We start from the raw sequence: 55776 nt of genomic DNA, 5'->3' as shown, positions 1-55776 counted from the left end.
CCTGGGAGCAGGCCCAGGAGTGGCGTGATGCGGGTATTCAGCAGGTGGTGTATCACCGCAGCCGCGACGCGCAGGCCGCAGGGGTGGCGTGGGGCGAAGCGGATATCAGCGCGATCAAACGTCTGGCGGATATGGGCTTTAAAGTCACCGTTACCGGCGGCCTGGCACTGGAAGATCTGCCGCTGTTCAAGGGCATTCCGATTCACGTCTTTATTGCCGGTCGCAGCATTCGTGATGCGGCGTCTCCGGTGGAAGCGGCGCGTCAGTTCAAACGCTCAATCGCTCAGCTTTGGGGCTAAGGAGCGGGTATGTTGTCCAAACAGGTCCCGCTTGGCATCTATGAAAAGGCACTCCCTGCGGGGGAGTGCTGGCTGGAGCGGTTACAGCTGGCAAAACAGCTGGGCTTCGATTTTGTCGAAATGTCCGTGGATGAGACGGACGAACGCCTCTCTCGTCTCGACTGGGGCCGTGAACAGCGCCTGGCGCTGGTGAGCGCCATCGCCGAAACGGGGGTACGCGTGCCGTCGATGTGCCTGAGCGCCCACCGGCGGTTCCCTCTCGGCAGTGAAGACGATGCTGTGCGCGCTCAGGGGCTGGAGATCATGCGTAAAGCCATTCGCTTTGCGCAGGACGTGGGTATCCGCGTGATCCAGCTGGCGGGTTATGACGTTTATTATCAGGAAGCCAACGATGAAACGCGCCGTCGTTTCCGTGACGGCCTGAAGGAGAGCGTTGAGATGGCCAGCCGTGCGCAGGTCACGCTGGCGATGGAGATCATGGACTACCCGTTGATGAACTCCATCAGCAAGGCGCTGGGCTACGCGCACTATCTGAATAACCCGTGGTTCCAGCTTTATCCTGATATCGGCAACCTGTCGGCATGGGATAACGATGTGCAGATGGAACTGCAGGCAGGTATGGGGCATATCGTGGCGGTGCACGTCAAAGATACCCGTCCTGGCGTGTTTAAAAACGTACCGTTCGGCACAGGGGTGGTGGATTTCGAACGGTGCTTCGAGACGCTCAGGCAGACCGGCTATTGCGGGCCTTATCTGATCGAGATGTGGAGCGAAACGTCGGAAAACCCTGCGGCGGAAGTAGCAAAGGCGCGGGACTGGGTGCGCGAGCGTATGGCGCGCGCGGGGTTACTGGAGGCTGAACATGCTTAAGCTTAAACAGCAGGTCTTTGAAGCCAACATGGATCTGCCGCGCTATGGCCTGGTCACCTTCACCTGGGGTAACGTCAGCGCTATCGATCGCGAACAGGGGCTGATCGTGATTAAGCCGAGCGGTGTGGCGTATGACACCATGAACGCTGACGATATGGTGGTGGTCGATCTTGACGGAAACGTCGTAGAGGGAAAATGGCGTCCCTCTTCAGATACGGCGACCCATCTGGCGCTTTATCGTCGTTATCCCTCACTCGGCGGCGTTGTGCATACCCACTCGACCCATGCCACGGCCTGGGCACAGGCGGGGCTGGCGATCCCGGCGCTGGGAACAACGCATGCGGACTACTTCTTTGGCGACATCCCCTGCACGCGCGCATTAACGCAGGTTGAAGTGGAAGGCGAATACGAGCTCAACACCGGGAAGGTTATCATCGAAACGTTGGGTGAAAGCGAACCGCTGCATACGCCGGGTATTGTGGTCTATCAGCACGGCCCGTTCGCCTGGGGAAAAGATGCCCACGACGCCGTTCACAATGCGGTTGTCATGGAGGAGGTGGCACGCATGGCGTGGATTGCCCGCGGCATCAACCCACAGCTTCAGGGGATTGATTATTATCTGATGAATAAGCATTTCATGCGCAAGCACGGCCCGAATGCCTATTACGGGCAGAAGTGAATAAGTGCTCTGGAATACCGAAAAACAGTTGTAACCGGTGGTATTCCGGAGCCATTCACAAAAAAAAAGCCCCCGGGCAGGGGGCAACGTCAACTATGGCTATGTTCTCGTTGTTGGCTTTCCTGGTGCTAGCGTTAACGCGTTATCGGTAAATATCTGCACTGGCGTGCATATTGCCGTTGCTGCCGGGCTCACGGATTAACATCACGTGGTAATAGGTTGCGCCCTGTGCATCGGTTTCTTGATTAAGGGCCTGATCTGCTTCACTTTCCGTGGCGAAATTATGATTGATGTAAATGACGCCCAAGCTTTGCACATCATCCATGTTTCTGGCCTGTCGGCTGTCTATCTTGATGGCTGCCATCGCGTTTGCACTGAGCAAAAGCGCTGCCATTAGGGCTAATGCGATTTGTTTCATGATATGCGCTCCACGACTGCGTGCTCTGAGAGGGGGACTCCTTCTTCTGTTCAGGTGATCTCTGATTAAAGTGTAATCATTCCTCCGGCGGGGAAGCGTGACCATTTCTGATGCAGTTGTTCAAAAAAACACCGCTTCCGGGTGTGAGTAATTTTAAATCACCCACTTAGACCCGCTTCGCGCTTTGTGCGAATTATTTGTGCAATCAGCTTGAGTTTCCGGGGGCGCGCAAGTATTATGACGCGTCAATTTTTCAGCCGACCTTTAACACGTTCCTTGCCTCCCCGGGCCTCGGCTGACCCAGACAGGAGGCTGAATAATCCGTAAGGAGCAATTCGATGCGTCATTACGAAATCGTTTTTATGGTCCATCCTGACCAGAGCGAACAGGTTCCGGGTATGATCGAGCGCTACACTGGTGCAATCACTGCAGCAGCGGGCACGATCCACCGTCTGGAAGACTGGGGCCGCCGTCAGCTGGCTTATCCGATCAACAAACTGCACAAAGCTCACTACGTTCTGCTGAACGTTGAAGCGCCGCAGGAAGTGATCGATGAGCTGGAAACTAACTTCCGCTTCAACGATGCCGTTATCCGCAGCATGGTTATGCGTACTAAACACGCAGTTACCGAAGCATCTCCGATGGTTAAAGCGAAAGACGAGCGCCGTGAGCGTCGCGATGATTTCGCAAACGAAACCGCAGATGATTCTGATGCTGGGGATTCTGAAGAGTAATTTCTGATGACCAACCGTCTGGCGTTGTCCGGCATCGTATGCAGGGCTCCCCTTCGAAAGGTCAGTCCATCAGGAATTCCGCATTGCCAGTTCGTGCTTGAGCATCGTTCTGTGCAAGAGGAAGCCGGGTTTCACCGGCAGGCGTGGTGCCAAATGCCCGTTATTATTAGCGGACACGAAAACCAGGCCATTACTCACAGTTTAACGGTCGGTAGTGCAGTAATCGTTCAGGGGTTCATCTCTTGCCACAAGGCAAAGAACGGTCTGAGCAAAATGGTTCTGCATGCCGAGCAGATTGATTTGATAGATTCTGGAGACTAGCCATATGGCACGTTATTTCCGTCGTCGCAAGTTCTGCCGTTTCACCGCGGAAGGCGTTCAAGAGATCGACTATAAAGATATCGCAACGCTGAAAAACTACATCACCGAAAGCGGTAAGATTGTCCCAAGCCGTATCACCGGTACTCGTGCAAAATATCAGCGTCAGCTGGCTCGCGCTATCAAACGCGCTCGCTACCTGTCCCTGCTGCCGTACACTGATCGTCATCAGTAATCGGGCACGGTCCATTAATACGACTTTAAGAGGATAAGGTAATGCAAGTTATTCTGCTTGATAAAGTAGCAAACCTGGGCAGCCTGGGTGATCAGGTAAACGTTAAAGCGGGCTACGCTCGTAACTTCCTGGTTCCACAGGGTAAAGCTGTTCCAGCTACCAAGAAAAACGTAGAGTTTTTCGAAGCACGTCGCGCTGAACTGGAAGCCAAACTGGCTGACGTTCTGGCGGCTGCTAATGCTCGCGCTGAAGCAATCAACGCACTGGGCACCGTTACCATCGCGTCCAAAGCTGGCGACGAAGGTAAACTGTTCGGTTCCATCGGTACCCGCGATATCGCTGATGCAGTTTCTGCAGCAGGCGTTAAAGTGGCTAAGAGCGAAGTTCGTCTGCCGAACGGCGTTCTGCGTACCACTGGTGAGCACGAAGTTGACTTCCAGGTTCACAGCGAAGTGTTCGCTAAACTGGTTGTTAACGTTGTAGCTGAGTAATTTTTTACTCTGCTCACGTTGAAACGCCGGCCTTGTGCCGGCGTTTTGCTTTTTACAGATCCCAGTCCTTAACGTGCCCTGATAAAACTGCCGTCTGGCTGGCGGGTAAACAGCACCTGTTGTCCATTTCCGGTATCAATCGTTAACCCTGTCACCACCCCACTGGCATTCTGGCGTATTTGCACCATCTGGCCATTCTGCAGGTTACTGAGCGGCTTACCCGCACCTTCCACTTTCGCCATGGCATACACGTCTGTCGGCGGCAGGTTGTGGTCACGGAACAGCTGCGCCAGCGTTTTACCCGACTCTACGCGATAGGAACGCCACTGTTGCTCAATGCCGGTGGGCTGTTGCGCCTGAGGCTGAGACGGGGCGGCGGCTTGTTCCTGCGGCTGTTCGTCCTGAATGGGCTCTGGCTCAACCGGCGCGACCTGACCCGGGTCGTTAGACGGGGTGACGAGCTGCGTCTGCATCGGCTGTGCGTCAGGCTGCGGTCGGGTTTGCGACTGAATATCCAGCTGAGCATTGCGGGTGACGGGGGCGGTATCAACATCATCGCCACCGGAAGGAAGCAGGAAGCCCACAATCACCATCAGCGCACCAATGATGATCCCTCTGCGATGCAGAGGCGGCAGCGGGTCCATGATGCGAAAATTGTCCGGCGCCTGCCAGATTTTCGCCAGGGTAGGTTTCAGTTCAAATCGCCCGGGCATGGCACTCCTCCTGCTCCGCGTATTTTTTATCCTGTGCCCCGAAGTATAGTTTGCTAACTGCCTGAACGGCGTAGTAAACCCGACATCCGTGACATCAGTTCGGGATTAATCCTGGTTCTCTCTATTGTTTCTGTTTCGTCGCGGTTTGTCACCTTAACTTCAGACAAAGTTTTACCCATAAGGGCATGGCTGATATGCTGCCCGCTACTTTAAATGTGATGGAAGGAAAACCCATGACCACCCCGACTTTTGACACTATCGAAGCGCAGGCAAGTTACGGTATCGGCTTGCAGGTAGGACAGCAGCTGAGCGAATCCGGCCTGGAAGGTCTGTTACCCGAAGCGCTGGTGGCGGGTATCGCTGACGCGCTGGAAGGTAAACAGCCTGCCGTTCCGGTTGACGTTGTGCACCGTGCGCTGCGTGAAATCCACGAACGTGCTGACGCCGTGCGTCGCGCACGTTTTGAAGAGATGGCCGCCGAAGGTGTGAAATATCTGGAAGAGAACCGTGAGCGTGAAGGCGTGAACAGCACCGAGTCTGGTCTGCAGTTCCGCGTGATCAATCAGGGTGATGGCGCGATCCCGGCGCGTACCGACCACGTTCGCGTACACTATACCGGTAAGCTGATCGACGGTACCGTCTTCGACAGCTCCGTGGCGCGCGGCGAACCGGCTGAGTTCCCGGTGAATGGCGTTATCGCAGGTTGGATCGAAGCGCTGACCCTGATGCCAGTGGGTTCTAAATGGGAACTGACTATTCCGCACAACCTGGCCTACGGCGAGCGCGGCGCTGGCGCGTCCATCCCGCCATTCAGCACCCTGGTCTTTGAAGTCGAGCTGCTGGAAATTCTGTAATCGACTTTTCTTATCTCCTCTCCCCGGCTGGGGAGGGGAAAATAGCGTGAAAACCTATAGTTAAGCCGGAATCAATATTTTATCTTGCAAACGAAACTGTTGCGTGTATTTTTGTGAGCTGTTTCGCGCTGTATGAGTGATATGACACTCACTTTCAACATATTATTAACATAATATCTAAATCATAGTATTCATCCCGCCGATTCTTACCTAATATCGATTAGCCCTTACAAGGGAACGTCATTTTTTTGACGTATTTAAAGGCCAGAAGAGCCTTAACAACACAGACAGGCATAAACAGGAAAATATCACATGGTAGATCAGGTCAAAGTCGTCGCCGACGAAGAGGCGTCGTCTGAACAGTCGCTACGGCGCAATCTCACAAACCGTCATATTCAGCTCATTGCCATCGGGGGTGCCATCGGTACCGGGTTGTTTATGGGGTCAGGCAAAACCATCAGTCTCGCCGGACCGTCAATCATATTCGTCTATATGATTATCGGTTTTATGCTGTTCTTCGTGATGCGTGCAATGGGTGAACTGCTGCTCTCGAACCTTGAATACAAATCCTTCAGCGACTTCGCTTCAGACCTGCTCGGACCATGGGCGGGCTATTTTACCGGCTGGACCTACTGGTTCTGCTGGGTCGTGACCGGTATGGCGGATGTCGTGGCGATTACCGCCTACGCGCAGTTCTGGTTCCCGGGGCTGTCGGACTGGGTGGCCTCGCTGGCGGTCATCGTTCTGCTGCTGAGCCTTAACCTCGCCACCGTTAAAATGTTCGGTGAGATGGAGTTCTGGTTCGCAATGATCAAAATTGTGGCCATTGTCGGGCTCATCGTGGTGGGCCTGGTAATGGTGCTCACCCACTTCCAGTCACCAACCGGCGTTCAGGCGTCGTTTACCCATCTGTGGAATGACGGCGGCTGGTTCCCGAAAGGCATCAGCGGCTTCTTTGCCGGCTTCCAGATTGCGGTGTTCGCGTTTGTGGGGATTGAGCTTGTCGGAACAACCGCTGCGGAAACCAAAGATCCTGAGAAGTCCCTGCCGCGCGCCATCAACTCCATTCCGGTGCGTATCATCATGTTCTACGTCTTCGCGCTGATTATCATTATGTCCGTGACGCCGTGGAGCTCGGTGGTGCCAAGCAAGAGCCCGTTCGTTGAGCTGTTCGTGCTGGTAGGCCTGCCTGCGGCAGCGAGCCTGATTAACTTCGTGGTGCTGACCTCTGCGGCTTCTTCCGCAAACAGCGGCGTGTTCTCAACCAGCCGTATGCTGTTTGGTCTGGCGCAGGAAGGCGTGGCGCCGAGCGCGTTCGCCAAGCTCTCTAAGCGTGCCGTACCGGCAAAAGGGCTGACCTTCTCCTGCATGTGTCTGCTGGGTGGTGTGGTGATGCTCTACGTGAACCCAAGCGTGATTGGCGCATTCACCATGATCACCACGGTCTCTGCGATCCTGTTTATGTTCGTCTGGACCATCATCCTCTGCTCCTATCTGGTGTACCGCAAACAGCGCCCACACCTGCATGAAAAATCGATCTACAAGATGCCGCTGGGCAAGCTGATGTGCTGGGTGTGCATGGCGTTCTTCGTCTTCGTGCTGGTTCTGCTGACGCTGGAAGATGATACCCGTCAGGCGCTGATCGTCACGCCGCTGTGGTTTATCGCGCTGGGGCTGGGCTGGATGTTTATCGGTAAGAAACGTATGGCTGGCATGCGTTAAGCATGTTGCCGGGTGGCGCTGACGCTTACCCGGCCTACGTTCGAGGACGTTGCAGGCCCGGTAAGCGCTAGCGCCACCGGGCTTTTTTATTCCCCCGCCAATGCCCGCGGGAACAGAACGTTATTCTCCAGACTGATGTGCTCCATCAGGTCGTCGATCGTTTCGTTAATGCCGTTGTACATCGCTTTCCACGTTGTGCACGCTTCTGGCGGCGGCGTGACGTTTTGGGTGGTATGTTTGATCACCTCCAGCAGTTCGCCTGCGTCATCATGCTCGCTCTCCATCACGCTGATGGGCCCCATCGCCTGGCTTCCCATTCCCTGTTTAATCATCGGGAAGAGGATCTGCTCTTCTTTCATCATATGGCTGGAAAGCTCTTCGTGCAGCAGGGTCAGGTATTTCGCCAGACCGCGCGGTACGGAAGGTTTGTCGGCATGGACGCGCTCGACTTTGGTCGCCTGCAGGATCAGCTCCGGCAGCTGTTCACGGTGACGGTCATGGTAACGCACGATGATATGGTCGATGATTTCCGCGAGCGGAGCGGTTCGCCAGTCTTTGTCGATGGGCTGCGCGGCCAGCTGCGTCAGCTCGGCTTCAATCACCTCAACGTCCAGCTCTTTGCGTAACGCCGCACGCGCCAGAGTTTGCTTACCGCCGCAGCAGTAGTCCATATCGTATTTACGGAACAGCGCAGAAGCGCGAGGAATGGAGAGCGCCAGCTCGCCGAGGGGTTGGTCGCGAAAGGCCATAGCAGTTACCTCATTCTCAATAATATAAGATGCATATTAAATGCATCTTTAAGGTGGCGCTATAACCCTTTAGAGGGACGGGTAAAAATGAGATGCAGATCACAAAAAAATATCCGATTTAACTCTCTGAATGGGCTCAGGAAAGTGGTTTCGAAACTTTTTAAAGGTGGAGAAACAGTAAACAACCCGCTGTGCCTGCCGATATATCCACGTCAGACAAACCTGCATATAACAAAGGCAACGCATGTTTAAACGTATAAAAGTCATTACCCTTCTGATTTCGGTGCTGCTTGTGCTCGGCATCATGCAAGTGATTTCCGCCGGTATCTTTATCAACGCCCTGAACAACGATAAAGACAACTTCACCGTGGCGCAGCTCTCCAGCAAGAACGTGGCGGAGTTTACCGATGCGTGGATCAGTCTGAACCAGGCGCGCGTCACCCTGAACCGCGGGATGCTGCGCCTGCAAAGCAGCATGGCCTCGCAAATTAACGGCGGTCAGCTGAATGAGCTGGTGACCACGGCGAAAAATCTGCTGACTGAAGCGCAGGTTCATTACGATAAATACTATGCCTTGCCGAATACGCCAGGCCTGGATGAGAGCCTGACTAACCAACTCGAAGAGCAGTACCGCATTTACTCTGCGACGCTGACACAAATGAACGTTCTGCTGAGCCAGGGCAATCTGGAAGATATGTTCAAGCAGAATGCCGAACAAAAACAGAACGCGATGCAGACGGTTTATCGTGAATGGCGTGAAGCGCAGGCTGCGCTCACGGATAAAGGCATTCAGGATAACGAAAGTGATTACAAGCGCATCCTGTGGATCCTCTCTGCGGTCATGTTGCTGGTAATTGTGGTGATTATCTCCAGCTGGATTGCGATGCGCCGCGTGCTGCTGCTGCCGCTGGAAGAGGTGATTAACCATATTCGCGCCATTGCGGCAGGCGATCTCACCCAGCCGATTCAGGCCGACGGTAAAAATGAAATGGCTATCCTGGCGCGCAACGTGCAGGAGATGCAAACTTCGCTGGCGAACACCGTGGGCGTAGTGCGTGAAGGCGCAGATACCATTTACACCGGTGCAGGCGAAATCTCTGCAGGCAGTAACGATCTCTCTTCCCGCACCGAGCAGCAGGCTGCGTCTCTGGAAGAGACGGCAGCCAGCATGGAGCAGCTGACGGCAACGGTGAAGCAGAATGCCGATAACGCGCGTCAGGCTTCCCGTCTGGCGCTGGATGCCTCCTCAACGGCGAAGAAGGGCGGTAACGTGGTGGAGGGCGTCGTACGTACGATGGATGAGATCGCCACCAGTTCCAGCAAGATCGCGCAAATCACTAACGTGATCGACGGGATTGCCTTCCAGACGAATATTCTGGCGCTCAACGCGGCGGTGGAAGCGGCCCGTGCAGGCGAGCAGGGCCGTGGCTTTGCGGTGGTGGCAGGGGAAGTGCGTACCCTTGCCCAGCGCAGCGCTCAGGCGGCGAAAGAGATCAAAGCGCTGATCGACGACTCCGGCGAACGCGTGAACGCGGGTTCGCAGCTGGTTAACGAAGCCGGAGCCACGATGGCCGAGATCGTCAATGCGGTCACCCGCGTCACCGACATCATGGGCGAAATAGCCTCGGCCTCTGACGAGCAGAGCCGCGGTATTGACCAGGTGGGCCAGGCGGTAGCCGAAATGGACCGCGTGACCCAGCAGAACGCCTCGCTGGTGGAGGAGTCTGCGGCCGCAGCGGCGGCGCTGGAAGATCAGGCTGCACGTCTGAACGAAGCGGTGGCGGTATTTAAAATCACCCGCAACCAGGCGGTTAAAGCGGCGCCGGTGAAAACCTATGTGCCAAAAGCGCAGCCTGTCGCGGCGGCGTCTGAAGGGAACTGGGAAACGTTTTAAGGTCTTGCCCGGTGGCGGCTACGCCTTACCGGGCCTACGGTTTTGTAGGCCCTGCAAGCGCAGCGCCGCCGGGCAATACTCACATCTCCGACGCCGGAACAACACTCGGTTTTTCCGGCTTCGCTCTCACCGCCATCACCACGCCCACGACCAACAGCACGATCCCGCAGGCCGTGAACAACGGCGGCACGCTCTGGCGCATCAGGAAGGTATACAACAGTCCGGCCAGGGTTTCGAAGACAATCAGCGGCCCTAAGATCACCGTCGGCAGCTTCTGGCTGGCAATATTCCAGCACAGCGCGCCCACCCATGAACACAGCACTGCAATCGCCACCATCAGGCCGATAAACACCCACGGTCTTGGCCCAAAGGGCTGGGCGAAGTCCGGCTGCTGATGGCCCAGCCAGAGGCATGCGCCGAGATACCCCACGACGGATACGGGCAACGTGACCAGCGCCTGCGCCGTCGCCCACATCATTGGGTGTTTGTCCGGATTCTCTCGCAGCCAGCGCGCGTTGCGCAGGGCATACCAGGCCCAGCACGCCACGGAAATGAACGCCAGCAGAATGCCAGAGCCGTATCGCCACAGGTCAACATCCCCCTGCCCATGACGCAGCTCGGCAATATTGACGCATATCAGCCCCAGGGCAGTGCAGACCAGCGCCGGGGCCATTTTTGACCACGCCAGTTTGCCATCGCGGTGGCTGTAGAGCAGGTTAGCAAAGACGGGGATGACGACCGGCAGCGTGCCGATAATCATGGTCGATACCGGCGCACCGGTACGCTGAATGGCGCTCGCGAGGCAAACGTAATAGATAAGATTGCCCATCATGGTCAGCGCCAGTGCGGTGCCCCAGTCCTGACGGCTGAGCTGACGCAAGCGCGCGCGCCCCAGCCACGCCAGGGGCAGGGCAATCAGCCCCAGCGCCAGATAACGTCCGGTCGACTGCAATATCGCCGGGTACTCCGGCACGATCAGCGGGCCGACAAAAATCAGCCCCCACATCATCCCGGCCAGCAGGGCATACAACACTCCACTAATCATTTTTCCATCCACAGGTATTTACTTTGTTCTCAGTGTAGGAGGGGCAAATGCGTGCGTATTGTATGAGGTTGCGCATTAGCGCCGGGTGACCTGCTTCTGGTAGCGCACGGGGGTAATGCCGTAGCGGTGGGTAAACGCGCGGGTCAGATGCGACTGATCGGTCAGCCCGGTTGCGGCGGCAACCTCTGCGGCGGGCATGCCGTGGGTGAGGAACGCTTTGGCGCGCCAGAGGCGAATGGCCATCAGCATCTGATGCGGCGTCACGTGAAAATGGGCTTTGAACTGGCGCTGGAAATGATACGGGCTGAGTGAAACGACGCTGGCCAGTTCGTCCAGCGTCAGGGCGCGCATATAGTTGTCGTGCAGGTACTCGCGTACCCGTTCGAAGCGGTGCGCGCCTTCCTGAACCCGCGGCGCGTGATGGGCAAACGGCTGGAAGGTCTCAATCAGATCCAGCAGTAATCCTTTTTGCGCAAGCGGATCGTCCGTGTGCCATAAGCCGTAAATAAGCCTGCCGATTTGCTGCGAGCGCAACGGGTCATGACGGGTCACGTCGCTGAACCACCAGTGCCGCAGACCGGTCACCTCTTCCAGCAGATCGGGTTCGATATAGACCATCCGGTAGCGCCAGCCGCCCTCGGTGGCGGATTCGCCGGTATGGATCTCGTCCGGGTTCATGGTAACGACGGATTTTTCCGCCGCGAGATGCTGGCTACCGCGATAGCGAAAGCGTTCGGCACCGGTTTCAATCGTGCCGATCCCGAAGGCTTCATGGGTGTGAGGCTCAAAGGCGTAGTCAGAAATGTGCGCGTGGTACAACTCCAGGCCCGGCAGCTGCGCCAGATGGCGAAAGCGCGCGCTGTCTCTTTCATCATTAAATTGTTCCGGTACGCCTTGCACGGTAAGCCTCCTCGTGGGTCATCTTTTCATTATCAAAGATGACCAGAGGGGATGCCACAAAAAATAACCATCCCGTAACAATTACAGAATGGCTTTGATGCTCTGCGCCAGCGGCGTGGTGGCGCGTCCGATCAGTTTGCTCAGCGTATGGCTGTCGTCAAAGAGCCCGCCTTTGGAGGCCCCGACATCGGAGTCCGCCAGCATATCGGCCAGACCGGCAGGCAAGCCGACACTCTTCAGCGCGGCGGCAAAATCCGCTTCACTGAGATTCTGGTAGGTGACCGGCTTCCCGCTCTGTTTGCTGAGTTCAGCCGCCAGTTCGCTCAGCGTCCAGCCGTGGTCGCCCGCCAGTTCATACACCTTGCCCGCGTGGCCCTCTTCAGCAATCACTTTGGCTGCCGCCGCGGCATAGTCTGCGCGGGTGGCTGAGGCAATTTTGCCTTCGCCTGCCGCACCAATAAACACGCCGTGTTCCAGCGCAGGTGGCGCGCTCGCCAGATAGTTTTCGGTATACCAGCCGTTGCGCAGCAGGGCATAAGGAATGCCGGACGCCGCCAGCGCTTTTTCAGTGGCAACGTGTTCAACGTGCAGGCCGAGCGGTGAGGTATCCGCATGCAGCAGGCTGGTGTAGGCGATAAATTTCACCCCTGCCGTTTTGGCGGCGTTAATCACGTTCTGGTGCTGGGTTGCGCGCTGGCCGACTTCGCTGGACGAGATCAGCAGCAGCTTATCCACGCCGCTCAGCGCGGCGGCGAAGGCGGCTTCATCCGTGTAGTCCGCCTGACGCACCACAATTCCCTGCTGGTTTAAGGCTTGCGCTTTCGCCGGGTTACGTACGATAGCTACAATCTGGTTAGCCGGTACGGTTTTCAACAGCTGTTCGATAACGAGATGGCCAAGCTGGCCGGTGGCGCCGGTAATCGCGATCATGATGAATCTCCTTCGTGTTTGTCTGGTGTTGTGGCACACTAGCACCATAGCTAACTTTTAGTAAGTACGTACAAAAAGGTAAGTATGAAAACAACGATACCGACGCTCAGCGAACAAATGCGCGATGGCAATCTTTTCGCGGAACAGTGCCCTTCACGAGAGGTGCTCAAACACGTTACCAGCCGCTGGGGGGTACTGATTCTGCTGGCGCTGCGCCAGGGGACGCATCGCTTTAGCGATCTGCGCCGTAAAATGGGCGGGGTGAGCGAAAAGATGCTGTCCCAGTCGCTTCAGGCGCTGGAGCAGGACGGGTTTGTCGATCGCGTATCGTATCCGGTCGTGCCGCCGCACGTAGAGTATAGCCTGACGCCGATGGGTATTGAGGTCAGCGAAAAAGTCGCCGCGCTGGCGGACTGGATTGAGGTAAATACGCCGAAGGTGATGGCGAATCGGGACGATCGCGCGGCGTAAAAGCCGGGTGGCGCTTTGCTTACCCGGCCTACGGGATGGAAGATTACGGGTAGGCCGGGTAAGGCGAAGCCGCCACCCGGCACAATCGCCGCTACTTGCTCAAATCCACCTGATAAATCGCGAACCCAATATCATCCGTCGCGACCTGCTTCATCGGATATTGCGCCTTCTCCTTGATAAACGCGGCTGCCTTGTCGGACGGTGACGTTTCAAAACGGATATCCAGCGGCGTATCGCTGTGGATCGGCGCCAGACGCCAGTTGTTATCCACCGCCGGATGAATTTCGCCGGCCTTTTTCGACTCCGCGCTGATCCACGCCGCCAGCACCGAGCGGTTCTCGTCCGGCGAGGCAAAGGCGATATGGCTATCTCCCGTACCGGCAAACTTACCGCCGTAGGCACGGTAGTTATTGGTCACCACCAGGAAGGTGGCATTCGGGTCGATCGCCTTGCCGTTGAAGGTCAGGTTTTTAATGCGCTCCGCCTGCGGGTTGATCGCCTGACACTCACCGTCATATTTCGCCGGCTGGGTGACGTCAATCTGGTAGTTCACGCCGTCGATCACGTCGAAGTTGTAGGTGCGGAAGCCGTCCCAGTTAATCAGCGACTGCGGCTTGCTGCTGCGCGGGTCAATCTGGTTAAACTGTCCGGCAGAACACTCCAGCCACTCCTTTACCTCTTTCCCGGTGGCTTTAACCACTACCAGCGTATTCGGATAGAGATAGAGATCGGCGGCATTACGGAAGGTGAGCTGGCCCTTTTCGACCTCAACATAGCTTGCCGGGTCATTCTTACGTCCGCCCACTTTGAATGGCGCAGCGGCGGACAGGACCGGCAGCTTCGCCAGATCCGGATCGCCCTGCACAAAGTGTTCGGCATAGGCTTTCTGCGCCATGTTGACGACCTGGACGGTCGGATCGTCCTGCACCAGCGCCAGGAAGCTGTACATGTTGTCAGCGGATTTACCGATCGGCTTGCTGACGAATTCGCGCGTGGCGTCGTGATCGTGCTTCAGCACGTCGACCAGTTTTTTATCTTCCGCCGCCAGTGATTTCTTCGCTGCCGCGTCGTAGATCGGACGCGCTTCGGCTTTTGACTGCGTCACCTTCCAGCGGTCGCCGTCGTTATTCAGCACCAGATCCACTACGCCAAGATGGTCACCCCACATGCCCGGCATCACCGACGGCACGCCGTTGAGCGTGCCTTTCCCGATATCCGCCCCTTTGATGCTGGCGAAGTCTTTGCCCGGGAAGACCGCGTGGGCGTGGCCGAACAGGATCGCATCGACGCCCGGAACCTCACTCAGGTAGTAAACGGAGTTTTCTGCCATGGCCTGGTACGGGTCGGCGGAGAGACCCGAGTGGGCGACAACGACCACCAGATCGGCGCCTTTCTCACGCATTTCCGGCACGTATTTGCGCGCGGTTTCGGTGATGTCGTTAACGGTCACCTTACCGTCGAGGTTGGCCTTATCCCATGTCATGATCTGCGGCGGGACAAAACCAATATAGCCGATGTTCAGCGTCTGCTTTTTCCCGTCCCGATCGACAACCTCGGTCTCTTTAATCAGGTAAGGGGTAAAGAGCGGTTTTTGGGTCTTAACGTCGATGATATTGGCGTTAACGTACGGGAATTTTGCACCTGCCAGGGCATCGTGCAGGTATGTCAGACCGTAGTTGAATTCATGGTTGCCAAGGTTACCCACGGTATAGTCCAGGGTGTTCATCGCTTTATAAACAGGATGGACCTCGCCTTTTTTCAGCCCCTTAGTCGCCATGTAATCCCCGAGCGGACTGCCCTGAATGAGATCGCCGTTATCGACCAGCACGCTATTTTTCACTTCGCCACGTGCGGCATTGATCAAACTTGCCGTGCGTACCAGTCCGAATTTTTCCGTCGGGGTATCTTTGTAGTAATCGAAGTCCATCATGTTGCTGTGCAGATCTGTCGTTTCCAGAATACGCAGATCTACCGTCGCCGCCTGAACGCTCGCTGCAATCAGCGTCGCCAGAAGCGTTGCACTAAACTTAATCATCAGAGGAGTCCTTTTTTCGATGCAGACCACAAAAGAGTATGTATCTATAGCTTGTTGCTTACAGAAATGTGAATCCTGACAGAAAAATGTAACCTGAAACCGGAATTGCTTCACAGATAGCGGAATTGTTCACATTACGATATAACTAAAACAAAGAGTTAACCTCACTGCGTTAACAAAGAGGTGGAAAATGCTAGATAAAATTTGTCAGCTCGCACGGGATGCGGGAGATGCCATCATGCAGGTGTATGACGGTATTAAACCTATGGAGGTCGTCAGCAAAGCGGACGACTCTCCGGTCACGGCGGCAGATATCGCGGCGCATAAGGTGATCCTGAAAGGGTTACAGGCCTTAACGCCGGACATCCCCGTCCTGTCAGAAGAAGCGCCGCAAAGCTGGGACGAACGCCAGCACTGGCAGCGTTACTGGCTGGTTGACCCCCTGGACGGGACAAAAGAGTTCATCAAGCGCAACGGTGAATTCACCGTCAATATCGCCCTTATTGAGAAGGGTAAAGCGGTGCTGGGCGTGGTCTACGCGCCGGTCATGAAGGTGATGTACAGTGCTGCAGAAGGGAAGTCGTGGAAAGAAGAGTGCGGCGTGCGCAAGCAGATCCAGGTGCGCGATGCGCGTCCGCCGCTGGTGGTGATTAGCCGCTCGCACAGCGACAGCGAGCTGCAGGAGTACCTGCAGCAGTTGGGTGAACACCAGACCACCTCGATTGGCTCATCGCTGAAATTCTGCCTGGTGGCGGAAGGACAGGCTCAGCTCTATCCCCGATTTGGGCCGACGAACGTCTGGGATACCGCCGCCGGGCATGCCGTTGCTGCGGCCGCCGGGGCGCATGTTCATGACTGGCAGGGCAAGCCGCTGGACTACACCCCGCGCGAATCCTTCCTCAACCCCGGCTTCCGCGTCTCTATTTATTGAGCCAGCAGCTTATGCAGCAGGTCGACAACCTGCTGCACCTCTTCCTGGGTCAGCGCCCCGTCTTTCACCCACTGCACGCGACCTTCTTTATCCAGCACGATAATCGCGGAGCTCTCTTCCTCCAGCTGCCAGGCCTTACGGGTGACGCCGTTGCTGTCGACGATAAACTGTGACCACGGATAGAGCTTTTTATTGCTCTCAAGGCTTGAGCGCACAAACATCCCGGAGCCCGGAATGGCGTCATCGGTATTCACGATCGTGGTGGTCTGGTAGCGGTCGTGAGGGAATTTTGCGGCCTTGATTGCTTCCACCAGGCTGGCATTTTTCTCTTTTGCAGATGTACGACCGGCAATATGTTGTACAACTCTCACTTTGCCCGCGAGTTGCGCGCTATTCCAGGCTTTGTAGCTAAACTTATCATTGTCGAGAATCAATTCTCCCCGGTCAGCAATGCCGACTGGCGGTACACGTTGTCCTTTTTCAATGTTGTGAGCACTCGCCCACAGGGGCAGCAGCAGGCAGGCTGCTGCAAGGATATTACGTAGGGTCATGGCGTTTCCTTATTGTTTGCAGGTGATCCGACCACTTGGTCATACGCTTTTAATGATAAGTGCGATCAATGTGGTTTTCCCGCAATCCCGATGCCAGTTTGCGGGTGAACGCACATATCCATGAAAAAACGACGGCTTATACTGCGCTCAGTCACGCTTTGCAAAGATTATTCTGAATAATTGTAATCAAACGGTAAATAAACTTATGCACACTGGGTAACACCGTAGTTCTGGTCTATAGTCATTGGGCATTAAAATTTGCGCTCAGGACAGTCGGGCCGATTGTGGCACCGCAAGAGCGTATGATTCGCAGGAGATACAAGAATGAAAATTTTCCAACGCTACAACCCGCTTCAGGTGGCGAAGTACGTGAAGATCCTGTTCCGTGGACGGTTGTACATCAAGGATGTTGGCGCTTTTGAGTTTGATAAGGGCAAAATCCTTGTCCCAAAAGTGAAGGACAAACAGCACCTGTCTGTGATGTCCGAAGTCAACCGTCAGGTTATGCGTCTGCAAACTGAGATGGCTTAACCAACGTGCTATGCAGTAGTAGTAGATAAAAAGACGGCTCCCGATGGGAGCCGTTGATGTTTGTGGGGGCCAGAACGTTACGCCGACACCTTCTCTTCCGCATCCGGCAGCTTCGGCACCAGTACGGTCGGTTTGTTGTCGATACGCGTCACCAGCAGCTGGTCGATGCGGTAGTTATCAATATCCACCACCTCAAACTTGTAGCCGGAGAACTTCACCGAGTCGGTGCGTTTCGGGATTTTACGCAGCATAAACATCATAAAGCCGCCGATGGTCTCGTAGTTTCCGGACTGCGGGAACTCGTCGATATCCAGCACGCGCATCACGTCTTCAATCGGCGTGCCGCCATCAATCAGCCATGAATTATCGTCACGCTGAACAATCTGCTCTTCCAGCCCCTGGCCTACCAGGTCGCCCATCAGCGTGGTCATGACGTCGTTGAGGGTGATAATACCCACCACCAGCGCATATTCGTTCATGATCACCGCGAAGTCTTCCCCGGCGGTTTTGAAACTTTCCAGCGCTTCTGAGAGCGTCAGGGTGTCCGGCACAATCAGGGTATTGCGGATCTGCACGCCGCTGTTCAGCGCCAGGCTCTGGTTCGCCAGCACGCGGTTCAGCAGGTCTTTGGAGTCGACGTAACCGATGATGTGGTCGATATCTTCATTACAGACCAGGAACTTAGAGTGTGGATGCTGCGCCACTTTGTTCTTCAGGCTCTGCTCATCTTCATGTAAATCGAACCAGATAATGCTTTCACGGCCCGTCATGGAAGAGGGCACGGTACGGGATTCCAGTTCGAATACGTTCTCAATCAGCTCATGTTCCTGCTTGCGCAGCACCCCGGCCAGCGCGCCGGCTTCCACGACCGCATAAATATCGTCAGAGGTGATGTCGTCTTTACGCACCATCGGTAGCTTAAAGATGCGGAAAATGACGTTTGCCAGGCCGTTGAAGAACCACACCAGCGGGCGGAACACGAACAGGCAGAAGCGCATCGGGTTGATGATACGCAAAGCCACAGCTTCTGGCGCAATCATACCGATGCGTTTCGGGGTCAGGTCGGCGAAGAGGATGAACAGCCCGGTCACCAGCGAGAAGGAGAGGATAAAGCTCAGCTGTTCGGCCAGTTCGGCGGACATGTACTGCGCAAAGAGGCTATAAAACGCCGGGGAAAACGCCGCATCGCCCACGATACCGCCGAGAATGGCGACCGCGTTCAGACCAATTTGCACCACGGTAAAGAACGTACCGGGATTTTCCTGCATTTTGAGAATGCGTGAGGCGTTGATGTTGCCTTCGTCGGCAAGCAGCTTCAGTTTGATTTTACGGGACGCGGCCAGCGAGATCTCGGATATCGAGAAAAATGCACTGACGGCAATCAGACAAAGTATTACTAAAATACTGTTTAACATAGTTTATCCGGCTTCTCGCCAGATCCTCAGAAGGGGAGTTGATACCATTTGTGTGGAAACACATTGAACACCAGCTCGTAGCGTTGAGCCGATTATTTCAGCGGGTAGTATAGCGTAAAGAGATGTAAATCTGCCAGAGGTCACATTTTTGGCATAAAACAGACCGGACAGCGGGCGCTGTCCGGTACATCGCGTTATTTCACGGTAGACAGGCGGACATCGCCCACCGCCCGACGGGTGGCATCGCCTCCCCATACCTGATCGTATTCATAGCCCGTGAGTTGCTTAATCACCACGCGGGTGCTGGCGTCGCAGTCGCGGTAATCGCCACCCAGCTTACGGCGCGCAATCTCCTTGAGGAGCAGCTTGTGCGTCTCACGGGTGAGCTTGAACCTGTAGGTGGTGAAGAAGCTTACCGCCAGCAGGGCTGCCGTTGCGAAGATCATCAGGCCGATAATCGCCCCCAGCGCGCTTTCAGGCTGCGCGCCGCTGCCCTTCACAAAGCCGGATTCCTGCAGCACCAGGCCAATAATCATGATGGCAATCGCCACGGTGCTCTTGCGGGTCAGGACCATCACCCCGGCAAAAATTCCTTCGCGGCGCTGCTGGGTCACCATCTCGTCAATATCCGGAATGAAGCTGTAGATATTCCACGGAATATAGTAGAGGCCAGAGCGGGCGGCACCGAGCAGAATAAAGACCGCGGAGAACAGCAGCGTCGGTACCTGCGTTTTGGTGAGGTAGACCGTAAACAGGAAGGCCAGCACCAGGAAGATACAGCCGTAGGAGAGCCGCAGGGCAGCAGACGGCGTGACGTTCAGCCGGTTCAGCAACAGCATAAACCCATAGGTGCCGGGTACCGAGGCGAAGGCCGCAATGCTCAGCCAGCCGGATACCGCAGCCGCATCCTGGCTCAGACAGTACACGACATAATAGGTAAACACCGAACCGAACACGTCCATCGCCGTGAACGAAAAGATATAAATAATAATATGCAGGCGGAACGCGCGGATACGGAAGGAGGAAAAGAGATCCAGCACCAGATATTTCAGGTGATTCAGTAGCCCGCCGCTGCGCTGGTTATCCACTTTAAAACTGGATTCCTGCTGCACATCCTTCGCTTCCCAGGTGGTGTACCAGGTAATAAATACCGCAAGGCAGAACACGCAGGAAAATATCAGCCCGGTGAGGGTATAGGTAAACGGATTATCTTTCCCCGTGAACTGCATAATCACCCCGGGGACGGATACCGCAAGAAAACCGCCCAGCTGGGAGCAGATCATCCGCACGCCGGACAGGCGGCTACGCTCTTCATACCGGTTCGTCATTTCAGCCGCCAGGGTCTCCCAGGGGACCAGCACCATCGCCGACAGCAGCTCAATAGAGAGGTAGGTGCCCAGGTAGTACCAGTAGCCCATGTCCGTCAGCCATAACAGGGCATACAAAAACATGAGCGGTGAACTGAGTAATAAAAAGAAGCGGCGACGGCCAAATTTACGCCCGAGCCAGGTATCCCCGAAGTTATCGGTGATATAACCCATTATCGGGCTTAATAGCGCATCAATCACGCGGGCAATGGCGAATATCGATCCCGCTTCAATGACCGAGAGTCCGCAATAGGTGGTGTAAAAAAATAACAGCCAGGTGCCGATAATGGCGAAAGCGCCTCCGCCAAAAAGATCGGTTACGCCGTAGCCGAGCGCTACGCCATAACCCACTCTACGTTCAGTTGGTTTGACCATAATAATATCCAGTGTAGGGTAATGATTAACCCGTTTTCCGGGTCGTTTTTTTAATGAGTGCTGGAATACAAATTACGTTCTAGTTATTGATATCTATCCATTGTCTTAATTGAGATGAGCGGTAAATAGCCTCCACAAGCGTGAGTGAATGTCCGGCTTCACGGATGTTGGTGTAATCCGTGTGCCCCGGGTGGGTGATGGCGTGATAAAACCTGCGGATCGCCTGTTCGTGCCCCAGCCCCCAGTAGCTTTTGACCGAGCCGTCGGGAGAGTCATCGCTGGCCAGCCTGAGGCGCTCGCCGCGGGTGATGCACCAGAGCACGTTGTTATTCAGCAGCAGCGAGCCCTGTTCGCAGTGGATCTCCATCAGAAGTGGGGAATCGGTGGTATTGCAGTTGCTGGCGTAAAACAGGCCGCGCGCGCCGTTGGCAAAGTGCAGCGTGGCCATTGCGCTGTCTTCCCCTTCGGTCACGTCCGCCAGCTCGCCGCTGTCCACCACGCCTTTCACGCGCGTTACGCCACCGGCAAACCACTGCATCAGGTCGAGGGTATGAATGGCCTGGTTGATCAGCAGGCTGCCACCTTCCGTTGCCAGCCGCCCGCGCCACGGGCTTTCGGTGTAGTACGCGCCCGAGCGTGACCACGTCAGCACGGCCTTAATGCTGAGCATTTTTCCCAGCCCGCCGTCCTCCAGCATCTGGCGAATGCGCAGGCTGGTGGGGTTGAGGCGGTTCTGGTAGCACACGCCGAGCAGACCCGACGCCTGTTCGGCGGCGCGGGTGATATCTACGAGTTCGCTGCTGTTCATGCCCACCGGTTTTTCGCAGAAAACATGTTTCCCGGCGGCGAGCGCCGCCAGGATCATGCTTTTATGCTCGAAATGCGGCGTGCAGATGTGGACCACGTCGATGGCATCATCCAGCAGCATTTCCCGGTAATCCTGATAGAAGCGGCACTGATAGCGCATTGCCAACTCCAGCCCTTTGACGCTGTCGATGTCGACCAGCGCGCGTAGCGCGACGTTGGGGAGCAGGCGCAACGCATTCACATGGCAGCCGTGAATCGCTCCGGCACCGATAACCGCCGTGTTCAGGATCGTCATTGTCGCCTCCCGTTATTCCGTCGCGTTGGCCAGCATCTGGGCCTTCACGCAGAGCTCGGCCGCTTTGAAGGCGTGCGCCTGCGTCATGGCGTTTTCGGTACGATGCAGACAGTCGAGGATCAGTTCGCCAAAGAACGGGAACCCGACCTGTCCGGCGACCGGATAGCGGAATTCCCCCTCTTTATTGACGAGATAAACCACGTCCTGCTCGCCGCGGGTGAGATCGACATATTTGCGGATCTCGATATACCCGTCGGTGCCGAGCAGCGTCAGACGTCCATCGCCCCAGGTTGAGAGTCCGTCGGGGGTGAACCAGTCGCAGCGGAAATAACCGCTGGCGCCGTTTTCGCCCCTGATTGTTGCGTCGCCGAAATCTTCAAATGCCGGATGCTGCGGATGGTTGAAATTGCGTGCCTGACTGGCGACCACGGTGGCGTTACGGTTGCCCGTATAAAACAGAAATTGCTCAATCTGGTGGCTGCCGATGTCGCACAGAATGCCGCCGAAGTAGCGACGATCGTAGAACCAGTCCGGGCGGCCGGTCCCTTCCCGGTGCGGGCCTGTCCCCAGGGTTTGGACGACGCGGCCAATGGCCCCCTGCTGCACCAGCTGTCCGGCAAACACCGCGCTCTCCACGTGGAGACGTTCGCTGTAGTACACGGCGTATTTCCGGCCGGTTTTCTCAACCATCGCTTTGGCATCCGCCAGCTGTTCAAGGGTGGTGAGCGGGGCTTTATCCGTGAAGTAGTCCTTGCCGGCCGCCATCGCTTTCAGCCCCAGCGCGCAGCGCTCTGACGGGATAGCCGCACCGGCCACCAGACGCACTTCGTCGTCGTTGAGAATCACCTCCAGCGACTCCGCCACGTTGACCTGCGGGTATTGCTGGATAAATTTATCCACTTTTGCCGGATCGGGGTCGTACACCCACTTCAGCGTGGCCCCGGCTTCAATCAGGCCGTTACTCATGCCGTAGATATGGCCGTGGTCGAGCGCGGCAGCGGCAAAAACAAACTCCCCCTCGCGGACGACCGGCTGAGGTTTACCCACCGGCGCGTAGTTCATTCCGTCATTTTTGTTCATGGTGTCACTCCTTAATCCAGGTCTTTGCCAAGGGGAATCGCACCCACTTCGCTGAAGTTGGCGACGCTTGCGGATTTTTCATAAAAACGGGGAGCAAGGGCGCTCGTCCCGCCGGTACGGTAAAACGGGTCGTCGCGCTGAATCGGCAGCGAGACCACGGTGCGGGTAATGGCGGATTTATAGATCGCAGCGATCAGCTCCAGCGAGCGTTTGCCCTGTAACCCATCCACTAACGGTGCCGTGCCGTGCTCGATGGCAGAAAGCAGGTCATTAATCTGCCCGGCGTGCAGCGTCCACTCGAGCTTCGGCGTCTGCTTAAACACCGCGTCGAGCTGCGCTTCGCGCTGCTGGTCGTGGGTTTCCTGCGGGAAGCCGTTATCGGCGCTGACGCTGGCAAAGGCCTGCCACGGCGCGGAGATGCGCGCCTTCTCACCCTGAATAATGATTTTCTGATCTTCCCCGTGGTGCACGACCGAGGCGGTAAGCTGGGTGAGCGCACCGCTGGGGTATTTGAAGATCGCGGCGCTAAGGTCTTCGACTTCAGCGTTGTCGTGCGCCACGTTGGTCATCATCGCCACCACCTCGGACGGAAAGCCCAGCATCCACTGAATGGCGTCGATGTGGTGAACCGCGTGGTTAAGGGTGCAGCCGCCGCCCTCTTTTTCCCAGGTGCCGCGCCACCACAGGTCGTAGTAGCAGTGTCCGCGCCACCAGAAGGAGTCCACCTGCGCGTGGCAAACCTTGCCCGCAAGCTCCGAATCCAGCGCTGCTTTTAAGCGCCAGAAGGCATCGGTAAAGCGGTTTTGGGCAATGATGGAGAGCATTTTTCCGCTGGCCTTTTGTGCGGCGATCATCGCGTCGCACTCCTCCAGCGAGGCGGCCATCGGTTTTTCGCACAGCACGTGGCAGCCCGCGTTCAGGGCATCAATGCTGATCTCTGCGTGGACGTAGGGCGGCGTGCAGACGTCGACGATATCGATATCCGGTTCTGACGCCAGCATCTGCTGGTGGCTGTCATACACGCGGGCGTCCGTCAGGCCGTAGCGCGCTTTTTTCTCGTGGGCTTTTTCCGGATAAATATCAACCAGCGCGACGATCCGGCAGCGTTGGCCAAACTGCAAATAGCCCTGAATATGGTTGTGCGAGATATTCCCTGTTCCCACAATAGCGACATTTAACATTGATTCTTCTCCGGAGTTACCAGGTGCCTGAGGCGTCCAGCGTGACGCTGGCTGTCTCTTTAGCCACTGAGGTGCTGATGCGTTGTTGAAGCAGGCGCAGATACTGTTTTTCGTTGAGCGGGAACTCGACCCAGTCGTCCGTCCAGGTGGAGAGGTGCATGGCGTTGGAGAGCGTCAACCCGTGGATCCCTTCCAGACCCGGCGCAATGAGCGGCTCGCCGCGCAGGATGGCGGCACAGAAGTTGGCGGTAATGACGTGGTGTTCGCTGCATTCCGGGGCCACGGGAAGCGTGACCTCCCAGCATTCAGGCTCACCAAAACCGTTCTGCCAGCGGGCATTGAAGGCGGTTTCAGATTCCCGCAGCCGCCAGTAGCGCAGCTTGCCCTCTTCGACGACCACCTTGCCGCGATCGCCGACGATTTCCAGCCGGTTGGTTCCCGGCGTTTCCGCCACGGTGGTGATGAACACGCCCGTCGCACCGTTGGCATACTCGGCATAGGCGGTGACGTCGTCTTCCACTTCGATATCGCGATGCTTGCCGAACTGGCAGAACGCGCGCAGACGGACCGGCATACCGACCAGCCACTGCCAGAGATCGAGCTGGTGCGGGTCCTGGTTGAGCAGCACGCCGCCGCCTTCTCCTTTCCAGGTGGCGCGCCAGCCGCCGGAGTTGTAATAGCTCTGCGAGCGATACCAGTTGGTGATGATCCAGTTGGAGCGGCGGATCTCACCCAGCTCGCCGCTGTCGATCAGATCTTTCACCTTCTGGTAGAGCGGGTTCGGGCGCTGGTTGTACATAATGCCGAACACCACATCGCACGCCTGGGCGCAGGCGTTCATCTCCTGTACCTGGGCGGTATACACGCCCGCCGGTTTTTCACACAGGGTGTGGATGCCGTTGCGCATCGCCAGCATCGACAGGCGCGGATGCTCGTAGTGGGGCGTAGCGACAATCACCGCGTCGATAAGCCCGCTCTGGAGCATCTCCTGCGCGTCGCTGAACACGGGGAGGGTGCCGACCAGCTGGCGAATGGCCGGATGCTTTTCCGGCGCATTATCACAAACTGCGGCAAGGCAGGCGTCGCTGACCGTACCCGCCAGTAAATAACGCGCGTGGACCGTACCGATATTACCTATTCCAATAATGCCAAAACGTACCTTCTCCATGTCACACCTTAATTTCAGTTGAAATGAGTGATGACCGGAAAATAGGAAAGGGGAGCGGTAGCGACAATGTGTTTTTGTGAGAATACTCGCAAGGTGATTAAGTAATCTCCAGGCGTTTTGAAATTTGGTTTTAAAATCAAAGGACTGTTTCTGCAAATATTTGCAAAAACTGAATGAGAGCGAGGTCACACTATGCCGGGCAAGTTAAAAATGGAGGAAATTGCGGCTCTGACGGGCTATTCCGTCAGCACGGTTTCGCGGGTATTAAGCGGCAAGTCTTACACCAGCGATAAAGCCAGGGAGGCGATCGTTCGCACCGCGCGGGAGCTCGGTGTGCTGGAGTCTATGGCGAGCGGAAGACTGCTCATTAACGGTATCGCTGTTTTTGCACCGGAAAGAACCTTTCAGGGACGCGGGGATATTTTTTATCTGGAAGTGACGAAAGGAATTGCTGAAGCCTGCGCGCGGCATAATGTGTGGGTCACGTGCTGTGGTTTAGAAGAGCAGCACGCCGATGTGAAAGTCTTTATGGAAAAGGCCAGCCATAAGAATATTAACGCGATAATTATTATTGGCACTGATGATTCCACCATATTTAAACTGGCAAGCACCCTGAATAAGCCCTGCGTGTTAATTAATTCCGTTGACCGGGATCGGGTACTGGATTCCGTGTCACCCGATCACCGGGCGATCGGCTTCACCACCATGCAGTACCTTTTCGAGCAGGGGCATCGCCGCGTGCTCACGCTCACCTGCCTGCGGCGGGATACGCTGTACGCGCGTCTGGACGGTATCAAAGAGGCGTACCGTCATTTTCATGTCGCCTTCGATCCCCAGCGCGATTTGCTCGTGACGGAGTGGTTTACCGCAGAAGAGGCCGAGCAGGCGCTGGATGCGTGGTTAGTGAATCATGACCGCTCGCAGTGGCCGGAGGTGATTTTCCCGAACAGTACCAGCATGACGGAAGGGGTGGTAAGGGCGTTGACGCGACACGGGCTGCGGATTCCGGAAGACATTTCGCTTATCACGACCGATTTTGCATGGAATTTAGCGCACCGTCTGGAAAAACCGGTCACGGGCGTGACGGTGCCCTGCCGCGAGCTGGGAATTGAGGCCGTTCACCTGCTGCAAACGCGGCTCAACCGACCGCAGGCACCGGTCTTTAACCTGCTGTTGCAGGGCAAAGTGATGGATTACGGCTCGGTCAGCAATGCCACGCGCCACGCGGCTCGCGTGGCGCTGGATCAGTGATCAGGCCAGCTGTGGCGGCAGGCAAACGCCGATGCCTCCGATGCCGCAGTAGCCGTACGGGTTTTTATGCAGATACTGCTGGTGATCGTCCTCGGCGTAGTAGAACGGTTTCGCCGTCGCGATTTCCGTGGTCACCTCGCGCGTATCGCCCGCTTCACGCATGGCCTGCTGGAAACGCTCCAGGCTGGCGCGCGCGGCGGCATCCTGCTCAGGCGTGAGCGGATAGATAGCCGAGCGGTACTGCGTGCCGTGATCGTTGCCCTGACGCATGCCCTGCGCCGGGTCGTGATTCTCCCAGAAGACCTGCAGAAGCTGTTCGTAGCTGATTACCGCAGGGTCATAGACCACGCGTACCGCTTCCGCATGGCCGGTTTCGCCGGAGCAGACTTCGCGGTAGGTTGGATTCGGCGTGTAACCGCCCGTGTAGCCGGCTGCCGTGCTGTAAACGCCGGGCAGCTGCCAGAAGAGGCGCTCAACGCCCCAGAAGCAGCCCATGGCGAACAGGGCGATTTCCATGCCATCCGGCACGTTGGTCATGGAATGGCCATTGACGGCGTGTAAGGTCGCTACAGGCATAGGGGTGTTGCGTCCCGGTAATGCATCTGCTTGTGAAACCAGATGCTTTTTGTCGAATAAACTCACGATGGGGCCTCCCGGGGTGCGATGTTTCAGTTAAGGTTGTCACGAAGCGTTTAATTGAACACAATAAATGCGCTGAATGAGACTAGATTTAATCATAAGAAATATTTGGGTGTTACACCCATTTTCAACCCGCGATTCGGGTTTTTGGCCAACAGGCCGTATTTTGCCGCGGAGCGGCACTTCATTTGCTTCCAGGGTGGAAACAGGGATATTCAGGAGAAAACGTGACAAAAATCCGCCAGTTATGTTTAGTCAGTGTGTTGCTGACAAGCGGGATTGCCAGCGCGGCGAATGTCCGTTTGCAGGTTGAGGGGTTATCCGGGGCGCTACAAAAAAACGTACGTGCGCAGTTATCGACCATCCAGAGTGATGAGGTGACGCCGGACCGGCGTTTTCGCGCGCGTGTCGATGATGCGATCCGCGAGGGGCTGAAAGCGCTGGGTTATTACGAACCCACCATTGATTTTGACCTCCGTCCGCCTCCAAAGAAGGGGCGCCAGGTGCTTATTGCCCGCGTTTCGCCGGGCGAGCCGGTGTTGATTGGTGGCACGAACGTTATCCTGCGCGGCGGGGCGCGTACCGACCGGGATTACCTGGACCTGCTCAGCACGCGGCCGAAAATCGGTACCGTGCTTAATCACGGCGACTACGACCATTTCAAAAAAGAGCTGACCAGCGTTTCCCTGCGTAAGGGCTACTTTGACAGCCAGTTCAACAAAAGCCAACTGGGCATTGCGCTGGCGCGACGTCAGGCCTTCTGGGATATCGACTACGACAGCGGAGAACGTTACCGCTTTGGCGACGTGACGTTCGAAGGTTCGCAAATTCGTGAAGAGTACCTGCAAAACCTCGTGCCCTTCAAAAAAGGGGACTACTACCAGTCGAGCGACCTCGGAGAGCTGAACCGACGCCTCTCCGCTACCGGCTGGTTTAACTCCGTGGTTGTCGCACCGGAATTTGCTAAGTCACGCAAAACCAAGGTGTTGCCGCTGCATGGCGTTGTTTCGCCGCGCACCGAGAACACCATTGAGACCGGTGTGGGCTACTCGACGGACGTGGGGCCACGGGTGAAAACCTCGTGGAAAAAACCGTGGGTGAACTCGTACGGCCACAGCCTGACCACCAGCCTGAGCCTCTCTGCGCCTGAGCAGCAGCTGGATTTCAGCTACAAAATGCCGCTGCTGAAAAATCCGCTTGAGCAGTATTACCTTCTGCAGGGCGGTTTTAAGCGCACCGATTTGAACGACACCGAGCAGGACTCGACGACGCTTGCGGTCTCCCGCTTCTGGGATCTCTCCAGCGGCTGGCAGCGCGCCATTAACCTGCGCTGGAGCCTCGATCACTTTACCCAGGCTAACGTCACCAACACCACTATGCTGCTTTATCCGGGGGTGATGATCAGCCGCACCCGCTCGCGCGGGGGCCTGATGCCGACCTGGGGCGACTCACAGCGCTACTCCATCGATTATTCCAACACCGCCTGGGGCTCCGACGTGGACTTCTCCGTCTTTCAGGCGCAAAACGTCTGGATCCGCACGCTGTACGACAAACATCGCTTTGTGATGCGAGGCAATCTCGGCTGGATTGAAACGGGCGATTTCGAGCGCGTTCCGCCGGATCTGCGCTTCTTCGCCGGGGGCGACCGCAGCATACGCGGGTATAAGTACAAATCGATCTCACCTGAGAACGAAAAGGGCCAGCTGACCGGTGCGTCAAAACTGGCGACGGGCTCGCTGGAGTACCAGTACAACGTCAGCGGAAAGTGGTGGGGCGCCATGTTTGTTGACGGCGGTGAAGCGGTGAACGATATCCGCCGCAGCGACTTTAAAACCGGCGCGGGCGTCGGCGTACGCTGGCAGTCACCCGTCGGGCCTATTAAGCTCGATTTCGCCGTGCCGGTGGGTGACAAAGATGAACACGGATTACAGTTTTACATCGGTCTGGGGCCTGAATTATGAGTTTATGGAAGAAAATAAGCCTCGGAGTGCTGATCTTTATTGTGCTGCTGCTCGGGACGGTGGCGTTTCTGGTAGGAACGACGACCGGGCTGCATCTGCTGTTTAACGCCGCGAACCGCTGGGTGCCGGGGCTGGAAATTGGCCAGGTGACGGGCGGCTGGCGCGACCTGCGCCTGAAGAACATTCGCTATGAGCAGCCGGGCGTGGCGGTTAACGCCGGGGAGTTTCACCTGGCGGTGAAGCTGGGCTGTTTGCGGGACAGCAAGCTCTGCGTCAACGATCTGTCGCTAAAAGATGTCAACGTGGCGATAGACTCGAAGAAAATGCCGAAGTCTGCGCCGGTTGAAGAAGAGGACAGCGGCCCGCTGAATCTCTCCACGCCGTACCCGATCGCGCTTTATCGGGTCGCGCTCGATAACATCAATATCAAAATCGACGACACCACCGTGTCCGTGATGGATTTCACCTCCGGCCTGCGCTGGCAGGAGAAAAACCTCACCCTGACGCCAACGTCCCTGCAGGGCTTATTGATCGCACTGCCGAAAGTGGCCGACGTGGCGCAGGAAGAGATCGTCGAGCCGAAGATCCAGAACCCGCAGCCGGAAGAGAAGCCGCTGGGCGAAACGCTGAAAGACCTCTTCTCGAAGCCAGTGCTGCCGGAAATGACCGACGTTCATCTGCCGCTGAACCTTAACATTGAGGAATTCAAAGGCGAACAGCTGCGTCTGACGGGCGATACCGACCTGACGGTCTATAACATGCTGCTGAAGGTCAGCAGCATTGACGGCAACATGAAGCTCGACGCGCTGGATATCGACACCAACCAGGGCTCGGTGAATGCGTCAGGTAATGCCCTGCTTCGCGACAGCTGGCCGGTGGATATCACGCTGAATAGCACCCTGAACATCGACCCGCTGAAAGGCGAGAAAGTGAAGGTCAAGGTGGGCGGGGCGCTGCGCGATAAGCTCGATGTTGGCGTGAATCTCTCCGGTCCGGTGGACATGGCGCTGCGTGCGCAAACCCAGCTGGCGGAAGCCGGGCTGCCGCTCAATCTTGAGGTTGTCAGCAAGCAGCTTTCCTGGCCGTTCACCGGCGAAAAGCAGTTCCAGGCCGATGACCTGAAGCTGAAGCTGAGCGGCAAGATGACCGACTACACGCTCTCGTTCCGCACCGCGGTGAAGGGGCAGGGCGTGCCGCCCGCGAACATCACCCTGGATGCGAAGGGCAACGAACAGCAGGTCAACCTCGACAAGCTGACCGTCGCGGCGCTGGAAGGTAAAACCGAGCTGACCGCGCTGCTCGACTGGCAGCAGGCGATCAGCTGGCGCGGCGAGCTGAAGCTGACGGGCATTAACACCGCCAAAGAGGTGCCGGACTGGCCGTCGAAGCTCGATGGTCTGATCAAAACCCGCGGCAGCCTGTACGGCGGCACGTGGCAGATGGACGTGCCGGAGATCAAGCTCACCGGGAACGTGAAGCAGAACAAGGTAAACGTTGAAGGCTCGGTGAAAGGCAACAGTTATCTGCAGTGGGTTATCCCGGGCCTGCACGTGGCCCTGGGGCGCAACACGGCGGATATCAAAGGCGAGCTGGGGGTGAAAGATCTTAATCTGGATGCCACCATCGACGCGCCGAATCTGGATAACGCCCTGCCGGGGCTTGGCGGTACGGCGAAAGGACTCGTGAAGGTGCGCGGCACGGTAGACGCACCGCAGCTGCTGGCGGATATCACCGCCAATAACCTGCGCTGGCAAGAGCTAAGCGTTGCCCGCGTCCGCGTGGAAGGGGATGTGAAATCCACCGACCAGATCGGCGGTAACCTGAACCTGCGCGTGGAGCGTATTTCCCAGCCGGACGTGAACATCAGCCTGGTCACCCTGGACGCGAAAGGGAACGAGAAGCAGCACGACCTCCAGCTGCGGGTGCAGGGCGAGCCAGTCTCCGGCCAGCTTCACCTGACCGGCAGCTTCGACCGCAAACAGGCGCGCTGGAAAGGGACGCTGGATAACACCCGTTTCAATACGCCGGTCGGGCCGCTGGCGCTGTCGCGCGCCATTGCTCTGGACTACCGCAACGCCGAGCAGAAGATCAGCATTGGGCCGCACTGCTGGACCAACCCGAATGCGGAACTGTGCGTGCCGCAGACCATCGATGCGGGCGCGGAAGGGCGCGCGCAGATCAACCTCAACCGCTTCGATCTGGCGATGCTAAAACCGTTTATGCCGGATACCACGCAGGCGAGCGGCGTCTTCAGTGGGAAAGCCGATGTCGCCTGGGACACCACCAAAGAGGGGCTGCCGCAGGGTAGCGTCACGCTGTCCGGGCGTAACGTGAAGGTGACGCAGGAGGTGAATGACGCGCCGCTGCCGGTGGCCTTCGACACCCTGAACCTGAGCGCGGACCTGCATAACAACCGTGCGGAGCTGGGGTGGCTGATTCGCCTCACCAATAACGGTCAGTTTGACGGGAAGGTTCAAATTACCGACCCACAGGGACGGCGAAATCTGGGCGGCAACGTCACTATCCGCAACTTCAACCTGGCGATGGTGAACCCGATTTTCGCACGCGGGGAAAAAGCCGAGGGCATGGTGAATGCCAACCTGCGTCTGGCGGGCAATGCGCAAAACCCTCAGCTGTTCGGCCAACTGCGGCTCAGCGGCGTGGATATTGACGGCAACTTTATGCCGTTTGACATGCAGCCCAGCCAGATCGCCATGAACTTCAACGGCATGAGCTCGACGCTAAGCGGCTCGGTACTGACGCAGCAAGGACAAATCAACCTAAGCGGCGACGCGGACTGGAGCCAGCTCGATAACTGGCGCGCCCGTATTGCCGCGAAAGGCAGTAAGGTGCGCATCACCGTACCGCCGATGGTGCGTCTGGACGTCTCGCCTGATGTGGTCTTTGAAGCCACGCCAAGCCTCTTCACGCTTGACGGTCGCGTCGACGTGCCGTGGGCGCGCATCGTGGTTCACGATGTGCCGGAAAGTGCGGTCGGCGTCTCAAGTGATGAAGTTATGCTCAATGAAAATCTGAAACCTGTCGAACAGAAGAGCGCTGGCATACCGATTAATAGTAACCTTATCGTGCACGTGGGGAATAACGTGCGGTTGGATGCGTTTGGGCTGAAGGCGAGGCTTACGGGCGACCTGAAGGTGGCGCAGGATAAACAAGGGCTTGGCCTGAACGGGCAAATCAATATTCCTGAAGGGCGTTTCCACGCTTATGGTCAGGATCTGATTGTCCGTAAAGGCGAGCTGCTGTTCTCCGGTCCACCGGATCAGCCCCTGCTGAACATCGAAGCGATTCGTAACCCGGAAGCGACGGAAAACGACGTCATTGCTGGGGTACGCGTCACCGGTTCTGCTGACGAACCGAAGGCGGAGATCTTCTCTGACCCAGCGATGTCCCAGCAGGAAGCTCTCTCTTACCTGCTGCGTGGACAAGGTCTCGACAGCGGTCAGAGCGACAGTGCGGCGATGACCTCGATGTTAGTGGGGCTGGGGGTTGCACAAAGTGGGCAGGTTGTGGGTAAAATCGGCGAGACGTTCGGCGTAAGCAATCTGGCGCTGGACACCCAGGGCGTGGGTGACTCCTCGCAGGTGGTGGTCAGCGGCTATGTACTGCCGGGTCTGCAGGTAAAATATGGTGTGGGGATCTTTGACTCACTGGCAACACTCACGTTACGCTATCGCCTGATGCCTAAGCTATATCTGGAAGCAGTGTCCGGCGTAGACCAGGCACTTGATCTGCTCTATCAGTTTGAGTTTTAGCAATGCGAATATTTGTCTACGGCAGTTTACGAACCAAGCAAGGCAACAGTCACTGGATGACCAATGCCCTGCTGCTGGGGAATTACAATATCGAGAACTACCAGTTGTACAGCCTGGGCCACTATCCAGGCGCGGTTCCCGGCGAAGGAACAGTACAGGGTGAAGTTTATCGTATTGATAACGCGACACTTGCCGAACTTGATGCCTTGCGCACCAGGGGCGGTGAATACGCGCGCCAGTTGATCCAGACGCCGTACGGAAGTGCGTGGATGTATGTCTACCAGCGTCCGGTCGAAGGGTTAACGCGGATTGTAAGCGGTAACTGGTTAGACAGAGACCAGTACTGAAAAAAAACAACGCCACCGTGAGGTGGCGTTGTTTTTTTACGCCTCTTGCGGGGTGGCGCTGCGCTTACCCGGCCTGCATGTTCCAGCCACAAAAAAGCCCCGGCATGCGGGGCTTTTTTTAATCGGCAGTAAGAATTACTTCTTAGCAGCGCGTTCGAAAGAGGCGATGATTTCCGCTTTCGCTGCTTCTGCGTTGTCCCAGCCGTCAACTTTAACCCACTTGCCTTTTTCGAGGTCTTTGTAGTGCTCGAAGAAGTGAGTGATCTGCGCTTTCAGCAGTTCTGGCAGGTCGTTCACATCTTTGATGTGATCGTATTCTTTGCTCAGCTTGGTGTGCGGTACCGCAACCAGCTTCGCATCTTCACCGGATTCGTCGGTCATTTTCAGCACGCCAACGGGACGGCAGCGAATCACTGCGCCTGGCTGCAGTGGGTATGGCGTTGGGACCAGCACGTCAACCGGGTCACCGTCCAGAGACAGGGTGTGGTTGATGTAACCGTAGTTGCACGGATAGAACATCGCGGTAGACATGAAACGGTCTACGAACAGGGCGCCGCTCTCTTTGTCCACTTCGTATTTGATCGGATCTGCGTTAGCCGGGATTTCGATAACTACGTAGATGTCTTCTGGCAGTTCTTTACCCGCTGGGACGTTGAGTAAGCTCATGTCGGTGTCCTTTAAAATGGATGGTAAACAAGTGGCAGGTATTATAGCCAACTCGCGCTGAATGTCTCCGCCTGTTTTCGCCTTCTCTCCACGTTATTCCCACTTTTCAGACCGATTCCATGACAGAAAAATCCATAAACTCAGCCGCATTTTTCATGGAGAAATGAAAGCGATTACAAACTTGTGATTAACGTTTTATTCACTTTTCTGAAGTGTGATGTAACGCAATTCGTTACATATTTCATGGGCTATAGTCATTCCGCAGAACATCTTTTAACCAACAATAACTCACCCTACGAGGACGTTCATATGTGGAAGCGCTTACTCCTGGTCACAGCCGTTTCGGCAGCCATGTCGTCTATGGCGATGGCCGCTCCCTTAACCGTAGGTTTTTCGCAAGTCGGCTCTGAATCTGGCTGGCGAGCGGCAGAAACCAACGTGGCGAAAAGCGAAGCTCAGAAACGCGGTATTACCCTGAAAATCGCCGATGGTCAGCAAAAACAAGAGAATCAGATCAAAGCCGTGCGCTCCTTTATCGCCCAGGGCGTGGATGCCATCTTTATTGCCCCCGTCGTGGCGACCGGCTGGGAACCCGTCCTGAAGGAAGCGAAAGACGCTGAGATCCCGGTCTTCCTCCTCGATCGTTCCATCGACGTCAAAGACAAATCTCTCTATATGACCACCGTGACGGCCAATAACGTGCTGGAAGGGCAGTTAATTGGTGACTGGCTGGTAAAACAGGTCGACGGCAAGCCGTGTAACGTCGTTGAGCTGCAGGGTACCGTCGGGGCGAGCGTGGCCATCGACCGTAAAAAAGGCTTTGCTGAAGCCATCGCGAAAGCGCCAAACATCAAGATTATCCGCTCTCAGTCCGGCGACTTTACCCGCAGCAAAGGTAAAGAGGTCATGGAGAGCTTCATTAAGGCTGAAAACAACGGCAAGAACATCTGCATGGTTTACGCCCACAACGATGACATGGTGATCGGTGCGATTCAGGCCATTAAAGAAGCGGGCCTGAAGCCGGGCAAAGATATCCTCACCGGCTCTATCGACGGCGTGCCGGACATCTACAAAGCGATGATCGACGGCGAAGCCAACGCCAGCGTGGAGCTGACGCCGAACATGGCGGGCCCGGCATTCGACGCGCTGGAGAAATTCAAGAAAGACGGCACGATGCCGGAGAAAGTGACGGTCACCAAGTCCACGCTCTATCTGCCTGATACGGCGAAAGAAGAGTTAGAGAAGAAGAAAAATATGGGCTACTAAGACCCGCGCCCCTCACCCCAGCCCTCTCCCCGGAGGGGAGAGGGAGAAAGGCAGGGCGGAGCTGGATATTAACAACTGGCACGATCAATCCCCTCTCCCCTCCGGGGAGAGGGTCAGGGTGAGGGGGAAACCATGACCACTGAACAACACCAGGAAATCCTCCGCACAGAGGGCTTGAGTAAATTCTTCCCCGGCGTAAAGGCGCTGGATAACGTTGATTTCAGCCTGCGGCGCGGGGAGATCATGGCGCTGCTGGGCGAAAACGGCGCGGGAAAATCGACGCTGATTAAATCCCTGACCGGTGTTTATCACGCTGACCGCGGCACCATCTGGCTGGAAGGCAACGCCATTTCACCCAAAAACACCGCCCATGCCCAGCAGCTGGGGATCGGGACGGTCTATCAGGAAGTGAACCTGCTGCCGAATATGTCGGTGGCGGATAACCTGTTTATTGGCCGAGAGCCACGACGCTTTGGCCTGCTGCGCCGTAAAGAGATGGAGGCGCGGGCGACAAAGCTGATGGAATCCTACGGCTTCTCCCTCGACGTCCGCGAGCCGCTGAACCGCTTTTCCGTGGCGATGCAGCAGATCGTCGCCATTTGTCGCGCGATCGATCTCTCCGCAAAGGTGCTGATCCTCGACGAACCCACCGCCAGCCTCGATACCCAGGAGGTGGAGATGCTCTTTACCCTGATGCGCCAGCTGCGCGATCAGGGCGTCAGCCTGATCTTCGTTACCCACTTCCTCGATCAGGTGTATGAGGTAAGCGATCGCATTACGGTGCTGCGCAACGGCAGCTTTGTCGGCTGCCGCGAAACCCGCGAGCTGCCGCAGATCGAGCTGGTCAAAATGATGCTGGGCCGCGAGCTGGAGACCAACGCCCTTCAGCGCGCGGGCCGCACGCTGCTGAGCGAGAAGCCGGTCGCCGCGTTCAGCGATTACGGTAAAAAAGGGGTCATCTCGCCGTTTAACCTTGAGGTGCGGCCAGGCGAAATTGTCGGGCTGGCGGGCCTGTTAGGCTCGGGTCGAACCGAGACCGCCGAGGTGATCTTCGGGATCAAGCCCGCCGACAGCGGCAGCGCGCTGATCAAGGGCAAACCGCAAACCCTGCGATCGCCGCATCAGGCCTCCTGTCTCGGCGTCGGCTTCTGCCCGGAGGACCGGAAAACGGACGGCATTATTGCCGCGGCCTCGGTGCGGGAAAATATCATTCTGGCGCTACAGGCCCAGCGCGGCTGGCTGAGGCCGATCCCTCGTAAAGAGCAGAACGCCATTGCCGAACGCTTTATCCGCCAGCTCGGCATTCGCACCCCGAGCGCGGAACAGCCCATTGAATTTCTCTCCGGCGGTAACCAGCAGAAAGTGCTGCTGTCGCGCTGGCTGCTGACCAAACCCCAGTTCCTGATCCTCGACGAACCGACCCGCGGCATTGACGTGGGGGCGCACGCCGAAATTATCCGGCTTATCGAGACCCTGTGCGCTGATGGTCTGGCGCTGCTGGTCATTTCGTCCGAGCTGGAAGAGCTGGTGGGCTATGCCGATCGCGTCATCATCATGCGCGATCGTAAACAGGTGACAGAGATCCCGCTGGATAAGCTGTCCGTTCCGGCGATCATGAATGCCATCGCGGCATAAGGAGTGAATCGTGATGTCCCGTTCGCTTTCGCAAACCGGTGAGACAAAGCGCCGCTTCAGCTGGCCAACCGGCACGCCGCAAATCGCGGCGCTGCTGGTGGTACTGCTGGTTGATAGCCTGGTTGCCCCGCATTTCTTCCAGATCATCGTGCAGGATGGCCGCCTGTTTGGCAGCCCGATAGACATTTTAAACCGTGCCGCGCCCGTGGCGCTGCTGGCCATCGGGATGACGCTGGTGATTGCCACCGGCGGGATTGACCTCTCCGTCGGCGCGGTGATGGCTATCGCCGGGGCCACGGCCGCCTCCATGACCGTGGCCGGGCACAGCCTGCCGGTGGTCCTGCTGGCAGCCTTAGGTACCGGCGTGCTGGCCGGGTTATGGAACGGCATTCTGGTGGCGGTCCTGAAAATCCAGCCCTTTGTCGCCACGCTGATTTTAATGGTGGCCGGGCGCGGCGTCGCGCAGCTGATTACCTCCGGCCAGATTGTTACCTTCAACTCACCGAGCCTGGCGTGGCTCGGCAGCGGCAACCTTCTGTTCTTCCCGACGCCGGTGATTATTGCCCTGGTGACGTTAGTGGTGTTCTGGCTTTTCACCCGCAAAACGGCACTGGGCATGTTCATTGAGGCCGTCGGGATCAACATCCGCGCCGCGCGCAACGCCGGGGTCAACACGCGGCTGATGGTGATGCTGACCTACGTGCTGAGCGGTATCTGCGCTGCCATCGCCGGGGTGATCGTCGCGGCGGATATCCGCGGAGCCGATGCCAACAACGCCGGGCTCTGGCTGGAGCTGGATGCGATCCTGGCGGTGGTCATCGGCGGCGGGTCGCTGATGGGCGGACGCTTTAACCTGCTGCTCTCGGTGATCGGCGCGCTGATCATTCAGGGCATGAACACCGGGATCCTGCTCTCCGGTTTCCAGCCGGAACTCAACCAGGTGGTGAAAGCGGTGGTCGTGCTCTGCGTGCTGATCGTCCAGTCGCCGCGCTTTGTCAGCATCATTAAGGGGATCCGTGGCCATGATAAAACGTAATTTACCGCTAATGATCACGCTGGGCGTGTTTGTGCTGGGCTACCTCTACTGTCTGACGCAGTTCCCCGGCTTTGCCTCGACGCGCGTGATCTGCAATATCCTGACCGATAACGCCTTTTTAGGCATCATCGCCGTCGGCATGACCTTTGTGATCCTCTCCGGCGGGATCGACCTCTCCGTCGGCTCGGTGATCGCGTTTACGGGCGTATTTCTCGCAAAGGCGATCGGCTTCTGGGGCATCTCACCGCTGGTGGCGTTTCCGCTGGTGCTGGTGATGGGCTGCGCGTTTGGCGCCTTTATGGGGCTGCTGATCGACGCGTTAAAGATTCCGGCGTTTATTATTACCCTCGCGGGAATGTTCTTCCTCCGTGGGGTGAGCTACCTGGTGTCGGAAGAGTCGATCCCGATTAACCATCCGGTGTACGACACGCTCTCCAGCCTGGCGTGGAAGATCCCCGGCGGCGGCCGCCTGAGCGCGATGGGGCTGCTGATGCTGGGCGTGGTCGTCATTGGCATCTTCCTTGCTCACCGTACCCGGTTTGGCAATCAGGTTTACGCCATTGGCGGCAACGCCACGTCGGCCAACCTGATGGGGATCTCGACCCGCAGCACCACCATCCGCATCTATATGCTCTCGACCGGCCTGGCGACGCTGGCGGGTATCGTCTTCTCGGTATACACCCAGGCGGGCTATGCCCTCGCAGGCGTGGGCGTTGAGCTGGATGCGATTGCTTCTGTGGTCATCGGCGGTACGCTGCTCAGCGGCGGCGTGGGGACGGTGCTGGGGACGCTGTTCGGCGTGGCGATTCAGGGGCTGATACAAACCTATATCAACTTTGACGGCACGCTCAGCTCCTGGTGGACGAAGATCGCCATCGGCATTCTGCTGTTTATTTTTATTGCCCTACAGCGTGGTCTGACGGTGCTCTGGGAGAACCGTCAAAGCTCGCCTGTTACTCGCGTAAACACATCGGTAACAGAGCGATAACACGCTGAATTTGCTTAAAGTCTAAACATTTTCCGGTAGCGGCCGATACTCTTTTTTTATGCCCAGAAATATCTCGCTACCGGAAATAATATCATGCTGAAAACGCTATCGATTCGTACCGGCTTGCTCTCTTTACTGGCCGTTATGACCCTTCTGCTGCTGATTGTCAGCGGCATTGGCATTTATGCCCTCACACAGAGTTCTTCTTCGCTGCAGCGTATTAATCACCTTCAGGGTGAGCAAATGGTGCAGCTTAATTCAGGCTACACGCTGATCCTGCGCGCGCGCAATGAAGCGGGGCAGGCCGTTCGCATGATGGAAATCGGCATGCTGGACGATGCGGCCAACGCGGTAAAAAACATCAACCAGGAAGTCGCTCTGGCCCAGAAAACGCTGAAGGGCGTGATCGACGGCGGCGTGGCTGACGAGCAGGGGCAACAGCTGCTCAATAAGGTGGCGGCCAGCCTGGGGGCGTATACCCAGCAGGGGATCAACCCGATGCTGAAAACCCTCAATGACCAGAGCGCGGACGGGTATTACGATCTGCTGGAGAAGACGCTGATCCCGCTGGCGTCAACGTTCGATAATGACATGCAGGCGTTTCAGAAATGGAGCGAAGCGCGAGGTCTGGCGGAAGTGAGTGCCGTGCAGGCGAGCAAAACCCGCGTCCTGATCCTGATTATCGTGGCGGCGCTGCTGACGGCGGGCATTATTGTGCTGGCCTGGCTGGCGCTGCGCCATATGCTGCTCAAGCCGCTCTCGGCGTCGATTGCTCAACTGGAGAATGTAGCAGCGGGCGATTTAACCCATACGCTGGCTGCACCCGCGAGCCAGGAGTTTAACCGCCTTAACGCGGTGATAGAGGAGATGCGTCAGTCGCTGATGAACTCGGTTCTGCGGGTACGCGATGCCAGCGCGCAGATTGACACCGGCAGCCGCGAGCTGACGCTGGGAAACCGCGATCTCGCCGAGCGTACGGAATCCACCGCCACGTCGCTGGAGCAGACCGCGGCCAGCATGGAACAGATCACCGCGACGGTGAAGCTCAACGCCGATAACGCCGAGCAGGCGCACCAGCTGGCGAAATCGGTGTCCGACACGGCCGATCACGGCAGTGAAATGGTCTGCTACGTGATTGAAAAAATGCGCGATATCTCCGGCAGTTCGGCGCGTATCGCTGACATCCTGAGCGTCATCGACGGCATTGCCTTCCAGACCAATATTCTGGCGCTTAACGCCTCCGTGGAAGCGGCGCGTGCGGGCGAGCAGGGGCGCGGTTTTGCCGTCGTCGCGGGCGAGGTGCGCAACCTTGCCAGCCGCAGCGCCGACGCGGCGAAAGAGATTCGAACGCTTATCGGCGACTCTCAGACCCACGTTAACGAGGGCAGCGAGTTGGCCCAGCAGGCTGGCGAAACGATGGACGAGATCGCAACCGAAGTGCTGCGTATGACCAAACTGATGCGTGAGATTGCGACCGCGTCTCATGAGCAGAGCCGCGGCATTGAGCAGGTGAATATTGCGGTGAACCAGATGGACGAAACCGCGCAGCAGAATGCGGCGCTGGTGCAGCAATCCTCCGCCGCGACCCGCTCCCTTGAGGAGCAGTCGCGTCAGCTGATGGAAGCCATGTCATCATTCAAAGTGACGACTCAGAACGCGGCATAATATTACCCAGCCCCGGTACGTTCTGTGCCGGGGTTTTATTCCTTCCGGAATTAAGCGCCCCGATATTATCGTGAATTTCACCCATTAATATTTCCAGCGAGCTGGTTAAGGCTAACGCTTTTTCAGTCGGTTCAAGATATAAACCTTTACGGAAAAATAACGGCTCATCAAAGAGTTGATTAAAACGCTTTAATGCCAGACTCACCGCGGGACGGGACATCTCCAGACGCAAAGAGGCCTTTGCCATGCTGCCGCAGCGGACGATTTCAATAAATACAGGGATAAGATTTAAATCAATACCGGTATTAGCACGGGAATAATTTTTCATTGCGATTCTGCTCCACGAAATATCTGTCAAACTGTTATGGAAATAATGCAGGAGCAGTGGCGAAGATTAAAGCATGTTTTTTATAAACACTTATACGGTAAAATATATAAATGACCAGGGGAGCCGGATCGGCTCCCCTGAAGAGAGGGATTATGCGTCCGGGTACTCACGGATGAAACGTTCGACGTCTTCAACCATGTGGTTGTTGCCGACGAAGAATGAACGGCGCTGGTGAAGGCTTTCCGGCACGATCTCCAGAATACGCTCTTTACCGTCGCTCGCCTTGCCGCCCGCCTGTTCGGCCAGGAACGCCATCGGGTTGCATTCGTACAGCAGACGCAGTTTCCCGTCCGGGTGGCTGGCGGTGCTTGGGTAGAGGTAGATGCCGCCTTTCAGCAGGTTACGGTGGAAATCCGCGACCAGAGAGCCAATATAGCGGGACGTGTAAGGGCGCTGCGTCGCTTTATCTTCTTCCTGGCAGAATTTGATGTACTTCTTCACGCCGTTCGGGAAGCGGATGTAGTTGCCTTCGTTGATGGAGTAGGTGTTACCCTTCTCCGGGAAGCGCATGCGTTCCTGGCTCAGACAGAAAACGCCCAGGGAAGGATCGTACGTAAAGGCGTGTACGCCGCACCCGGTGGTGTACACCAGCATGGTGGAAGAGCCATAAACCACGTAACCAGCAGCAACCTGATTAATGCCCGGCTGCAGGAAATCTTCTTCGGTCACCGGCGTGCCAACAGGCGTAACGCGGCGGTAGATGGAGAAAATGGTACCGACAGAAACGTTAACGTCGATGTTGGAGGAGCCGTCGAGCGGATCCATCAGAACAACGTATTTCGCGTGTTCACACCCTTCGAAAACAACAATTTCATCTTCTTCTTCGGAGGCGATACCCGCAACGATGTCGCGCGCGCGCAGTGCAGCTTTCAGTTTTTCATTTGCGAACAGATCGAGTTTCTGCTGAACCTCGCCCTGAACGTTCTCGGCACCGCTGGCACCCAGGATATCGACCAGACCGGCCTTGTTGATATCACGGTGGATGATCTTAGCGCCCAGCTTTATTGCCGACAGCAAAGCAGTGAGTTCACCGGTAGCATGAGAGAACTCGTGCTGCTTTTCGACAATAAATTCACCTAACGTTTTCATAACACTTTCCCTGCATCTTTGTGAGTAGAGCGATTGTATGTTCACTAAAACGACTAAAGCCCAACAATCTTAACAAATATTCAAATAGTAGCGCAGAGGTGAATCGCGCCAGCAGGATACGGATTTTCCTGAAATGCGTTTCACACCCGCCGACATGTGAGTAAAATGTGCGCCACATTGAAGAAGGATAGTGACGTATGCGCATTCATATATTGGGGATTTGTGGCACTTTCATGGGCGGACTGGCAATGCTGGCGCGCTCGCTGGGCCATGAGGTGACAGGTTCGGACGCCAATGTGTATCCGCCAATGAGCACACTTCTGGAGAAACAGGGCATCGCTTTAATTCAGGGCTACGATGCCAGCCAGCTGGATCCCGAGCCGGATCTGGTGATCATTGGCAACGCCATGACCCGCGGCAACCCGTGCGTTGAGGCGGTACTGGAACGCAATATTCCGTTCATGTCCGGCCCGCAGTGGCTGCATGACTTCGTCCTGCGTGACCGCTGGGTGGTTGCCGTTGCCGGTACCCACGGCAAAACGACTACCGCGGGCATGGCGACCTGGATCCTCGAAGCCTGTGGCTATAAGCCGGGCTTCGTCATCGGCGGCGTACCGGGCAACTTTGACGTTTCTGCGCGCCTGGGGGACAGCCCGTTCTTTGTGATCGAAGCCGACGAGTATGACTGCGCGTTCTTCGACAAGCGCTCTAAGTTCGTGCATTACTGCCCGCGCACGCTGATCCTCAATAACCTTGAGTTTGACCACGCGGATATTTTTGACGACCTGAAGGCCATTCAGAAACAGTTCCACCACCTGGTGCGCATTGTTCCAGGCCAGGGCCGCATCATCCTGCCGGAAAACGACATTAACCTGAAGCAGACCCTGGCAATGGGCTGCTGGAGCGAGCAGGAGCTGGTGGGCGAGCAGGGCCACTGGCAGGCGAAGAAACTCAATGCCGATGCCTCCGAGTGGGAAGTGCTGCTCGACGGTGAAAAAGTGGGTGAGGTGAAGTGGGGCCTGGTGGGCGAACACAATATGCACAACGGCCTGATGGCGATTGCCGCAGCGCGTCACGTGGGCGTTCAGCCTGCGGATGCGGCGAATGCGCTGGGCTCGTTTATCAATGCCCGCCGCCGTCTGGAACTGCGCGGTGAAGCCCACGGCGTCACCGTGTATGACGATTTCGCGCACCACCCAACGGCCATTCTGGCCACGCTTGCCGCCCTGCGTGGCAAAGTTGGCGGTACCGCGCGCATTCTGGCGGTGCTGGAACCACGCTCGAACACCATGAAGATGGGCATCTGCAAAGACGATCTCGCGCCGTCGTTAGGACGTGCCGATGAAGTCTTCCTGCTGCAGCCGCAGCATATTCCGTGGCAGGTCGCGGAAGTGGCCGATGCCTGCATTCAGCCGGCACACTGGAGCGCAGATGTGGATGCGCTCGCGGATATGGTGGTGAAAGCCGCTCAGCCTGGCGACCATATTCTGGTGATGAGCAACGGCGGTTTTGGTGGGATCCATCAGAAGCTGCTGGACGGGCTGGCGAAGAAAGCGGAAGCGGCCGCCGACGCGTAAAAAAAAGCCCGGTGGCGCTCACGCTTACCGGGCCTACGTTCTTTTCCCCCTCGCCCCTCCGGGGTGAGGGGAGCGGATTACTCTTCGTTCTCAGACAGCTCGCGCAGATACTGGAAAATCAGGCGCGCAGACTTCGGCGGCTTATTCCCTTCTTTCTCTTTCTTCGCGTTGCGGATCAAGGAACGCAGCTGCTGGCGGTCGGCATCCGGCCACAGGTTCAGCACTTCCGGTACGGCGTCATCACCCTGTTCAATCAGACGATCGCGGATCTGCTCCAGCTTGTGGAACAGCGCAACCTGCTGGTTGTGGCGGTTTTTCAGCTTGTCCAGCGCCTGGCGGATCGGATCAACATCGCGCTGACGCAGCATTTTCCCGATAAGCTGAAGCTGGCGACGACGGCCTTCTTTTTTGATTTTCTGTGCCAGTTCAATGGCATCGCGCAGATCCTGGTCGAGCGGGATCTTATCCAGCGCGTTTTTACCCAGTTCTACCATTTCCGCGCCAAGCTGTTTTAACTCTTCGGCGTCACGTTTAATTTCACTTTTACTGACCCAGATGATCTCATCATCTTCGTCTTCGATGTCATCACCGGGAACGTCGTCGAGCCAGTCTTCGGGCTGCTTAGTCATGTCAGGCTCCTTAAAAAAAGAGGCTAATGTTACCAGTTAAGACGCGCACTGAAAAACGGTTCTCTGTTAGACTTCAGTTAACTCTCTCTTACAGTATGGCATTTGCGATGAAAGTAACCTCACAAGTTGAAGCGCAGCGTAAGATTCTGGAAGAAGCCGTCTCCACCGCGCTGATGCTTGCTTCAGAAAAATCAGATGGCGCCGAAGTGGCGGTCAGCAAAACCACCGGCATTAGCGTGAGCACCCGCTATGGCGAAGTGGAGAATGTCGAATTCAACAGCGACGGCGCGCTGGGTATCACGGTATACCACCAGAATCGCAAAGGCAGTGCGTCATCCACCGATCTCAGTCCGGATGCCATCGCCCGTACGGTGCAGGCCGCGCTGGATATCGCCCGTTACACCTCGCCGGATCCTTACGCCGGCGTGGCCGATAAAGACCTGCTGGCGTTTGACGCGCCGGATCTCGACCTGTTCCACCCGGCAGAAGTCACGCCGGACGAAGCCATTGAACTGGCTGCCCGTGCCGAGCAGGCGTCCCTGCAGGCGGATAAGCGCATCACCAATACCGAAGGCGGCAGCTTTAACAGCCACTACGGCATCAAAGTCTTTGGCAACAGCCACGGCATGCTGCAGGGCTACTGCTCTACCCGCCACTCGCTCTCCAGCTGCGTCATCGCCGAAGAGAACGGTGACATGGAGCGCGACTACGCCTACACCATTGGCCGCGCGCTGGGGGATTTGCAGTCTCCGGAGTGGGTAGGCAAAGAGTGTGCCGAACGCACGCTGTCTCGCCTGTCGCCGCGTAAACTCTCCACCATGAAAGCGCCGGTGATTTTTGCCAATGAAGTGGCGACCGGTCTGTTTGGCCATCTGGTGGGCGCGATTGCGGGCGGCTCCGTTTACCGTAAATCAACCTTCCTGCTCGACTCGCTGGGCAAGCAGATCCTGCCGGAATGGCTGACCATCGAAGAACATCCGCACCTGCTGAAAGGGCTGGCCTCCACGCCGTTCGACAGCGAAGGCGTGCGCACCGAGCGTCGTGACATTGTCAAAGACGGCGTGCTGACCCAGTGGCTGCTAACCAACTACTCCGCGCGCAAGCTGGGGCTGAAAAGCACCGGGCACGCGGGCGGCATTCACAACTGGCGCATTGCCGGGCAGAGCCTCAACTTTGAGCAGATGCTGAAAGAGATGGGCACCGGTCTGGTGGTGACCGAGCTGATGGGTCAGGGCGTCAGCGGCATCACCGGAGACTACTCTCGCGGTGCGGCGGGTTTCTGGGTGGAAAACGGTGAAATCCAGTATCCGGTGAGCGAAATTACCATCGCTGGCAATCTGAAGGATATGTGGCGCAATATCGTTACGGTCGGTAACGATATTGAAACACGCAGCAATATACAGTGTGGTTCTGTATTACTTCCGGAAATGAAAATCGCCGGACAATAGAGATAGCGTTTTGTTAATAATAAAAAAGGAAGTGAGCAATGCGTAAACATCTGTTAGCGATCGTCGCAGCTTCAACGCTGGTTCTTGGCTCTTCTGCGTTTGCTGCCGATCTTGAAGACGACATGGGCATCCTCGGTCAAAACCTGAAGGTGGTGCAGAAAACCGACAATGCGGCGGAAATGAAAGACGCGCTGACCAAAATGCGTGAAGCGGCGCTGGACGCCCAAAAAGCGACGCCGCCGAAGCTGGAAAGCAAAGCGGCAGACAGTGCAGAGATGAAAGACTACCGCCACGGCTTTGACGTGCTGGTCGGCCAGATCGACGGCGCGCTGAAGCTCGCTAACGAAGGCAAAGTGAAAGAGGCCCAGGCGGCGGCCGAGCAGTTTGTGACCACGCGCAATACGTACCACAAAAAGTATCGTTAATTGGGTGCCTGAGCTGTACGTCCTTCCCCGTATGCGGAGGCGCATGACGCGCCCCCGCATCCTTGCTCCCTACTGGCCGGAGCGACAATCCATCCGCGCTGTCACTTCAAGCGAGCCGTTTCGAAAACGGATTTCGCACAGTGTTTTCCTCGTCACCAGCGTTAAGATGATTATTGTCAAAGCAATAATCATCAAAACCCCGATACTTGGGTTTCTGCGTTTCATGGATGCCTCCTTGCTTTAAAGCGGGCGAGGTAGCGAACTCCACGGTCGTGACGTGTCGTTTCGAGCCCCCGCCCTGATTTTCTATCAGGCGGGGCTTTCCACTTTCCGTCCCATGCCTGAGACGGTCAGTCTCAAGCACCCGCCGCCACTCTACCCAATCCCCATAAGAAAACCTTATCCACGTCACATTTCTACGAGCCTGCTCGGAATCTTTTCCACTCTGCTTACCCGTTCGTTCCCGCGTAATAGCGTGATATTCATCACGTGAATACATCGATTTATCCAGATTCGGCGCATTTATGTGGCACAGATCACTGCTGCGGCTCGCCTTTCCACTTCGAAGTGGAAAACAACTCGCTACAAACCCTTCCCTCCCACCGTTAGTTTTAATCCAGAGCCATTAACGGGGTAAGACCAGTGATTAACGGAGCGGTAATGAACGACGTTGGGGAACAGGCGGTGCAAACAGATCAACTCGCAAACACCATGCTGCAGCAGGTCTATGCCCTGCTGGCCCGGAACAACATCATCCCCAATGCAGTACAGGAGCAGATGCTCACCTCCCACGTGCGCGCCATGGCGCACCGGTCCGTGACCGGCGAGCCGCTGCCGGAGGTTGAAGCAGAGCTGTTTGACGAAATTTCACCGGATTCAATGCGGCTTGCCCGTGAAGTGGTCGCGCAGTTTGGCAACCTTCCTGATGAAGAAGCCTGGCTGCTCTCCGTTCACTTTGAAGTCGCAAAAGACAACCTTTAAGGAGCAACACATGGAACAGATTACAGTCGTGATTGGCGATCGCCTGGGTAAAGGTCAGAAAGTGGCTGCCGGTGTGGAAAAAGCAGGTGGACGCGCGGTTGTCGTACCGGGCATGGCGGCAGACATGAAGCTGGGCGACGTGATGAAAGCGGAAAACGCCACTTTCGGCATCTCTTTCTGCGGCAGCGGCGGCGCGGGTGCCATCACCGCCCAGACCAAGTATGGCTACAAAGCCAAATACGGCATGCGTTCCGTGGAAGAGGGCGTGACCGCCATCAACGAAGGCTGCAACGTGCTGGGCTTTGGCTTTATGGATAAAGAAGAGCTTGGCGAGCGTCTGGTACAGGCGTGGCAGAAGAAATACGGCGCATAAGCATGAAAGAACAGTTCACAACCACGGTGAGAGTGATGGGGAAGGGCGACGCCAAAGCGCGCGCCTTTGCCGACGCGCTCAACCACGTTCAGGCCGCGGTGATGAAAGCCTCACCGCATATCTTACTGCGTATTGAGCCACAGGATGTGCAGGTCGTTCAGGCGCAAGAAGCGGTGCGTAAAGAAGCGTTTCTGTTCTTCTTTCTGCGCCGGGAAAGACGCACCTACAGCGTGGAGCTGGATGTGACCGTCAACGTGACAGCCATCAATCTCGACCAGGTGGATTTCGTCACGCAACGCTGATTATTCATAAAAGGGCAGACTGATGTTCTTAATTATATTAATAAAATCGCTCATCATTGGCGGCCTGGTTGGCGTCGGTGTGGGCGCCGGGGCTGCACGCATGTTTCATGCGCCTACCACTCAGGGTATGGGCGCGTTTCGTACGTTGGGGGAACTGAACTCCTGTGAAGGGGATCCGGCGTCCCACTTCTCCTTTGGGTTAGGTTTCTTCTTTAACGCCTGGGCCTCTTCCGTGGCCGCAGGGGCTTTCACACAGGACGTTGACCACCGCATCATCCCGAACTGGGGTGCGGCTGCACTGATGATCAAAAACCGTAACGTCGGCGAAACGCTGCACGATCCCCGCAAAATGGCGATTGCCTGCGGCGTGATCGGCATGATCGTCGTGACCTTCCTTAACCTGACCGCCTCCTCCGTTCCTGCTGCGCTTCAGGTCACCGCCGTGAAGGTGCTGGTGCCGGCGGCGAACCTGCTGGTGAACACCGTGATGCCGGTGATCTTCTGGCTGGCGGCCATCGATGCGGGTAAAAAATCGGGCTTCTGGGCCACCATCTTCGGCGGCGCGGCGCAACTGATTATGGGCAACGCCGTACCGGGCCTGGTGCTGGGGATCCTGATCGGGAAAGGCGTGGAAGAGAGCGGCTGGAACCACGTCACCAAAGTGATGATGGCGGCTATCGTGCTGCTCTTCGTGCTGAGCGGCTTCTTCCGCGGCTTCGACATGAAGATGATCGAATCCTTCCATCTGACCGTGCCGAACTGGCTCGACATGATCCACAACTCGCTCAGCGGTAAATAACAGGAGCCTCTAAATGGAACAGAATAAAGGTTTTTGGTATGCCGACTGGTCGTTCCCGATCTTCGTTGGCCTGCTCTCCTCCGGCGTGTTTGCCGGGACGCACATGTACTACCTCTACGGCATCGGCGCGTTTAACGAAGTGGCCTTCGTGGCGATGCTGAAAGCGGGTATTGATACCGGCGTTTACGGCGCGGTGGCAGCGTTTGGCGCGAGCTTCCTGTTCGCCCGTATTATCGAAGGGTCGCTGGTCGGTATTCTCGACATTGGCGGGGCGATCCAGACCGGCGTAGGCCTCGGCGTACCGGCGCTGCTGCTGGGCGCGGGGATCATGTTCCCGGTGACCAACTTCATTGCTTCGCTGATCACCGGCCTGGTGATTGGTCTGGCGATTGGCTACGTCATCATCCTGGCGCGTAAGTTCACCATCAACCAGAGCAACTCCACCTACGGCGCAGACGTGATGATGGGCGCGGGCAACGCCTCCGGCCGCTTCCTCGGGCCGTTGATCATCCTCAGCGCCATGACCGCCTCCATTCCAATCGGCGTCGGCTCGCTGGTGGGTGCGCTGCTGTTCTACATCTGGCAGAAGCCGATTACCGGTGGCGCTATCCTCGGCGCGATGATTCTGGGCTGGCTGTTCCCGGTTGCCCTTTAATACCCGCGGGCGCGCTGGCGCCCGCCTTATCAGGAGATCCTCATGTTTGATTTACTCCTGCGCCGTGCGCGCCTCACAGACGATACCCTGACCGATATCGCCATTCAGGACGGGAAAATCGCGGCGCTGGGCGAGATTAACGCGCCCGCGCATAAAACGGTTGAGCTGAACGGTGAAGTGTTCGTCAGCGCAGGCTGGATTGACTCCCACGTACACTGCTACCCGAATTCCCCGATTTACCACGACGAACCCGACAGCGTGGGCGTTGCCACCGGCGTCACCACCGTAGTGGACGCGGGCAGCACCGGCGCCGACGATGTGGACGATTTCTACGCGATAACCCGCAAGGCCTCCACCGAGGTTTTTGCTTTGCTGAACATCTCCCGCGTGGGGCTGATTGCCCAGAACGAGCTGGCCAATATGGCTAATGTTGATGCCGATGCGGTGAAGCAGGCGGTGAAGCGCCACCCTGATTTTATCGTCGGCCTGAAGGCACGCATGAGCAGCAGCGTGGTCGGTGACAACGGCATCACGCCGCTGGAGCGCGCGAATGCGATTCAGAAAGAGAACGGCGACCTGCCGCTGATGGTGCACATCGGCAACAACCCGCCAAATCTCGACGAAATCGCCGAACTCCTGAGTTCCGGCGACATCATTACCCACTGCTATAACGGCAAGCCTAACCGCATTCTGACGCCCTCGGGCGAGCTGCGCGCCTCCATATCCTCTGCCCTGAAGCGCGGCGTGCGTCTGGATGTGGGGCACGGCACGGCGAGCTTTAGCTTTGAGGTGGCAAAACGCGCTATCGCGATGGGCATTCTGCCGCACACCATCAGCTCAGATATCTACTGCCGCAACCGCATCAACGGCCCGGTAGGCTCGCTGGCAAGCGTGATGTCGAAGTTTCTCGCCATCGGCATGTCATTGCCGCAGGTGATTGACTGCGTCACGGCGAACGCCGCCGACGGTCTGCGCCTGACGCGCAAGGGCCGTATTCAGCCGGGTCTCGACGCCGACCTGACGCTATTCATCCTCAAACGTCAGCCGACGGTGCTGACGGATGCCGAAAACGACAGCCTGCAGGCTGAACACATTCTGGTGCCGCTTGCCGCGATCCGCGCGGGCAAGGGCTACATGACCGAACAAGGGAGCACGGAAAATGCCTTCGATTTATGAGAAGTACCGCTTAAAGCAGGTTATCAACACCTCTGGCCGCATGACGGCGCTGGGCGTCTCCACGCCGCGTCCGGAGGTGGTACAGGCGGCGATGGACGGTATGAATCACTATTTCGAGATGAAGGATCTGGTCAATAAAACCGGGGAGTACATCGCGAAGCTGCTGGATGTGGAAGGGGCGACGGTCGTCTCCTGCGCGTCGGCGGGCATTGCCCAGTCCGTGGCGGCGGTGCTGGTCAAAGACAGCGACTGGCTGCTGGAAAATCTGCACGTTACCCCAATTGAGAACAACGAAATCGTCCTGCCGAAAGGCCACAACGTGAACTTTGGCGCGCCGGTGGGCACCATGGTCGCGCTGGGCGGCGGCAGGCTGGTGGAGGCGGGCTACGCCAACGAATGTTCCGCCGATCAGCTGGCGGCGGCGATCACCCCGCGCACGGCCGCGATCCTCTATATCAAATCTCACCACTGCGTGCAGAAAAGCATGCTCAGCGTCGAGCAGGCGGCGGTTGTCGCGCGTAAACACGACTTGCCGCTCATCGTTGATGCCGCGGCGGAAGAAGATCTGCATGTTTACTACCGCTCCGGTGCGGACCTGGTGATCTACAGCGGCGCGAAGGCGATCGAAGGCCCAACCAGCGGGCTGGTGATCGGCAAAACCCAGTACGTTGAGTGGGTCAAACGCCAGACGGCGGGCATTGGCCGTGCCATGAAGGTGGGTAAAGAGGGCATTCTTGGCCTGACCTGCGCCATCGAACACTATCTGACGGCCACCAAAGAGAGCGGCGACGAGATGGTGGCGAAAATGACGCCGTTTATCGAGGCGCTCAACACCCTGAACGGTGTGACCGCGCGCGTGGTCTGGGACAGCGCCGGACGCGACATCGCCCGCACCGAGATTAAATTTGACGAAGCCACCACCGGCGTCGGCACGGGTGACCTGGTGGCGAAGCTGAAGCAGGGCGAATACGCCATTTACTTCCGTGGCTACAAGGCCAACGAAGGGATTATCGAAGCGGATGTACGCAGCGTGAATGCTGATCAGCTGAACATCGTGTACCGCCGCATTAGCGAAGTGTTAGGACAGGAGAAAAACGCATGAAACTGACCCCCAACTTTTACCGTGACCGCGTCTGTCTGAACGTGCTGGCAGGGTCGAAGGCCAACGCCAGCGCCATCTACGAGGCGGCGGAAGGTCATGTGCTGGTGGGCGTGCTCTCCAAAAATTACCCGGACGTGGCCAGCGCGGTAGCGGATATGCGCGAGTACGCGGCGCTGATAGATAACGCGCTCTCCGTTGGCCTCGGCGCGGGGGATCCGAACCAGTCGGCGATGGTGAGCGAGATCTCCCGTCAGGTGCAGCCGCAGCACGTTAACCAGGTCTTTACCGGCGTCGCTACCAGCCGCGCGCTGCTGGGACAGAACGACTCTGTGGTTAACGGTCTGGTCTCTCCGACCGGCACCGTCGGGATGGTTAAAATCTCCACCGGCCCGCTGAGCAGCGCAGCGCCGGACGGCATCGTGCCGGTTGAAACGGCGATTGCTCTGCTGAAAGATTTCGGCGGCAGCTCTATCAAATACTTCCCGATGGGCGGCCTGAAGTGCCGTGACGAGTACAAAGCGGTGGCGGAAGCCTGCGCCCGTCACGACTTCTGGCTGGAGCCGACCGGAGGTATCGATCTGGAAAACTATGAGGAGATCCTGCAGATCGCCCTCGACGCGGGCGTGAGCAAAATCATCCCGCATATCTACAGCTCGATTATCGACAAAGCCAGCGGTGATACGCGTCCGGAAGATGTGCGTACCCTGCTGGCGATGACGAAGAAGCTGGTGAAGTAGAACTCACATATATACAGGAGCCACCATGCACACCCGTACCTTGCTTGTCGCTTCACTCTCGATGCTCGCCACCGCCGCTGTCGCCCAGACGCAATATGCCTGGGTGGGTACCTATAATCCGAACGGTGAAGGGTTGTACCGTTTTACTGTTAACCCGCAAACCGGCGCGCTGAACGATAAAACGCTGGTGAGCAAACTGCCGAATGCGGCGCAGCTGACCCTTTCACAGGACGGCAAAACGCTGTATCTGGCAAGCGAAGTAGAGCAGGGCGTGGTGCAGGCGCTGCGCGTCGGCGATAACGGTGAGCTGAGCCAGCTCAATCAGGTGGCCTCCGGCGGTGCCGGGCCGGTGTATCTCTCCCTGACGCCGAACGGCCAGCATCTGCTGGTGGCGAACTATGTCAGCGGCTCAATTGCCGTTTTACCCGTCAATGCAGACGGCAGCCTGGGTGAAGCCACGGACAAACATCAGGATCAAGGCGAACCGGGCGCGGCGAAGCCCGAAGCTGCTGCGGAGGGCAGTTTCGCGATCAGCGATCATAACGGCCCCCATGCGCACATGATCGCCGCCGATCCAAGCGGGAAATACGTGTTTTCCACCGATCTGGGGCTGGATCGCATCTATCAGTACCGTTTTGACGATCGGACAGGAAAGCTGACGCCGAACGATCCGCCGTTTATCAGCGCCTCCTCGAAAGGCGCCGGGCCGCGCCACTTTGTCTTTACGCCGAAGGGCGATGCCCTGTGGTTGATTAACGAAGAGGCGTCGACGCTCACCCGGTATACCGTGAACGCCAACGGCACCCTGAAAGAGGATAAAACGGTCTCTGCTCTGCCGGAAGTTTACAAAGGCACCAGCTTTGCTGCCGGGCTCGCATTAAGCGCCGATGGTAAGCAACTGTATGTGGCTAACCGTTTGCATAACAGCATCGGGCACTTTACCGTAACAGCAGAGGGCACGCTGACGCATCAGGATGACGTGTGGACGCGTGGTGATTATCCCCGCACCCTGACGCTCGATAAGCAGGGACGCTGGCTGTACGTCATGAACCAGCGCAGCGACAGCATTACCCGTTTCCGCGTGGCGCAGGACGGGAAATTGAGCTTCGAACCGGACTATACCCCGGTCGGCAGCCCATCCCAGATGGTCATTTCACCTTAAGCTGTTAGAGGACAACGACGTGCGATTTCCGAACCAACGTTTAGCGCAACTTTTCGATCTGTTGCAAAACGAGACGCTGCCGCAGGACGAGCTGGCGCAGCGGCTGTCGGTCTCCACGCGAACCGTCCGTGCGGATATCACCGCCCTGAACGCGCTGCTGGCCAGCCACGGCGCGCAGTTTATCCTGAGCCGGGGCAACGGCTACCAGCTCAAAATTGAGGATGCCGAGCGCTATCAGCAGCTTCAGGCATCCCACCCGCGCGCGCTGCGTATCCCACGGACCGGGCCGGAGCGCGTGCATTATCTGGTGGTGCGTTTTCTCACCTCGGCGTTTTCGCTTAAGCTGGAGGATCTGGCGGACGAGTGGTTCGTCAGCCGCGCCACGCTGCAAAGCGACATGGCGGAGGTACGCGAGTGGTTTCATCGTTACAACCTGACGCTGGAAACCCGTCCGCGCCATGGGATGAAGCTGTTTGGCAGCGAGATGTCGACCCGCGCGTGCCTGACCGATCTGCTCTGGGAGCTGGCGCAGCAGGACAGCCTGAACCCGCTGGTGACCGACGTGGCGCTGAATGCGGGCGTGGCGGAGCAGATGGTGCCGGTGCTGCACGACGCCTTGACGCGTCACCACATTCGCCTGACTGATGAAGGCGAGCTGTTCCTGCGCCTGTACTGCGCGGTGTCGGTACGTCGCATCAGCGAAGGTTATCCGCTGCCGGAATTCCATGCCGAAGACGTGGAAGAGAACGTGCGCGAGGCGGCGAAGGATATCGCGGTGACCATCCAGCAGCTGGCGGGCAAAACGCTTTCGCCGTCGGAGGAGAGCTGGCTGTGCGTGCACATTGCGGCGCGGCAGATCCAGGAGATCGCGCCCAGCGCGATTAATGCCGATGACGATGAAGCGCTGGTCAACTACATCCTGCGCTACATCAACACCCACTATAACTACAACCTGCTTAGTGACGCGCAGCTGCACGCGGATCTGCTGACGCATATTAAAACCATGATCACCCGCGTGCGGTATCAAATCATGATCCCCAATCCGCTGCTGGATAACATCAAGCAGCACTACCCAATGGCGTGGGACATGACGCTGGCCGCGGTGTCGAGCTGGGGCAAATACACGCCGTATGTGATCAGCGAAAACGAGATTGGTTTCCTGGTACTGCATATTGGCGTCGGGCTGGAGCGCCACTACAACATTGGCTACCAGCGTCAGCCGCGCGTGCTGCTGGTATGCGACGCCGGTAACGCGATGGTGCGCATGATTGAGGCGGTGCTGCAGCGTAAATACCCGCAGATTGAGGTGACGCGCACGCTCACCCTGCGCGAGTACGAGTTGGCGGAATCGATTGGCGAAGACTTTGTGATCGCCACCGCCCGCGTCAGCGAAAAGTCAAAACCGGTGGTGATGATCGCCCCGTTCCCGACCGACTATCAGTTAGAACAGATTGGCAAACTGGTGCTGGTGGACCGCACCCGCCCGTGGATGCTGGATAAATACTTCGACGCGGCCCACTTCCGCATTATCGACAAGCCGATCGATCAGCAGACGCTGTTCCGCGAGCTGTGTGAACAGCTTGAGGCCGAAGGCTTTGTTGGCGCGGAGTTTCTGGATTCGGTTGTTGAGCGTGAAGCTATCGTCAGTACCATGCTCGGCGACGGCATCGCGCTGCCGCACTCCCTCGGCCTGCTGGCGCAGAAAACGGTGGTCTACACCGTGCTGGCCCCGCACGGCGTGCAGTGGGGCGACGAAACCGCGCACGTCATCTTCCTGCTTGCCATCAGCAAAAGCGAATACGAAGAGGCGATGGCGATTTACGATATCTTCGTCACCTTCCTGCGCGAGCGGGCGATGTCACGGCTCTGTAGCTGCGAGGATTTTGCCGGGTTTAAGGCGGTGGCGATGGAGAGTTTGAGTCGTTTTTGAGATAAGGGCGGATGGATAACATCCGCCTTTGATCAACGCAAATGATGCACAACCTGGTTGCTGCTGCCGCGCCAGATGAGCGCCGGGTCTTTTAAATCCTGCACGAACTTGCCGTCGACCAGCACGTTAATCAGATCCACGACTTCCATCTGCTGCGCATTCAGCTCATCCAGCTTGTAGCCTGTCCAGACCCAGATATCTTTTCCCGAGCACTCGCGGCGAATGCGCTTCACCAGCTTCAAAATATCCGGCACGTTTTGCGGATGCAGCGGATCGCCGCCGGAGAGCGAAATTCCCTGGCGGTGAATGCGCGTGTCGTTCAGGTCGCTGATGATTTTATCTTCCATCTCCGCGGTGAACGGCATGCCGGAATTCAGGCGCCAGGTGCTTTTGTTGTAGCAGCCGGGGCATTCGTGGACGCAGCCTGAGACGAACAGGGTGCAGCGGGTGCCGGGGCCGTTGACGATGTCGACGGGGTAGTACTGGTGATAGTTCATCGCGAATAACCACGCCGGGTGGCGCTGCGCTTACCCGGCCTACAAAAGAGAGCGGTCCGTAGGCCCGGTAAGCGCAGCGCCACCGGGCATTAACGTGGCAGCGGATTAACCGAGCTGTCCATTCCCCAGATGCTTCACGCGGCGCTTCACCTCTTCCTGTTTGCCAGCGTTAAACGGACGTGCGTCCGGGCTGCCGAGGTAGCCGCATACGCGACGAGTCA

At 57.2% G+C, this 55776-nt stretch carries 57 protein-coding genes (2 of these 57 running past the window's edge); 35 read left to right on the top strand and 22 right to left on the bottom strand.

Features of this window, described 5'->3' with window-relative positions; all coding sequences use genetic code 11:
- The 3 genes in view from ulaD to ACMGGE_RS14595 are tightly spaced (at most 9 nt apart) and all read left to right on the top strand, a layout consistent with a single transcriptional unit that may run on beyond the window.
- Positions 1 to 299 carry the final stretch of a 3-keto-L-gulonate-6-phosphate decarboxylase UlaD gene (ulaD, locus tag ACMGGE_RS14605; protein WP_008502901.1) on the top strand. The gene continues 352 nt to the left of window position 1, outside the view, so 299 of the gene's 651 nt are visible here — the last part of the coding sequence; its start codon lies off the left edge, out of view; it ends in the stop codon at positions 297 to 299.
- A 9-nt stretch (positions 300 to 308) separates the two neighbouring features.
- A complete protein-coding gene (locus ACMGGE_RS14600; protein ID WP_045907974.1) occupies positions 309 to 1169 on the top strand; it encodes an L-ribulose-5-phosphate 3-epimerase in 861 nt (286 codons plus the stop codon).
- Positions 1162 to 1848: an L-ribulose-5-phosphate 4-epimerase gene (locus ACMGGE_RS14595; protein WP_420293909.1), complete on the top strand. Its 687-nt coding sequence runs from the start codon at positions 1162 to 1164 to the stop codon at positions 1846 to 1848. The genes ACMGGE_RS14600 and ACMGGE_RS14595 overlap by 8 nt, the downstream gene beginning before the upstream one ends.
- A 142-nt stretch (positions 1849 to 1990) precedes the next feature.
- Here the strand turns inward: ACMGGE_RS14595 and yjfY are convergent, their stop codons facing one another.
- On the bottom strand, positions 1991 to 2266 hold the full coding sequence (yjfY, locus tag ACMGGE_RS14590) for a DUF1471 family protein YjfY (protein ID WP_045907976.1): 276 nt from the start codon (positions 2264 to 2266) through the stop codon (positions 1991 to 1993).
- 338 nt (positions 2267 to 2604) lie between these two features.
- Here yjfY and rpsF point away from each other — a divergent pair, with 338 nt between their 5' ends.
- Genes rpsF through rplI form a run of 4 tightly spaced genes read left to right on the top strand, consistent with a single transcriptional unit; the run spans position 2605 to position 4044 of the window.
- Positions 2605 to 3000 (top strand): 30S ribosomal protein S6, encoded by a 396-nt coding sequence (rpsF, locus tag ACMGGE_RS14585; RefSeq protein ID WP_014830397.1) that lies wholly within the window; start codon positions 2605 to 2607, stop codon positions 2998 to 3000.
- A 6-nt stretch (positions 3001 to 3006) separates the two neighbouring features.
- On the top strand, positions 3007 to 3321 hold the full coding sequence (gene priB / locus ACMGGE_RS14580) for a primosomal replication protein N (RefSeq protein WP_008502895.1): 315 nt from the start codon (positions 3007 to 3009) through the stop codon (positions 3319 to 3321).
- A gap of 4 nt (positions 3322 to 3325) precedes the next feature.
- Positions 3326 to 3553 carry a 30S ribosomal protein S18 gene (rpsR, locus tag ACMGGE_RS14575; RefSeq protein ID WP_000135199.1) on the top strand — a complete coding sequence of 76 codons (228 nt, stop codon included), beginning with the start codon at positions 3326 to 3328 and terminating at the stop codon, positions 3551 to 3553.
- 41 nt (positions 3554 to 3594) lie between these two features.
- Positions 3595 to 4044, top strand: coding sequence for a 50S ribosomal protein L9 (gene rplI / locus ACMGGE_RS14570; protein ID WP_008502894.1), 450 nt, complete (start codon positions 3595 to 3597; stop codon positions 4042 to 4044).
- A 68-nt stretch (positions 4045 to 4112) separates the two neighbouring features.
- Here the strand turns inward: rplI and ACMGGE_RS14565 are convergent, their stop codons facing one another.
- On the bottom strand, positions 4113 to 4757 hold the full coding sequence (locus ACMGGE_RS14565; RefSeq protein ID WP_252077655.1) for an OapA family protein: 645 nt from the start codon (positions 4755 to 4757) through the stop codon (positions 4113 to 4115).
- A gap of 233 nt (positions 4758 to 4990) precedes the next feature.
- Here ACMGGE_RS14565 and fklB point away from each other — a divergent pair, with 233 nt between their 5' ends.
- Both fklB and cycA read left to right on the top strand, forming a co-directional pair.
- Positions 4991 to 5611: an FKBP-type peptidyl-prolyl cis-trans isomerase gene (gene fklB, locus ACMGGE_RS14560; protein WP_008502892.1), complete on the top strand. Its 621-nt coding sequence runs from the start codon at positions 4991 to 4993 to the stop codon at positions 5609 to 5611.
- A gap of 312 nt (positions 5612 to 5923) precedes the next feature.
- Positions 5924 to 7333, top strand: a complete 1410-nt coding sequence (gene cycA, locus ACMGGE_RS14555; RefSeq protein ID WP_008502891.1) for a D-serine/D-alanine/glycine transporter — start codon at positions 5924 to 5926, stop codon at positions 7331 to 7333.
- A gap of 86 nt (positions 7334 to 7419) precedes the next feature.
- Here cycA and ytfE read toward each other — a convergent pair whose 3' ends face one another.
- Positions 7420 to 8082, bottom strand: coding sequence for an iron-sulfur cluster repair protein YtfE (gene ytfE / locus ACMGGE_RS14550; RefSeq protein ID WP_252073862.1), 663 nt, complete (start codon positions 8080 to 8082; stop codon positions 7420 to 7422).
- A 244-nt stretch (positions 8083 to 8326) separates the two neighbouring features.
- Between ytfE and ACMGGE_RS14545 the strand changes: the two genes are divergently transcribed.
- Positions 8327 to 9976, top strand: a complete 1650-nt coding sequence (locus ACMGGE_RS14545) for a methyl-accepting chemotaxis protein (protein ID WP_045907979.1) — start codon at positions 8327 to 8329, stop codon at positions 9974 to 9976.
- A gap of 79 nt (positions 9977 to 10055) precedes the next feature.
- Here ACMGGE_RS14545 and ACMGGE_RS14540 read toward each other — a convergent pair whose 3' ends face one another.
- From ACMGGE_RS14540 to ACMGGE_RS14530, 3 genes are all read right to left on the bottom strand, one after another.
- The gene (locus tag ACMGGE_RS14540; protein WP_045907980.1) at positions 10056 to 11021 is read right to left on the bottom strand and encodes a DMT family transporter; all 966 of its coding nucleotides are present in this window, start codon (positions 11019 to 11021) and stop codon (positions 10056 to 10058) included.
- A 75-nt stretch (positions 11022 to 11096) separates the two neighbouring features.
- The gene (locus ACMGGE_RS14535; RefSeq protein ID WP_008502887.1) at positions 11097 to 11921 is read right to left on the bottom strand and encodes an AraC family transcriptional regulator; all 825 of its coding nucleotides are present in this window, start codon (positions 11919 to 11921) and stop codon (positions 11097 to 11099) included.
- A gap of 81 nt (positions 11922 to 12002) precedes the next feature.
- Entirely contained in the window at positions 12003 to 12851 is an 849-nt protein-coding gene (locus ACMGGE_RS14530) for an SDR family oxidoreductase (protein WP_048027886.1), read from the bottom strand.
- A gap of 84 nt (positions 12852 to 12935) precedes the next feature.
- Between ACMGGE_RS14530 and ACMGGE_RS14525 the strand changes: the two genes are divergently transcribed.
- Positions 12936 to 13322, top strand: a complete 387-nt coding sequence (locus ACMGGE_RS14525) for a winged helix-turn-helix transcriptional regulator (protein ID WP_023331869.1) — start codon at positions 12936 to 12938, stop codon at positions 13320 to 13322.
- A 91-nt stretch (positions 13323 to 13413) separates the two neighbouring features.
- Here ACMGGE_RS14525 and ACMGGE_RS14520 read toward each other — a convergent pair whose 3' ends face one another.
- The gene (locus ACMGGE_RS14520; protein ID WP_063622697.1) at positions 13414 to 15357 is read right to left on the bottom strand and encodes a bifunctional 2',3'-cyclic-nucleotide 2'-phosphodiesterase/3'-nucleotidase; all 1944 of its coding nucleotides are present in this window, start codon (positions 15355 to 15357) and stop codon (positions 13414 to 13416) included.
- A 190-nt stretch (positions 15358 to 15547) separates the two neighbouring features.
- On the opposite strand from ACMGGE_RS14520, the gene cysQ reads away from it, so the two are divergent.
- The gene (gene cysQ / locus ACMGGE_RS14515; RefSeq protein ID WP_420293908.1) at positions 15548 to 16288 is read left to right on the top strand and encodes a 3'(2'),5'-bisphosphate nucleotidase CysQ; all 741 of its coding nucleotides are present in this window, start codon (positions 15548 to 15550) and stop codon (positions 16286 to 16288) included.
- On the opposite strand, the gene ACMGGE_RS14510 is transcribed toward cysQ, so the two are convergent.
- On the bottom strand, positions 16282 to 16839 hold the full coding sequence (locus ACMGGE_RS14510; RefSeq protein WP_023617831.1) for a YtfJ family protein: 558 nt from the start codon (positions 16837 to 16839) through the stop codon (positions 16282 to 16284). The genes cysQ and ACMGGE_RS14510 overlap by 7 nt on opposite strands.
- Before the next feature lie 324 nt (positions 16840 to 17163).
- On the opposite strand from ACMGGE_RS14510, the gene ACMGGE_RS14505 reads away from it, so the two are divergent.
- Positions 17164 to 17370, top strand: coding sequence for a DUF1107 domain-containing protein (locus ACMGGE_RS14505; protein ID WP_008501430.1), 207 nt, complete (start codon positions 17164 to 17166; stop codon positions 17368 to 17370).
- A 77-nt stretch (positions 17371 to 17447) separates the two neighbouring features.
- Here ACMGGE_RS14505 and ACMGGE_RS14500 read toward each other — a convergent pair whose 3' ends face one another.
- From ACMGGE_RS14500 to ACMGGE_RS14475, 6 genes are all read right to left on the bottom strand, one after another.
- Positions 17448 to 18785 carry a hemolysin family protein gene (locus ACMGGE_RS14500; protein WP_008501429.1) on the bottom strand — a complete coding sequence of 446 codons (1338 nt, stop codon included), beginning with the start codon at positions 18783 to 18785 and terminating at the stop codon, positions 17448 to 17450.
- Between the two features lie 194 nt (positions 18786 to 18979).
- Complete coding sequence (locus ACMGGE_RS14495; protein WP_045908036.1) at positions 18980 to 20527, bottom strand: MFS transporter; 1548 nt, start codon at positions 20525 to 20527, stop codon at positions 18980 to 18982.
- Between the two features lie 79 nt (positions 20528 to 20606).
- Positions 20607 to 21629, bottom strand: coding sequence for a Gfo/Idh/MocA family protein (locus ACMGGE_RS14490; protein WP_045908037.1), 1023 nt, complete (start codon positions 21627 to 21629; stop codon positions 20607 to 20609).
- 12 nt (positions 21630 to 21641) lie between these two features.
- A complete protein-coding gene (locus tag ACMGGE_RS14485; protein ID WP_048027907.1) occupies positions 21642 to 22709 on the bottom strand; it encodes a Gfo/Idh/MocA family protein in 1068 nt (355 codons plus the stop codon).
- 11 nt (positions 22710 to 22720) lie between these two features.
- Positions 22721 to 23890, bottom strand: coding sequence for a Gfo/Idh/MocA family protein (locus ACMGGE_RS14480; RefSeq protein WP_048225340.1), 1170 nt, complete (start codon positions 23888 to 23890; stop codon positions 22721 to 22723).
- A 16-nt stretch (positions 23891 to 23906) separates the two neighbouring features.
- A complete protein-coding gene (locus ACMGGE_RS14475) occupies positions 23907 to 25058 on the bottom strand; it encodes a Gfo/Idh/MocA family protein (protein WP_048225344.1) in 1152 nt (383 codons plus the stop codon).
- 192 nt (positions 25059 to 25250) lie between these two features.
- On the opposite strand from ACMGGE_RS14475, the gene ACMGGE_RS14470 reads away from it, so the two are divergent.
- Complete coding sequence (locus tag ACMGGE_RS14470; protein ID WP_048027913.1) at positions 25251 to 26309, top strand: LacI family DNA-binding transcriptional regulator; 1059 nt, start codon at positions 25251 to 25253, stop codon at positions 26307 to 26309.
- Here ACMGGE_RS14470 and msrA read toward each other — a convergent pair whose 3' ends face one another.
- Positions 26310 to 26951 (bottom strand): peptide-methionine (S)-S-oxide reductase MsrA, encoded by a 642-nt coding sequence (gene msrA / locus ACMGGE_RS14465; RefSeq protein ID WP_048027915.1) that lies wholly within the window; start codon positions 26949 to 26951, stop codon positions 26310 to 26312.
- A 224-nt stretch (positions 26952 to 27175) separates the two neighbouring features.
- Between msrA and tamA the strand changes: the two genes are divergently transcribed.
- From tamA to ACMGGE_RS14450, 3 genes are read left to right on the top strand one after another with little or no spacing between them, the layout of a single operon-like run.
- Complete coding sequence (gene tamA, locus ACMGGE_RS14460; protein WP_420293907.1) at positions 27176 to 28909, top strand: autotransporter assembly complex protein TamA; 1734 nt, start codon at positions 27176 to 27178, stop codon at positions 28907 to 28909.
- A complete protein-coding gene (tamB, locus tag ACMGGE_RS14455) occupies positions 28906 to 32682 on the top strand; it encodes an autotransporter assembly complex protein TamB (protein WP_420293906.1) in 3777 nt (1258 codons plus the stop codon). Before tamA ends, tamB begins: the two co-directional genes overlap by 4 nt.
- Before the next feature lie 2 nt (positions 32683 to 32684).
- Positions 32685 to 33029 carry a gamma-glutamylcyclotransferase family protein gene (locus tag ACMGGE_RS14450; protein ID WP_014830431.1) on the top strand — a complete coding sequence of 115 codons (345 nt, stop codon included), beginning with the start codon at positions 32685 to 32687 and terminating at the stop codon, positions 33027 to 33029.
- A 135-nt stretch (positions 33030 to 33164) separates the two neighbouring features.
- Here the strand turns inward: ACMGGE_RS14450 and ppa are convergent, their stop codons facing one another.
- Complete coding sequence (gene ppa / locus ACMGGE_RS14445) at positions 33165 to 33695, bottom strand: inorganic diphosphatase (protein ID WP_008501423.1); 531 nt, start codon at positions 33693 to 33695, stop codon at positions 33165 to 33167.
- Positions 33696 to 34004: 309 nt separating this feature from the next.
- Between ppa and ytfQ the strand changes: the two genes are divergently transcribed.
- The 5 genes from ytfQ (at position 34005) to ACMGGE_RS14420 (ending at position 40285) form a co-directional block, all read left to right on the top strand.
- Positions 34005 to 34961 (top strand): galactofuranose ABC transporter substrate-binding protein YtfQ, encoded by a 957-nt coding sequence (gene ytfQ / locus ACMGGE_RS14440; RefSeq protein ID WP_014882271.1) that lies wholly within the window; start codon positions 34005 to 34007, stop codon positions 34959 to 34961.
- A 132-nt stretch (positions 34962 to 35093) separates the two neighbouring features.
- On the top strand, positions 35094 to 36596 hold the full coding sequence (ytfR, locus tag ACMGGE_RS14435) for a galactofuranose ABC transporter, ATP-binding protein YtfR (protein ID WP_334753815.1): 1503 nt from the start codon (positions 35094 to 35096) through the stop codon (positions 36594 to 36596).
- A 10-nt stretch (positions 36597 to 36606) separates the two neighbouring features.
- Positions 36607 to 37632: a galactofuranose ABC transporter, ATP-binding protein YtfT gene (gene ytfT / locus ACMGGE_RS14430; RefSeq protein WP_262805816.1), complete on the top strand. Its 1026-nt coding sequence runs from the start codon at positions 36607 to 36609 to the stop codon at positions 37630 to 37632.
- Complete coding sequence (gene yjfF, locus ACMGGE_RS14425; RefSeq protein ID WP_021240694.1) at positions 37619 to 38620, top strand: galactofuranose ABC transporter, permease protein YjfF; 1002 nt, start codon at positions 37619 to 37621, stop codon at positions 38618 to 38620. Before ytfT ends, yjfF begins: the two co-directional genes overlap by 14 nt.
- A 93-nt stretch (positions 38621 to 38713) precedes the next feature.
- On the top strand, positions 38714 to 40285 hold the full coding sequence (locus ACMGGE_RS14420) for a methyl-accepting chemotaxis protein (RefSeq protein WP_048027919.1): 1572 nt from the start codon (positions 38714 to 38716) through the stop codon (positions 40283 to 40285).
- On the opposite strand, the gene ACMGGE_RS14415 is transcribed toward ACMGGE_RS14420, so the two are convergent.
- Positions 40257 to 40613 (bottom strand): helix-turn-helix domain-containing protein, encoded by a 357-nt coding sequence (locus tag ACMGGE_RS14415; RefSeq protein WP_024907284.1) that lies wholly within the window; start codon positions 40611 to 40613, stop codon positions 40257 to 40259. The two genes, ACMGGE_RS14420 and ACMGGE_RS14415, sit on opposite strands and share 29 nt — an antisense overlap.
- A gap of 150 nt (positions 40614 to 40763) precedes the next feature.
- Positions 40764 to 41762 carry a class 1 fructose-bisphosphatase gene (gene fbp, locus ACMGGE_RS14410; RefSeq protein WP_008501416.1) on the bottom strand — a complete coding sequence of 333 codons (999 nt, stop codon included), beginning with the start codon at positions 41760 to 41762 and terminating at the stop codon, positions 40764 to 40766.
- Positions 41763 to 41959: 197 nt separating this feature from the next.
- On the opposite strand from fbp, the gene mpl reads away from it, so the two are divergent.
- A complete protein-coding gene (mpl, locus tag ACMGGE_RS14405) occupies positions 41960 to 43339 on the top strand; it encodes a UDP-N-acetylmuramate:L-alanyl-gamma-D-glutamyl-meso-diaminopimelate ligase (protein ID WP_048027922.1) in 1380 nt (459 codons plus the stop codon).
- 77 nt (positions 43340 to 43416) lie between these two features.
- On the opposite strand, the gene yjgA is transcribed toward mpl, so the two are convergent.
- On the bottom strand, positions 43417 to 43968 hold the full coding sequence (gene yjgA / locus ACMGGE_RS14400) for a ribosome biogenesis factor YjgA (RefSeq protein ID WP_008501414.1): 552 nt from the start codon (positions 43966 to 43968) through the stop codon (positions 43417 to 43419).
- Positions 43969 to 44063: 95 nt separating this feature from the next.
- Here yjgA and pmbA point away from each other — a divergent pair, with 95 nt between their 5' ends.
- Positions 44064 to 45416: a metalloprotease PmbA gene (pmbA, locus tag ACMGGE_RS14395; protein WP_420293905.1), complete on the top strand. Its 1353-nt coding sequence runs from the start codon at positions 44064 to 44066 to the stop codon at positions 45414 to 45416.
- 38 nt (positions 45417 to 45454) lie between these two features.
- Complete coding sequence (gene cybC / locus ACMGGE_RS14390; protein ID WP_008501412.1) at positions 45455 to 45841, top strand: cytochrome b562; 387 nt, start codon at positions 45455 to 45457, stop codon at positions 45839 to 45841.
- A 69-nt stretch (positions 45842 to 45910) separates the two neighbouring features.
- Here the strand turns inward: cybC and ACMGGE_RS14385 are convergent, their stop codons facing one another.
- Complete coding sequence (locus tag ACMGGE_RS14385) at positions 45911 to 46066, bottom strand: Hok/Gef family protein (protein WP_072061332.1); 156 nt, start codon at positions 46064 to 46066, stop codon at positions 45911 to 45913.
- 417 nt (positions 46067 to 46483) lie between these two features.
- On the opposite strand from ACMGGE_RS14385, the gene ACMGGE_RS14380 reads away from it, so the two are divergent.
- From ACMGGE_RS14380 to ACMGGE_RS14335, 10 genes are read left to right on the top strand one after another with little or no spacing between them, the layout of a single operon-like run.
- Entirely contained in the window at positions 46484 to 46822 is a 339-nt protein-coding gene (locus ACMGGE_RS14380) for a glycine dehydrogenase (protein WP_086374949.1), read from the top strand.
- Between the two features lie 10 nt (positions 46823 to 46832).
- Positions 46833 to 47195 carry an SFCGS family glycine-rich protein gene (locus tag ACMGGE_RS14375; RefSeq protein ID WP_023293430.1) on the top strand — a complete coding sequence of 121 codons (363 nt, stop codon included), beginning with the start codon at positions 46833 to 46835 and terminating at the stop codon, positions 47193 to 47195.
- Between the two features lie 2 nt (positions 47196 to 47197).
- Positions 47198 to 47497, top strand: a complete 300-nt coding sequence (locus ACMGGE_RS14370; RefSeq protein WP_420293904.1) for a DUF4312 family protein — start codon at positions 47198 to 47200, stop codon at positions 47495 to 47497.
- Between the two features lie 22 nt (positions 47498 to 47519).
- Positions 47520 to 48296 carry a DUF4311 domain-containing protein gene (locus ACMGGE_RS14365; protein ID WP_008501408.1) on the top strand — a complete coding sequence of 259 codons (777 nt, stop codon included), beginning with the start codon at positions 47520 to 47522 and terminating at the stop codon, positions 48294 to 48296.
- 13 nt (positions 48297 to 48309) lie between these two features.
- Positions 48310 to 48951, top strand: a complete 642-nt coding sequence (locus ACMGGE_RS14360; protein WP_003856081.1) for a DUF4310 family protein — start codon at positions 48310 to 48312, stop codon at positions 48949 to 48951.
- A gap of 42 nt (positions 48952 to 48993) precedes the next feature.
- Positions 48994 to 50127 (top strand): amidohydrolase/deacetylase family metallohydrolase, encoded by a 1134-nt coding sequence (locus tag ACMGGE_RS14355; RefSeq protein WP_420293903.1) that lies wholly within the window; start codon positions 48994 to 48996, stop codon positions 50125 to 50127.
- Complete coding sequence (locus ACMGGE_RS14350) at positions 50111 to 51229, top strand: DgaE family pyridoxal phosphate-dependent ammonia lyase (protein WP_069720079.1); 1119 nt, start codon at positions 50111 to 50113, stop codon at positions 51227 to 51229. The genes ACMGGE_RS14355 and ACMGGE_RS14350 overlap by 17 nt, the downstream gene beginning before the upstream one ends.
- On the top strand, positions 51226 to 51966 hold the full coding sequence (gene dagF / locus ACMGGE_RS14345; protein WP_023334305.1) for a 2-dehydro-3-deoxy-phosphogluconate aldolase: 741 nt from the start codon (positions 51226 to 51228) through the stop codon (positions 51964 to 51966). The genes ACMGGE_RS14350 and dagF overlap by 4 nt, the downstream gene beginning before the upstream one ends.
- Before the next feature lie 25 nt (positions 51967 to 51991).
- Positions 51992 to 53128: a lactonase family protein gene (locus ACMGGE_RS14340; protein WP_420293902.1), complete on the top strand. Its 1137-nt coding sequence runs from the start codon at positions 51992 to 51994 to the stop codon at positions 53126 to 53128.
- Positions 53129 to 53147: 19 nt separating this feature from the next.
- Positions 53148 to 55058: a BglG family transcription antiterminator gene (locus tag ACMGGE_RS14335; protein ID WP_090393030.1), complete on the top strand. Its 1911-nt coding sequence runs from the start codon at positions 53148 to 53150 to the stop codon at positions 55056 to 55058.
- 32 nt (positions 55059 to 55090) lie between these two features.
- Here the strand turns inward: ACMGGE_RS14335 and nrdG are convergent, their stop codons facing one another.
- Both nrdG and nrdD read right to left on the bottom strand, forming a co-directional pair.
- Positions 55091 to 55555, bottom strand: a complete 465-nt coding sequence (nrdG, locus tag ACMGGE_RS14330; RefSeq protein ID WP_420289452.1) for an anaerobic ribonucleoside-triphosphate reductase-activating protein — start codon at positions 55553 to 55555, stop codon at positions 55091 to 55093.
- Between the two features lie 105 nt (positions 55556 to 55660).
- Positions 55661 to 55776: the final stretch of an anaerobic ribonucleoside-triphosphate reductase gene (nrdD, locus tag ACMGGE_RS14325; protein WP_420293901.1), read on the bottom strand. 2023 nt of this gene lie beyond the right edge of the window; the window shows 116 of its 2139 coding nt (coding positions 2024-2139); its start codon lies off the right edge, out of view; the stop codon is at positions 55661 to 55663.

Source organism: Enterobacter sp. BNK-22, from assembly GCF_048684805.1.
GTDB lineage: Bacteria > Pseudomonadota > Gammaproteobacteria > Enterobacterales > Enterobacteriaceae > Enterobacter > Enterobacter quasiroggenkampii.
The sequence above is the reverse complement of the archived record's forward strand: the minus strand, read 5'-3'. Positions and strand labels throughout refer to the sequence as shown.

Bases quoted from the DNA above. Each gene is read 5' to 3' on its own strand.
- ACMGGE_RS14600 (WP_045907974.1), top strand. From the start codon at position 309: ATGTTGTCCAAACAGGTCCCGCTTGGCATCTATGAAAAGGCACTCCCT.
- ACMGGE_RS14595 (WP_420293909.1), top strand. From the start codon at position 1,162: ATGCTTAAGCTTAAACAGCAGGTCTTTGAAGCCAACATGGATCTGCCG.
- yjfY (WP_045907976.1), bottom strand. From the start codon at position 2,266: ATGAAACAAATCGCATTAGCCCTAATGGCAGCGCTTTTGCTCAGTGCA.
- rpsF (WP_014830397.1), top strand. From the start codon at position 2,605: ATGCGTCATTACGAAATCGTTTTTATGGTCCATCCTGACCAGAGCGAA.
- priB (WP_008502895.1), top strand. From the start codon at position 3,007: ATGACCAACCGTCTGGCGTTGTCCGGCATCGTATGCAGGGCTCCCCTT.
- rpsR (WP_000135199.1), top strand. From the start codon at position 3,326: ATGGCACGTTATTTCCGTCGTCGCAAGTTCTGCCGTTTCACCGCGGAA.
- rplI (WP_008502894.1), top strand. From the start codon at position 3,595: ATGCAAGTTATTCTGCTTGATAAAGTAGCAAACCTGGGCAGCCTGGGT.
- ACMGGE_RS14565 (WP_252077655.1), bottom strand. From the start codon at position 4,757: ATGCCCGGGCGATTTGAACTGAAACCTACCCTGGCGAAAATCTGGCAG.
- fklB (WP_008502892.1), top strand. From the start codon at position 4,991: ATGACCACCCCGACTTTTGACACTATCGAAGCGCAGGCAAGTTACGGT.
- cycA (WP_008502891.1), top strand. From the start codon at position 5,924: ATGGTAGATCAGGTCAAAGTCGTCGCCGACGAAGAGGCGTCGTCTGAA.
- ytfE (WP_252073862.1), bottom strand. From the start codon at position 8,082: ATGGCCTTTCGCGACCAACCCCTCGGCGAGCTGGCGCTCTCCATTCCT.
- ACMGGE_RS14545 (WP_045907979.1), top strand. From the start codon at position 8,327: ATGTTTAAACGTATAAAAGTCATTACCCTTCTGATTTCGGTGCTGCTT.
- ACMGGE_RS14540 (WP_045907980.1), bottom strand. From the start codon at position 11,021: ATGATTAGTGGAGTGTTGTATGCCCTGCTGGCCGGGATGATGTGGGGG.
- ACMGGE_RS14530 (WP_048027886.1), bottom strand. From the start codon at position 12,851: ATGATCGCGATTACCGGCGCCACCGGCCAGCTTGGCCATCTCGTTATC.
- ACMGGE_RS14525 (WP_023331869.1), top strand. From the start codon at position 12,936: ATGAAAACAACGATACCGACGCTCAGCGAACAAATGCGCGATGGCAAT.
- ACMGGE_RS14520 (WP_063622697.1), bottom strand. From the start codon at position 15,357: ATGATTAAGTTTAGTGCAACGCTTCTGGCGACGCTGATTGCAGCGAGC.
- cysQ (WP_420293908.1), top strand. From the start codon at position 15,548: ATGCTAGATAAAATTTGTCAGCTCGCACGGGATGCGGGAGATGCCATC.
- ACMGGE_RS14510 (WP_023617831.1), bottom strand. From the start codon at position 16,839: ATGACCCTACGTAATATCCTTGCAGCAGCCTGCCTGCTGCTGCCCCTG.
- ACMGGE_RS14505 (WP_008501430.1), top strand. From the start codon at position 17,164: ATGAAAATTTTCCAACGCTACAACCCGCTTCAGGTGGCGAAGTACGTG.
- ACMGGE_RS14500 (WP_008501429.1), bottom strand. From the start codon at position 18,785: ATGTTAAACAGTATTTTAGTAATACTTTGTCTGATTGCCGTCAGTGCA.
- ACMGGE_RS14495 (WP_045908036.1), bottom strand. From the start codon at position 20,527: ATGGTCAAACCAACTGAACGTAGAGTGGGTTATGGCGTAGCGCTCGGC.
- ACMGGE_RS14490 (WP_045908037.1), bottom strand. From the start codon at position 21,629: ATGACGATCCTGAACACGGCGGTTATCGGTGCCGGAGCGATTCACGGC.
- ACMGGE_RS14485 (WP_048027907.1), bottom strand. From the start codon at position 22,709: ATGAACAAAAATGACGGAATGAACTACGCGCCGGTGGGTAAACCTCAG.
- ACMGGE_RS14480 (WP_048225340.1), bottom strand. From the start codon at position 23,890: ATGTTAAATGTCGCTATTGTGGGAACAGGGAATATCTCGCACAACCAT.
- ACMGGE_RS14475 (WP_048225344.1), bottom strand. From the start codon at position 25,058: ATGGAGAAGGTACGTTTTGGCATTATTGGAATAGGTAATATCGGTACG.
- ACMGGE_RS14470 (WP_048027913.1), top strand. From the start codon at position 25,251: ATGCCGGGCAAGTTAAAAATGGAGGAAATTGCGGCTCTGACGGGCTAT.
- tamB (WP_420293906.1), top strand. From the start codon at position 28,906: ATGAGTTTATGGAAGAAAATAAGCCTCGGAGTGCTGATCTTTATTGTG.
- ACMGGE_RS14450 (WP_014830431.1), top strand. From the start codon at position 32,685: ATGCGAATATTTGTCTACGGCAGTTTACGAACCAAGCAAGGCAACAGT.
- ppa (WP_008501423.1), bottom strand. From the start codon at position 33,695: ATGAGCTTACTCAACGTCCCAGCGGGTAAAGAACTGCCAGAAGACATC.
- ytfQ (WP_014882271.1), top strand. From the start codon at position 34,005: ATGTGGAAGCGCTTACTCCTGGTCACAGCCGTTTCGGCAGCCATGTCG.
- ytfR (WP_334753815.1), top strand. From the start codon at position 35,094: ATGACCACTGAACAACACCAGGAAATCCTCCGCACAGAGGGCTTGAGT.
- yjfF (WP_021240694.1), top strand. From the start codon at position 37,619: ATGATAAAACGTAATTTACCGCTAATGATCACGCTGGGCGTGTTTGTG.
- ACMGGE_RS14420 (WP_048027919.1), top strand. From the start codon at position 38,714: ATGCTGAAAACGCTATCGATTCGTACCGGCTTGCTCTCTTTACTGGCC.
- ACMGGE_RS14415 (WP_024907284.1), bottom strand. From the start codon at position 40,613: ATGAAAAATTATTCCCGTGCTAATACCGGTATTGATTTAAATCTTATC.
- fbp (WP_008501416.1), bottom strand. From the start codon at position 41,762: ATGAAAACGTTAGGTGAATTTATTGTCGAAAAGCAGCACGAGTTCTCT.
- mpl (WP_048027922.1), top strand. From the start codon at position 41,960: ATGCGCATTCATATATTGGGGATTTGTGGCACTTTCATGGGCGGACTG.
- yjgA (WP_008501414.1), bottom strand. From the start codon at position 43,968: ATGACTAAGCAGCCCGAAGACTGGCTCGACGACGTTCCCGGTGATGAC.
- pmbA (WP_420293905.1), top strand. From the start codon at position 44,064: ATGGCATTTGCGATGAAAGTAACCTCACAAGTTGAAGCGCAGCGTAAG.
- cybC (WP_008501412.1), top strand. From the start codon at position 45,455: ATGCGTAAACATCTGTTAGCGATCGTCGCAGCTTCAACGCTGGTTCTT.
- ACMGGE_RS14385 (WP_072061332.1), bottom strand. From the start codon at position 46,066: ATGAAACGCAGAAACCCAAGTATCGGGGTTTTGATGATTATTGCTTTG.
- ACMGGE_RS14375 (WP_023293430.1), top strand. From the start codon at position 46,833: ATGGAACAGATTACAGTCGTGATTGGCGATCGCCTGGGTAAAGGTCAG.
- ACMGGE_RS14370 (WP_420293904.1), top strand. From the start codon at position 47,198: ATGAAAGAACAGTTCACAACCACGGTGAGAGTGATGGGGAAGGGCGAC.
- ACMGGE_RS14365 (WP_008501408.1), top strand. From the start codon at position 47,520: ATGTTCTTAATTATATTAATAAAATCGCTCATCATTGGCGGCCTGGTT.
- ACMGGE_RS14360 (WP_003856081.1), top strand. From the start codon at position 48,310: ATGGAACAGAATAAAGGTTTTTGGTATGCCGACTGGTCGTTCCCGATC.
- ACMGGE_RS14355 (WP_420293903.1), top strand. From the start codon at position 48,994: ATGTTTGATTTACTCCTGCGCCGTGCGCGCCTCACAGACGATACCCTG.
- ACMGGE_RS14350 (WP_069720079.1), top strand. From the start codon at position 50,111: ATGCCTTCGATTTATGAGAAGTACCGCTTAAAGCAGGTTATCAACACC.
- dagF (WP_023334305.1), top strand. From the start codon at position 51,226: ATGAAACTGACCCCCAACTTTTACCGTGACCGCGTCTGTCTGAACGTG.
- ACMGGE_RS14340 (WP_420293902.1), top strand. From the start codon at position 51,992: ATGCACACCCGTACCTTGCTTGTCGCTTCACTCTCGATGCTCGCCACC.
- nrdG (WP_420289452.1), bottom strand. From the start codon at position 55,555: ATGAACTATCACCAGTACTACCCCGTCGACATCGTCAACGGCCCCGGC.